Genomic DNA, 57,671 nt, shown 5'->3' on the forward strand with positions numbered 1-57,671 from the left:
GTTATGGGGCATGTTTAAAAAAGTAGTTATTGCAGACAGGTTAGCTATTTACGTAAACCAGTTGTACGATAACCCACATGGATTTAACGGGTCGATGCATTTTATAGGCGCTGTTTTTTTTGCAGTGCAGATATATTGTGATTTTTCCGGCTATTCCAGTATAGCCATCGGTGCTGCACGTACCATGGGCTTTAAGTTAATGACGAATTTTAAAACACCTTACCAATCAGTAACGGTATCCGAATTCTGGACCAGGTGGCATATCTCCTTATCATCCTGGTTTAAAGATTATTTATTTTACCCGATTGCAGTAGCTAAACGCAACTGGGGCATATGGGCTGTTGTATTTGCCACTTTAATTACATTTCTTGTCAGCGGCCTCTGGCACGGCGCAGGCTGGAATTTTATTTTCTGGGGATTTTTAACCGGGTTATTTATAATACTGGAGACTTTGTTAAAGATAAAATCAGTTAAGATCAGGAAATCGCCACTTAAAAAAATAGCAGGAATAATCTATGTGTTTTTAGTATTTGCCTTCACGGAAATATTTTTCAGGGCAAGAAGTATAAAAGAAGGTTTTTTTGTAGTGAAGCGGATCTTTTCGGGAGCATGGACGATGCCGGAAAGTACCGCCATCTTTTCAAATTTTAGTTTGGTATTGTCTGCAGCGTTAATCATTTTTTTATTTTATGCCGAAGCGGTGTTTGCAGATAAAATTATTGAAAGCAAACTGGAAGAAAGAAAAAATGCCAACCTTGTTTTCGGCATTTCAATATTGAGTATGATCATATTGCTGGGTGTTTTTCAAAAACTATCGTTTATATATTTTCAATTTTAAGAATAATGCAATTAATAAAATATATAACTATAATTCTTTTTGCATCATTATTGTTAAGCACAGGTGCAACATGGCTTACTAATAGAGGCCTCAGGCATTCGGGTGTGGATTTTTATGGAAAGATAAATGCAGCAGGAGAGGTGGATAATCCAACAAATGTATTGCTGGTAGGGTCGTCAAGAGTTTTAAAACAGTTAGACCCTAAGATCATAGATTCAGTTACGGGATATAACTCCTTTAATTATGGCCTTAATTCCGGTACCATTAAAACCTGGTATAATATTATTAATTATAGTTTGCATTTTAATAAAAATGTAAAATTGGTAATACTGAATGTAGACTATTACATGTTTGATATCAGCGATGACCCTTATAAAGATGCATATTACTATCCCTTTGAAAAAGAGGCTCCGGGTGTAATTTTAAATGGCACAGGCGCAGTTAATAAAGTACATCAGCTAAAGATATTTGATATAGCGCTTTATGATGATTATGCAAAATACGCTGCAATAGATGGATGGCTAAGGCCTAACAGGATTTCAGGTGGCGTTTATAAAGGTTATTATCCCAATCGGCAATTGAATAATTTTGAGACCATTGCTGATTTCAGGGCCAGCAATAAACAAATTACTGTAACTCCATCCGGTTTAAAATTATTGGATAGTTGTGCTAGTCTGTGTAAAAAAAATAACGTTAAGCTGGTACTGGTAATGGCGCCTTACTTTAAGCAATATTCTCCTGAAAAATACTTTACAAATTTTAATGAAGTAGTCGATTCGGTGAAGGCAGTGGCAAATAAAAACGGCATACCTTTTTTAGATTACACAACAATGAGTATAGCAAATGATCAGCAATATTTTTATAATGTTAATCATTTAAACAGCAAGGGGGCCGCTGTTTATACACAAGCAGTTGCAGATACGGTAAAAAAATATTTTTCAGGATTATAAAAAAAGTTGACCAACAACAAATTTTAAGCATTAATAGTGCTGACGGAAATGAATGTCAATAATACGATACAATCATCTAAACCCAACCTTAATTTAATACAGGTATTAAGAGGTATTGCCAGTTTACTGGTAGTGTTTTTTCATGCTACTGTAAATGAAATGGCTTTACTGGGTAAAGATTTTTGTTTGGGCTTCTTTAGTTTTGGAAAAGCCGGAGTGGATATATTTTTTGTATTAAGCGGTTTTATTATTACTTATACAAGCTTTCAGGCATTAAAAGCTTCGGGCAAACCAATTCCGTTTTTGCGCCGCCGGTTCATAAGGATATTTCCTGCTTACTGGATCGTTATTACCATCTTCCTGGTAATACAATCATTGTTTAGTTCGTTTTATAATTCCGGAACGTATAACTATTCAGTGTCAAATATTGTAGCCACCTACTTTTTGCTGCCGGGCCATTTAATGGTTAATGGTGTAAGCTGGACATTGAGTTACGAACTGTTTTTTTATATACTTTTTTCCGTAGCCTTTATAATACCCTCCAAAAAACTGGTATTTATACTTGGCCTGGTTTATGCCTGTATTATAATTATACTGGCGATAATTAATTATCCTGTAAATGTTCAAAATACCTGGACATTGTTTTTCATTTTTCCAATGAATACCGAGTTTTTAATGGGTGTGATAGCCGCTTTAATAATACCTAAAATACCTTCTGGTATAAGTATGGGACTAATTATCAGCGGCAGCCTGCTTTTTTTAGCTGGCGCTGTATTGTATAACAATCACTATTATGTAGTAGAAAATGAGTTTAACAGGGTAATTACTTTCGGGGTACCTTCTTTTTTAATAATAACAGGAGTGGTAAAGTTTGAATTGGGGTATAAAGTTAAAGTGCATAATTTTCTTTTGGCATTAGGCGAAGCATCATATTCTCTTTACCTGATACATTTGCCACTTGTAGTTGCGGCAATAAAACTGATTGGAAAAATGGGTATTACCAATAATATTATTATACACTGTTTACTTTTACTGGTAATACTCATTATCTGTTGTATCAGTGTATTTTTTTTCAGGCATATTGAAAAGCCCATCATAAATAAGCTGAATGCTTTTGGCAAAACTATTTTCACGCAATAGGAAAAGATCATGAACGGCTATTGCCGGAAGTTATTTTGCAAAGAAGTGAATTATAATTTTTTTTTAAATACATTAATATGAAAGAAGTAAAGTGTGGGTTTTTAAAATTTGATAGCGGAGATCTAGACCTGAACCATGTAATTAGAATTGGCGCAGTAAGAGACGGAGGTTATTTTGTAACCAAACGATTAATTGAAGACGCTGACTTTTTAATTTCAGGCGGTATATCTTACAATGTTGCATTTGAAAAAGATTTCTGGGATATCAACCGCACTGCAAAACTAATAATGATCGACGGGTCGTTTAATTTTTTTACTTATATCGCCAGGCCTTTTTACTGGATGTTGTTTAAAAGATCGTTTACCATGAAAATAGGCGGCCTTATTGATATGTTGTTTCTTAAAAAGAAAGCCACTTTTTTAAAAAAATACCTGGGGCCTGATTTTACTATGCAACAAATTGTGCAAACACATATCAAACAGGAAGGCAAAGGTTATTTAAAACTTGATATTGAAGGAGCAGAATATGCTTTATTAGAAGATATTATTTCATTCAGGCAGCGACTGATAGGATTTGCGATTGAATTTCATGATGTGCCCGATCATATTGCCGAGATCAATAGTTTTTTATTAAGGTTTAAAATGAATGTGATTGGCTTTAATATTAATGAAACAGGAGGATTGAATGAAGCAGGTATTCCCAAAGTAATTGAATTATGTTTTGCAGATGAAGCATATATTAAACCAACGGACACAGATATAAAAGCCGGAAAGAAATTCAGTAACGAGCCGGTGAACGAATTGCTTATTCCAACATTTTAGCAGCTATTAACCTGCTACATCTTGCAGGGACCAGGTTTTGCCGGCAATGTAGTTTTGGAAAGGCCTGTATTTATTTATTATTTTTCAATTTGTGCATTTTATGAAAGCATTACATATACTTTATTCAGGATTAGGAGGGCATGGCAACGTTTTTTCTTCAATGGTGGAAGCAGATACCGAAGGCATATATCAATATGAAGCGCTTTTTTTTGGTATTGAAGATATTCGGCCTGAATATATACAGATGGCTGAAAAGAAAGGCATTGTATGGCATTTTGTGAAAAAGAAACCGGGATTAGATCTGGGCGCATACAGAAAGATTGCTAAAATTATTAAACAGTCGGCGCCAGAGATATTGTTCCTGCATGGAGGATGTTATTTTTTACCGGCATGGTATGCAGCAGTGGTAGCACCCCGTAAAATAAAAATAATTGTAAGAGAAACAGTTCCCAATAATTTAAAAACTATGATTGATTGGGTAGGGCTTGCACTGGCGCTGGTGATAGCAAAAAAAACGGTTTTCTTAAATGTTGAGTACAGGGATATAGTAAAAAAGAACCTGCCTCTTTTATTTTCTGATAAAAGAACAACCGTAATTGGTAACGGTATAGATCTTAATGTATTTAAACCCGATCATAAAACAACACCCGACACTATAAAGTTGGGTATGCAGGGCAGGTTATCAACCACCAAAGATCATGCAACTTTAATAAAGGCTTTTCATGAGATAGTACAGCAGGCACCGGGTAAAAAAATGGAACTCATTATTGCCGGTGATGGTACAGAGCGGGCAGCGTTGGAAAAACTTGCGGATGATCTGTTGATCCGTGATAAAATAAGCTTCCTGGGTATGTTGCCCGAAAAAGAATTGCCTGAATTTATTAATTCGCTCGACATATACATTCATGCTACGCTGGGCGAGATGATGAGTACAGCAATAATGCAGGTGATGGCTTGCAAGATGCCCATCATTGCATCTGATGTATTTGGCGTAAATAACATGATAAAGCATGAAGTAAACGGGCTGCTGGTGCCGCTTGGCGATGTGCAGAAAATGACCGCTGCAGTGCAATATTATTTAGCTCATCCGGAAGTAGCGGATGCTTATGCAACAACTGCTTATAATACTGCCGTAAATAATTACAGTAATAAACTGATGTTTAAAAAATACCAGGCAGTGTTTGAAGAAAAATAATAACTGATTTTGGAACACGGATGATACGGATTGAACGGGTAAGCAGTGGTTCGGAAAGTAAGAATAAATTAATGTATTTTTGATAAAACTCAAGCTAGTCTTATAATCTATGTCTAAAATATTGGTAACAGGTTGTGCAGGTTTTATAGGAAGCCATTTGTGCGAATTATTATTATCGAAAGGTTTTGAAGTAATAGGCGTTGATAATTTTGATCCGTTCTATGATAAAAAAATAAAAGAAAAAAACCTGGGTACTTTTATAGATCATGAAAACTTTAGTTTTTATGATATTGATATTACTAGAGACCTGGCTACTATTCCAACACAACCTATTGATGCCATTGTACATTTAGCGGCAAAGGCAGGGGTAAGGCCATCCATAGAAGACCCGGCAGGCTATATTCATACCAATATTGTGGGCACCGAAAAGATATTGGCCTTTATGAAAGATAATGCTATCACCAAACTGGTGTTTGCATCTTCATCTTCCGTTTATGGCAACAATAAAAAAATTCCTTTTAGCGAAACGGATAATGTAGATAACCCGATATCGCCTTATGCTTTTACAAAAAAAGCGGGCGAGTTGCTTAATTACAATTACCACCATCTTTATAATTTTGACATCATCAACCTACGTTTTTTTACAGTATATGGACCAAGGCAAAGGCCGGACCTGGCCATTCATAAATTCATTAAAAAAATTGCCCGTGATGAGAAGATCATTTTATTCGGTGATGGTAGTACGGCCAGGGACTATACTTATGTAGATGATACCGTGCAGGGCATTATGAAAGCGTTGAATTATTGCATGAATAACAGTAACCTGTTTTTAACCCTTAACCTGGGCAATAATAATCCTGTACAACTTAACGACCTGGTAAACCTGATCTACCAGGAAATGGGGAAAGAAAAAAATATCAGTTACACCGATATGCAGCCCGGTGATGTGGATATTACATTTGCTGATATTGAAAATGCAAAAAAGATATTGGGTTATGCACCTTCAATTGATATCAGCACCGGCATCAGCAAATTTGTGAATTGGATGAAGGCATCAACATAAAAAAAATTATACATGAGGAAGCGCATTTTAATTGATGCAACTACAATTGTTGAAAAGAAAGACGGGTTATCACAATATATCATCAGCTTCCTGGATCATTTACCCGAAGAGTCGTTTGAATTATTTGACTTTTTGGTATTGGTAAATAAAGGAGTGGTACGGCAGGAATTATGGGATGTGATAAAAAAAAGAAATTTTACGGTAATTGAAGCAGCTATTGCACCTATTGGCCCTAAACGGGAATGGGATATGTTCTGGTTCTTTAAACAACATAAAGGTAAGTTTGATCTTTTTCACAGCACTTCTAATCAATATCCTTTATGTTTAAAAAAAGGAATTGCAACCGTACATGATATTACTTTTAAAAAATACCTCGATTCAAAATGGTGGACCTTTAATATTGCCAAACGTTTTCTTAACCTGGTAATAAAAAATGCTTTGTACAGGTCGTCGGCTGTAATTGCAGTTTCTGCATATACCAAACAAGACCTGGTAAATACTTACCGGCTCAATAATAAACTTAGTGATAAGATCAGCGTGATATACGAAGGCTGGGAACACCTGGAAACAAACGCCGGAGAAAAACAGGAAGGAGAAGTGATACCTGATTTTAAAAACTATTTATTTTATGTGGGTACCACCCGCCTGCACAAAAACATGAAAAATCTTTTGCGGGCATTTAACCTGGCCTGTAAAAAATTACCTCCCGAAATTAAGCTGGTGATCAGTGGCAATGAAACTTATCTTGATGAACCCGATAAAGCAGTAATAAACGAAATTAATAAAAACGGGCAACGTATATTTTTTACAGGCTTTGTATCGGGTTATGTATTGGAGCAGTTATTTAAAAACTCCGATGCTTTTATTTTCCCTTCCCTTTCTGAAGGATTTGGCATACCCGTACTGGAAGCGTATTATTTTAATAAACCGTTGCTTTGTTCCAACACTACATCACTACCCGAAATAGCAGGAGATGCTGCATTGTATTTTAACCCTGCCAGCCAGGATGATATTGCAAATGCCATTTTACAATTTTATGATGACCCTTCCATTAAAGAAATATTGGTTGAGAAAGGGCAATCGAGAATTGTATTATTCTCATGGAAAAAAACTGCTGAAGAAATAGTACAACTCTATAAAAAGTTACTGCCCGTATAGTGTCTTCATGCCGGTGCTTTCAACAAATGCAGTTGCATAGTAACTAACAAATATTGTTAACTTACAAAACAGTATCCTGTATAGTTTATTGTTAGCAAGGTTACTTGTATACTCTTTTTAATTAAACGCTAAATCAGAAAAATATGAAAAGGCTGTTTTTATTATTTTTAATTATTTCTTTTTACACGCCAAGCTCATTTTGTCAAATTGGTACGGTAGCTAAAAAAAATACGCCAACAGATTCCGTTTTAACAACAAACGATGTGGGTAAGATGGTACTTACAGATATTTCGCAAGGCAATGTGTTAGTGAATAACAGTTTAAAGGGATTGTATGCATACGGAGGCAACCGGCCTATCATATTTATTACAGATTCGCTGAGAGGCGGGATATTTTACAGGTATACAGGAAGTATGCCGGTTGACAACGGAATGATTTTTAGCGATACCTTAAACAGGAAATGGATGCGGCTTGCGCAAGGCGATAAAATAAATGTGCAATGGTATGGCGCCAGGCCAGAGGGCTATAATAATCAGTCTGATAATAATTATAATGCCATAATGAAGGCCATTCAATTTGTACAAAACAGCGGCGATCAGAAAACGGTACTTATTCCGGCTAATAAAAGCAACTCACAGCAAAGTTTTTATTACATCTCAAAAACAATAAACATTCACGACAATATTAGTATAGAGGGAGAAGGTAATACCGATAATTCCGGGGGAGGTTTATATTCAAAGCTTCTTTTCCCGAAAAACACTTTATGTTTTTTTATTGGAAACAAAACTGGCGGCGGAGCGAATACGGTAGAAATAAAAGGACTGAGTGTTGAACAGGCAACCCCTACCGGTACAGATAAAGCCGCTCATGCATTTGATATCAGGTGTAACGTAAAAATGCAAAATGTTTATGTACGTTACATATCCGGTAATGGAATAAATATAGACGCATGCGCTAACAGTTCAAAAGATCCCAATTTTGGCAATGCAGATAAATCGAGGTTTGATAATGTAAATACTTACGAATGTAATAATGGATTTTACATTAATGGTTGCGATGCCAATGCGATAACATTTAATGACATAAGCGCTGTATATAGCAAAAGATGGGGCATCTGGGATAACAGTTTGTTAGGAAATACCTTTAATAGCCCACATCTGTCTGCTAACGGGGGTAACAATTGTGTTGTAATTAGTGAGGGTAAATATTATGCATGCGTTGCCGATAATGGCAGTAAAGGAGAGCAGCCAGGTAAGGGCCAGAACCAGAGTTGGGTGGAGGTACCGGCTGGAGCAACCAGTGGAGCATGGGACCCAGCCAGGACATACTATAGCGGGGGAGCATATTATGTAAGCGGTGCCAGCGCATTCTCTTCATTCAATTCACCTTACACAGAATCATTCCAGGCACCTGCAAGACTTAATCAGAGGTCGATGACAATAAATGGAGACCAGGGTGTAAATGTATATAATGGCCTTTGGTTACAAGAGCAATCAAGCCAATTCTGGATCAGGAATTCAGATATGATCCTTCCTTCTCCTTCGCAAAAGATTGGCATTGGAACAGGAACACCCCACGCACCATTGCATATTAAATTTGGTAATGGAGAGAGCCAGGCTGCAGCTATATTTGAAACAAGTTTACCTTTTTCGGCATTAAGTTTACAAAACAGCAATGGATCTACTCAGCTTAGAGCTACAGGTGATCAGTTTGTTGTTTACTCCGGCTTTTATCCAATTACCGTTACAAACAAGACCGAATTTTCACCCGCAGTTACAGAAAATTTTGATCTGGGTACATCCTTACTTAAATGGAAAAATGTGTATGCTAAAAACTATATAGGAAACTGGCAGGGAAATGCTATTGCAACAACTTACGGAGGAACGGGATTATCAGATTATGCGCCTTATGCATTATTAGCCGGAGGCATAACAGCAAAAGCAGGTTTGCAGCAAATTTCCGGTGCAGGTACAGCTGGCCAGGTGCTTATGTCAAATGGCCCGGGTGCATTGCCAAGCTGGCAAACTGTTAACCCTGCACAACCGGACGTGAGCAACACTAACAAAGGCTATCTTTCTTCAAGGATGACAACTGCACAAAGAGATGCAATTGCAAAACCTGTGGAAGGGGTAATGATTTATAACACTACGACACATAAGCTGAATTTCTTTAATGGTAGTGCCTGGGAACAAGTAACTTCTAAATAAATATTTTATAGCAATGAGCGACAGGACAAAATAAGATGGAACTATTTTTTTCTGATCAGTTCAAAGGAACCGACCGGCTTGCTTGTCTCTCCATGTGTTTTTTATAAATAGCTATCAGCATAAAGCAATAAAAAGGAAGTATGGGTAAACGGTATCTTACCATGCTGCCAAAATTAAAAGTAGTGAATCCCACTACAGCTGCTAAAAGTGCAGTAAAAACAAATGCAAAAAATATCTCAGGGTGTATAGCGATGTAATAAAAGAAACGTGTTACCCTGCATTTGATTAATACAAATATCGCAGCCAGTAACATTAAGAGAGATTCCAATGCCGAAAACATCATTATGGGTTTACGGGTTTCCCAGAAAAATGGACGATATAATGTTGAAGTGGTTTTTAAGGGAGTTCTGAGTATTATGCTGCCGATAGTAAATTCAAAATCGGCTTCTTTAAATCCAGCCATGCTGTTTTCATCAGCATCACTGCTTGCCTCATAACTATTTTTAAAGTTTTCAATCTGGCTTTTAGATTCTTCAATTACCGATGCGATTGTTGAAGAAATACTGAATGTTAGAAAAAGTCCGCTGATTATTAATACCAGCAATACGAATGAGAGCTTGATTATATTGCCCTTGCTCTTTAAAATAATTCCAATAAGATAAGTAAGCAAGGCGGCAAGTATTAAAGTTGAAGCTATATAGCTTTTAATCAGATAAAGAAAATACAGGCAAAATAACAGTACTAAAAAGTTGCTTATGCGAAATGATTTTTTAACGAAAATACTATACCCTGTACTAAAAATAAATCCAACAAATCCCAGGCAAAGAGAATCTTTCATTAACCCACTACCCCAAAAACAAATGGAGGGTAAAAATACAATGCTGTATACTAAAATTTTTTCACGGTATTTATCCAGGAGTTCATTAAATACGCAAAACATCTTCCATACACCGGCAAAAGAAAATAAGCCAAAAAAAAGTGAGATGATGAGGTAACTGTTAAACGAAATATAGGAGAGCAGGGCTGTTATTTTATATATTATTAACGAAGCATTATTGCTGATTCCTGCTTCCATGTAGATGTCATCATCACCGGTTAATTTGTATATTTTTGATAATTCTTCTCCATTTAAAAAAAAGGTATTAAATGGATTGCCATTACTTGCTAATATTTTTCTGATAGCCTGCCCACCCTGGTAAAAACCAAAAGAATCACCATATCCATAATAATATTGTACCACCAGTGCATACAGAATGCATCCTGCCATATGAGCAAGAAATCCGTAAATAAAATATTTATACAAGGAAGTAGCCTTATACTTTATTGCTTTTAGTTTTATAAAATAAAAAAGAAAAAACAGGTAGAATAATAATAATAAGTAATCTACCAAAGTGATGTAAGTCATTGAAATTTGTTAAATTATTTTAATAGTAGTATTACTTTTATTTTACTTTACCTTTTATATATTGCCATATTGTAGGCTGATAATACATCATTCCTTTTTCAGTATGTTTTTGTACCTGGTATCCGCCACTCATTACCCCTGGCAGTATTTTTTTTAAAGCATCGATACCAGCGGCTACCTGCAGTATGGGATAGGTAGTAAAATTATCACCCTTTCCTGGTTTAATAAACGCCTGTTGTAATACGCCCCCGGTATCAACACCGGTATCTACCAAATGAATAGTGGTACCAAAATTTTCAATATCATTATTATACAAAGCCCAGTAACCGCCATGGCTGCCCCGGTACCAGGGCGTAATGCCCACATGCATATTAATGAAAGTGGCATTAGTACATTGCAATATTTTTTTGCTGATGATACGGGTGCCATTTACTATTACAATATCGGGCTGTAGTTGTTCCATCAACTGTTTACAGGCGTCATCATTAACCGATGATACAAGATGAGTTTTATCATTACTGAAAACGGAATTGTTAAGTTGATATTCCTCTACCAGTGCAGCTTTACGTACCGTTGCTTTTTTTCTTAAATAAGGAACCACCAGCACCGAAAACATTACCTGGCCCAACACTTTAAAAATGCCAATTCTTTTAACCCTGTTTTTAAATAAAAGCTTTTTTGAAACAGGCTGTTCTATGATTGCAGCGTCAAGTAAAAAATCTTTTGCAATGGCATTATACACCCACCTGGAAGATTCGCAATCAGATGCCAGGAAAACTATTTTTTTATTTTGCATCATTACGGGAGGAAAAATTATTGTTCACAAGCGGCAAAGTTACACATTCGTTTTTTATAAGCCTGCAGCTTCTTTCATAGTGCAATTGGCAAAGCCATACTTTTTTTGCAGCGTTTGAAAGTGATCCAGGATAATGGTAAGGTTGGCCATATTTTCAGTGATGTTTACCCCGAAATTATGTGGGTGCCACCATAAATGATAGGCTTCATTTTCTTTGGCTGCCCTTGTCATTTCGTTCATAATTCTGTTCAGCTTCATTTTTTCCAGCCACGCTAAATTTTTATTATAGGGTTTTAAAAAACGGCTGGCGGGTACATTTACCGGCAAACCTTCTTCTTTTTTTATTATATGGGTATTATAACCCGAAATAGGAAAGTAAGTATCCAGTAAACGGCAAAGCCTGATAAAGGGCACTTCTGCAGTAAACTTACGTGGCTTGTATATCCATGAGGTGGGGTTGCCCCTGTACACAGCAATACCGTTATCTTTTAATACAGTCAGATACTCCTCATTTACCTGGTTGCGGGGAAAAACAATGCTATACAATGTAATGCCATTTGCGGTGGCAATATTTTTTGCTGCAATGATATCTGCTTCAAATTCTTCGGCACATTGCCCTTCTTCAAGGCAGTAATAATGCGAAAAAGTATGGGTGCTGATCTCGTGCCCGGTTTGTTGTAATTGCTGAAACAGGCTATATCCAAAATGATAGGGGTCATCCACTTCGTCGTTGCCAACAGCGGGAATTTCCCGGCTGTATACATTGTAATTATCGTTGCTGTAAGCAGGTTTGTTACCGGGTAAAGCTGCCAGCAATTCCTTTTTGTTTTTGGCAAATAAAAAACCAACCGTGGCAAATGTGGCTTTAAAATTATAGAGGTCAAACAAGCTGATCAGCCGGGGGATAACATCTTTTACACCCAGTATATTGTCTCCGTATTTTTCCCTTGTGGTAACATCCCATACACCCCAGAATAATTCGAAATCCAAAGAAATAATAAACAGCCCTTTATCGTTATTGATAGTATCCATTAAAAGTAAAGCAATAAGAAATTGTAGTTTGCGTGAAATTAATTGTTTTATTTTAAATGGATTACAATATCCCGGGCAAAGGTTTGTAAGTATACTACACTTACCTTTGCAACGTTAACCCCCAATCAAATATTCAGTATGTGCGGTATTTCAGGCTTTGCCGATTTTAATAAAAAGACAGACAGGACTATTTTAGAAAAGATGAACCGCATTATGGCGCATCGTGGCCCGGATGGAGAAGGTTACGGCATCTATAATACCGATGCTGCAACCATCGGGTTGGGACACAGGCGTTTAAGCATCATCGATTTAACCGAAGGTGGCAGCCAGCCTCAAACCTATCAAACCTTACATATTACTTTTAATGGCGAAGTATATAATTATGCCGAAATAAAAACGGAGCTGGAAGCTAAAGGCCACCAGTTTCATAGCCATAGTGATACAGAAGTGATACTGCATTCCTATGCAGAATGGGGTAGTGCGGCACTACAAAAATTTATTGGCATGTTTGCCTTTGTTATTTACGATGAGGCCAGGCAAAAAATATTTGCCTGCAGAGACAGGGCGGGGGTAAAGCCATTTTTTTATTACTGGAAAGACGGGCTCTTATTATTTGGTTCCGAATTGAAAGCCCTGTTACAACACCCCGGTTTTGAAAAACAAATTGATATTGATGCCGCAGCTGCTTTTATGCAATATGGTTATGTGCCTACTCCTCATTGCATTTTTACCAATACCCATAAATTAAAGCCCGGCCATTTTTTAGAAATGGATGTGCCGGCAAGAACATTGCACACCGAACAATACTGGAATGTATACGATGCGTACAACAAACCAACTTTAAAAATAAGTTTACCCGACGCTATTACCGAAACAGAAAAATTGCTGACCAATGCTTTTCAATACCGCATGGTGAGTGATGTACCGGTGGGTGTATTTTTAAGTGGCGGTTATGATAGTAGTTGTGTAACTGCATTGCTGCAAAACAATAATACTGAAAAAATAAAAACCTTCACCATTGGCGTACCCGATGCCGGAATGAATGAAGCGCCGTTTGCAAAAGAAATTGCCAATCACTTAGGTACCGATCATACAGAATATTATTGTACCGAAAAAGAAGCGTTGGAAATTGTACCGCAACTGCCATTTTTTTATGATGAACCATTTGCCGACAGCAGCGCTATACCTACTACCCTGGTAAGCAAAATTGCAAGAGAAAAAGTAACCGTGGCTTTATCTGCTGATGCAGGCGATGAAATTTTTGCGGGCTACAATCGCTACGATTATGTGTTGAAGTATGGTAAAAAGATACAGGCCATTCCGGGCTTGTTTCGTAAAACTGTTGCAGGTGTTATGAATATGGTACCTGCCAACTCCATACCGGTGATGAATAAAAAATATTTATTCCACAGCCGTTACGAAAAACTGAAAATGTTGTTGAAAAATCCGTCAGAAAAAAATATACTGATGAGTTTAACACAACAAATGGATGATGCTTCCATAGCAGAATTATTTAAGGGGAATGTTCACCAGCTGGCTACGGCATTTGATAGTACAGAATTAAAAAAAGAGAATTACTCTATATTGCCCTACATGATGGCCATCGATTATCAGACTTATTTGCTGGATGATATTTTGCAGAAAGTTGATCGTGCCGGCATGTGTGTAAGCCTGGAAGGCAGGGAACCTTTTCTTGATCACAGGGTAATTGAATGGGCAGCGCAATTGCCGATGGAGTACAAGTACAATAATGGCAATAAAAAATTCATCATTAAAGAAATTGTACACCAATATATTCCTAAAGAAATGATGGACCGCCCCAAAATGGGTTTTGGTATCCCTATTTCGGCTTGGTTGCAAAATGACCTGAAACCATTTGTAGACAGGTATTTTGATGAAAACTTCATTCAAAAACAGAATATTTTCAATAACGACATAATACAGCGCATTAAAAAGTCGTTTTACCAGGGCAAAATAGAAAGAGCGGAGAAGATATGGTACCTGCTGATGTTTCAGATGTGGTACGATAAGTGGATGAATAATAACTAAAAGCATCGGGCCTTTTCCTAAAACTAACTCATCAAGGTAAATATGTCAATCACCAGCCAGGTAAGAGAGGGATTAAAAAATCCGGCTTTCAAATCAGTGGGTACTTACATATTTACCAATTTTTTTTCGAAGGGGATCTCTTTTTTGCTGATACCGCTGTTTACCAACCCACTTTATTTATCACCCACTGATAATGGTTTACTAAGCCTTTTTTCCAGTAATATGATCTTGCTGGCACCATTTGTTTCTTTGGGTATGATACAATCCTGCACGGCAGATTTTTACAAAAAATCAGAAAGCGATTTTGCTGCTTCTTTTACCAGCAGTTTTATCATTTCATTTTTGATGGCTGCATTGGCAGCAATATTGCTGTTTATTTTCAGGGATATGCTGCAGCAGAAATTCCAGTTTCCTACTTCATTTGTTTTTATTCTTCCCGGCCTGGCATTCCTTATATTTTCAGGCGAGCAATTGTTTGCACTAATAAGAAATCGCAATGAAGTGAAACGTTTTGCTATAATGGGCATTTCCAAATCAATCATTGAGTATGCCGTATCCGTGGTGCTGATCGTTTTTTTTCTTACCGGCTGGATGGGCAGGATATGGGGTATTGCCATTTCGTTGATCGTGGTTAATTTAATTGCAGTGGTTTACTACATAAAAAATAAATACATCAGTTTCCAATTTAAAAAAACACAACTGATAGATGAATTGAAATTTGGCGTGCCCATTTTTGCTTTTCAGCTCTGTGTGTTTATGCTGGGTACTTCCAATAAATTATTCCTGGCTATTTATAATGTAGATAAATACCAGCTGGGTATTTATTCTATTGCCTGCGTATTTGGCACCATGATCGGTGTTGTTTCCCAGAGTATTTTATTGTACGCCCAACCGCAATTGTATAAATCCATTAGCAAAGGGGAAGCTACAATACAAACTGCCAAGAGAGATTTCTTAAGGTACTTTATGATGCTTACAGGTTTATCAGTAGCCTGTATACTGGTAGTTTTATTTGCTTATTATTTTTTAATTGATAAAGTGTATTTATCAGGTATCAAATATTTTTTCCTGGTGGCACTGGCATCATACATCTGGGGATTGAATTATTTTTTATTCCTCTTTTTATTATACCATAAACAAAAAAGAAAAATACTGAAGGTTACATTGATCTCACTGGCCTGTTCTATTACCGTGAATATTATTATGGTGAAAAATTTTCTTATTTTAGGTGATGCGCTGGCAAGCCTTATCAACACGATCATTTTCAGTTTGCTGATTATTATTTTTGCGCAAAAAATAATTAAGGATACACTGACTAAAAAAATAATACCCGCTGTAGCGGAATAACTTACAAGAACAAGAACCTGATCTATCTTATGCGACAACTGGCACCTATTGCATTTTTTGCCTACAACAGGCCCGAACATACCCGGCTTGCACTGGAATCATTAAGCAAGAATGTACTTGCTGATGAATCTGTATTATGGATATTTGTTGATGGCCCTAAAGCCGGTGCCAGCGAAGAAACCAAAGCAGCCATTGCAGCAGTACGTGAAGTGGTGGCCCAAAAAAAATGGTGCAAGGAAGTACATATCATGGCTTCTGAAGTTAATAAGGGTATGTTTAAAGCCAATATAGAAGGCATCACAAAAATTGTAAGTGAATACGGTAAGATCATTGCATTGGAAGATGATGGTATTTTGTCGCCAGGCTTTTTAACCTATATGAATGATGCATTAGATTTTTATGAAAACACACCGCAGGTAATGCATGTGAGTGCCTATACCAGGCCCGATCTGCAACCGGCTGTTGATAAAGTAGAAGCCTCCACTTATTTTTATTATCATACCACCACCTGGGGCTGGGGCACCTGGAAAAGAGCCTGGGATAAATATACCACCGATGCATTGGCCGTAAGAAAAGCCATTACTGCCAAAGGCAATATCAAAAAATTAAACATGGATGGTACTTTTGAATTTTACTGGGGACTGAAAGCTGTTGCCAAAAAACAATTCAGCTGGAATACCATCTGGCACTCCATCGTTTTTTTACACGACGGGCTTTGTTTATACCCTAAAAAATCGTTGGTAGATAATATTGGCCACGATGGCAGCGGCACCAACTGTTTGCCCGATGACAGGTTTACCCAAAAAGAAGCTTTAGCCGATCATATTGCTGTAACTGCCATTCCGCTTACTTTGCATGAAGGAGTAAGACGGTATTATGTGAGTATGCATTCCATTGGCTACCGCCTTAAGTTTGCAGCCAAACATTACCTGAGGTACCTGGTAAAATAATAGTTCGTATTGGTGCATAACAGTACCGGTTTATTTATTGGCCAATACAATTTTTGTATTTTTTATTACGTTTAGCATAACTTTAAATTCTTCTTTTAAACCATTAAAATAGCCCCCATCTGATGAAAGAACTTGTTTACAGGATTATTGACCTATTTACCCTTGGCACAGGACTAAGAAAAAAATTCAACGGCTATTCGGTTAAAATACCCACCCGCTTTATCAATTACTTTCCATCGGATTATGAAAAAGAAAATTTTTCTTTTTTAACCGCCCAGGCAAAACCAGCCAGTACCGTATTGGATATCGGTGCTCATATTGGTTTGTTCTCTGTTATCGCTTCGGAAGTTACAGGCGATAAAGGAAAAATATTTTCATTTGAACCCTCTCCTTCCACTACAGAGTTTCTTAAAAAAACTATCCGTATCAATAGCAAAGAAGCCGTAATTGAACCGGTGCAAAAAGCAATGTCTAACCAGGAAGGTAAGATCACTTTCTTTGTATCAGATGATAAAATTGATAACAGTAACAGCCTTGTTTCTTACAAAGACGACCGGAAACTTACCGGCATTGAAGTGGACATGACCACGATAGATAATTTTGTAGCAGCAAAAAAAATAACCAATGTAAGTTTTATAAAAATTGATGTGGAAGGTGCCGAGTATGATGCTTTACGTGGCGGTACTAATACTTTTACTACTCAAAAACCAGCTTGTATACTGGCTATTCATCCAATACCTATTAAAGCAAAAGGCGATAGGGTAGAAGATATTTATGATTACATACTGAAACTGAATTACAGTATTTCTTATAACAACAAGCCTATTTCGAGAGATGAATTTTGTGCCAATACAGAAATGATTGACCTGCACCTGTTGCCTTTATAAGCGTATACCATTTTCTTTCTTCAAAATCTGATGGTGAAAAAAAAAATTGTTCATTTTATTTACGACCTTACCCGTGGTGGTGCCGAAACCATGATGGTGAGGGTAATTAAGGAATTAACGGAATATGAACATGTGGTGGTTACACTTTTTCCTGCCAACCGCTTTGGTGCCGAATTGCAATGTGATAAACTCATCTGCCTTAATCTTACATCATTATACCAGCTGCCTTTAGCCATCATAAGATTTAAAAAACTTATCAAAGCTGAAAAGCCCGACCTTGTGCATACGCATCTTTTCTGGCCTACTGCTATCGGCCGCTTAGCTGTGCCCGGGCGCATACCTTTAATTACAACCATTCATGCCTTTATTGCTTCTTCGGTAGAGTATAAAAACCGGCACGTTCGCCTGATTGATAAATTGACTTATCGTTTTAGAAAAAGCATAATCATTGTGGTAGCCAAAGGTGCTATGGAAGAGTACTTTTCTTTTTTAAAAATAAAACCTTACAAAGCTTATGTGCTGTACACTTTTGTAGATATAGCCCGCTTTAATGCTGTTGCCAAATCCATTGGAACAACGCCGCCTGCAATGTTCAGGCTGATATCTGTTGGTGCGTTAAGAGAACAAAAAAATCACCAGTATCTTGTAGAAGCATTTGCAAAACTTAAAGGCGAGCCTTTTGAACTGCACATTTATGGCGAAGGTGATAAAAAGCAATTACTGGAACAACGCATACAGGAAACCGGTGCTAACGTGGTATTAAAAGGTATTGTAAGTAATGTGGAAACCATTATACCGGCATACGACCTGTTTACCATGTCTTCTACTTTTGAAGGCTTTTCTTTAGGTGTGCTGGAAGCCATGGCAATGAGTATTCCATTATTGTTAAGCAATATCAAATCTTTTAAAGAACAGTGTGAGGACACGGCTGTTTATTTTGATCTTACCAACACCGATGATTTTGTGGCGCAATTAAAAGCATTAGCTGCAGATAGTAACAAGCTGCATCAAATGGCAGTAGCTGCCAAAGAAAGGGTAATTGAGAATTTTACATTAACACATAATATCAGCAATTTGCGTAAAATTTATACAGAAGCACTAAACAATAACTAAGCTGTGAGTAAAAAGCATGTACTATTTATTTCTTACGATGGCATGACAGATCCCTTAGGGCAAAGCCAGGTGATTCCTTACCTGGCAGGACTTACAAAAGAAGGGTATGAGTTTACCATTTTAAGTTGTGATAAGCCGGAAAAATATGCGGCCAACAAAACCTACGTGGAAAAACTGATGGCGCCTTATGGTATTCAATGGACCTCTATTCCTTATCATAAAAATCCGCCGGTGTTATCATCGGTATATGATTATTTAAAGCTGAAACAAACTGCAAAAAAATTACATCGCATCCGCCCTTTTGATATGGTGCATACAAGGCCGGGGCTACCGCAATTAGTTGCTTTGTATCTGAAGAAAAAACTGGGCATTAAATTCATGAATGATATCCGTGGCTTTTGGGCAGATGAACGTGTGGATGGCGGCATGTGGAATTTAAAAAATCCTTTGTACAAAACAGTATATAATTTTTTCAGAGGTAAAGAAGATGAATGTGTAAGAGTGGCCGATTATAATACCTGCCTTACTTACAAGGGTAAAGAAGAAATATTAAAATGGAAGAATGTGCCGCAACCGGTGCAGGTTGATGTGGTGCCCTGCAGTGTTGACCTGGACCTGTTTAATACTGCTGCCATTGACCCTGAACTTAAAGCCGGCTTTAAAAAAGAACTGGGCATTGCCGACAATGATTTTATTTTAAGCTACCTGGGTTCTATTGGCGGCTGGTATTTAACCAAAGAGATGCTGCAGTTTTGCAAAGCATTGTTACAAAAAAAACCGGAAGCAAAATTCTTATTCATCTCTAACAATAATCACCAGGATATTATTAATGCCGCCAATGAATTTGGTATTCCTGCAGAAAAAATAATGGTGAAATTTGGCAAGCGTCACGAAGTACCGGTGTTATTATCTTTCAGTACCTATTCTTTATTTTTTATTAAAGCCTGTTATTCAAAATTATCTTCATCACCTACAAAGCATGGTGAAATAATGGCTATGGGTATTCCTGTAATTGCCAACAGTGGTGTAGGTGATGTAAAAGAAATTATAGAAAAATACAACGGCGGTTTTGTACTGGATAATTTTACAGCGGATGAAATGAATGCTATCGCCGGTAAAATGGCCGACCCTGCAACTATATTTGATGCAGGTAAAATAAGAGCAGGTGCAGAAGAATTTTATAGTCTTGATAAAACGGTGCAGGTTTACGCCGATGTGTATAAAAAAGTTTTAGCATAATACTGTTGTTCGTTTATAAATTTGATTAATGATGAGTAAAAAATATTTAATTGTGGGAGCTGGCTTTTCAGGTGCGGTGCTGGCCAACCAGCTTAGCAATAGTTTGGATTGCCATATTGATATCTGGGATGAAAGAGATCATATTGGCGGCAACTGCCACACCAAACGAGATGCTGCAACCGGCGTGATGGTGCATGAATACGGGCCGCATATTTTTAATACCGATAAAAAAGAGATCTGGGATTTTGTGAACAGCTTTGTAGAGTTTAAGCCTTTTGTTAACCGGGTAAAAGCAAAATACAAAGGCAAAATTTATTCGCTGCCGGTTAACCTGCATACCATCAACCAGTTTTTTAATCAATCCTATAACCCGGCCGAAGCAAAAGATTTTATAGCCACGCAGGCAGATACCAGCATTGGCGAACCACAATCTTTTGAAGAGCAGGCATTGAAATTTATTGGTAAAGACCTGTACAAAGCTTTTTTTTATGGCTATACAAAAAAGCAATGGGGTTGCGAACCATCAGCATTACCGGCGTCTATTTTAAAAAGATTACCGGTAAGATTTAATTACGATGATAATTATTATAACAATCCTTACCAGGGTATTCCTGTAAATGGTTACACTGAATTAATAGAAAAACTTTTAGAGAGTACTAAAATAACGGTAACGCTTAATGAAAAATTCCAGTTTAGTAAAGATGTATTAAACAACTACGACCATATATTTTATACCGGGCCTATTGATGCTTTTTATGAGTATAAATATGGTAAGCTGGGTTACCGCACCGTAACTTTTGAAAAACATGTGGCGCAGGGAGACTACCAGGGAAATGCAGTAATTAATTATTGCGATGATGATGTGCCCTACACCCGTGTACATGAACACAAACATTTTGCACCCTGGGAAAAACATGATCAAACGGTTTACTTTAAAGAGTTCAGTAAAGAAACAGAAGCAACTGATGTGCCTTATTACCCAAAGCGGCTTACTGACGATAAAACACTTTTACTGCAATACCGCAGCGATGCAGAAAAGGAACAAAAAATATCTTTTTTAGGCAGGCTGGCTACGTACAGGTATATGGATATGCATCATGTAATAGGCGAAGCACTGGAGTATGCAAAGTTGTTTATAAAGGCTGATGCCGGAGAGGCTGTGCTTACAGCTTTTCCTAATGTAGAAAATTAAATACTGATTGTGCTGAGTAATGATAAAAGCGTTCCGCAGCATAAAATAAATAAACTGATTTCAAAGCACTTCCATCATGATAAGAAATTTTCTGTTTCACCGGGTTAGTCCTGAAAGAGATAAACTCTGGGACCCGATGGATGTGCCCTTGTTTGATAAATGTATCCGGTATATTTCGGCGCATTACCAGGTGGTTTTACTGGAAGATCTTATTGCAGGTAAAGTACAAGCCGGCAAAAAAAAACTGGCCACAATCAGTTTTGACGATGGCTACAAAGACAATATTGTTTACGCCGCTCCCATACTGGAAAAATATAATTGCAAGGCTTCGTTTTATGTGGTGATTGATTGTATTGAAAATAATATGCCTACCTGGACACATATTTTTGAATACTGTTTTCAGTTTACGGCAATCAAAAAAATAAATATCGATTTTGATTTTCTGCCACCGGAATACAGGGTAACATCATTAGATACAGAAGAAAGCAGGCTGGCCTACGAAAGAAAGCTGGTACCGTTTTTAAAAACAATTCCCAATGCACAAAGAGTTGAAGTAATGCAAAGAGTGGTGGATACCTATACCGATATTACCATTCCGCCATTGATGATGAATTGGGAAGACCTGAAAGTACTTAAGAATAAAGGCCACTATATCGGATCGCATACCACCACACATTGTATGCTGGCAACGGTTACTGATGAAGCCGAATTGCAAAATGAATTATTGCATTCCGCAAAAGTTATAGAACAAAAGCTGGGGCATTTTCCTGTTACGATATCTTACCCGGGTGGTAGTTATAATGCCACTACTATAAAAATGAGTAAAGCTGCAGGCTATACCATGGGCCTTGCTGTAAAGCAGGATATGTATGATCCTGCAAAGGATGATATTTTTGAGATTCCGAGAATTTCATTGAACAATGAACCCTGGTGGAAAAATGTATTGCGGATCACCCATATTTTAGAAAACATAAAAAAAATAATACGCTACCGATGAAAATTGTAATGTGGATGGATGGCCAGTCCAATCAAAAAGCATTAGCCAATAAAATTGCCGCCAGGTTTGGCGTATCGGGAATAATTATTGAAAAAAGAAAAGGGCAGCGGAAGATAACCGTTAAAAAGATCTGTGAAAAAATAATTGATAAACTCTTTTTACCACAGATCACCAATGCCTGGTTTGGTATGCTGGGGCAGTATGAAAAGCAATACAAAGATTATCCTGCTGCAAAAATAATAGAAGTAGAAAACATCAACTCTGATGCAGCATATAATTTTACCAAAGAAATTGATCCCGATATTATTATTGTTTCAGGTACAAGGCTGGTAAAAGAAAAACTATTAGGATTAAGTCCCTCGATAGGCATTTTAAATTTGCATACCGGTTTATCGCCCTATATAAAAGGGGGGCCTAACTGTACCAACTGGTGCATTGCCACCAACCAGTTGCCCATGATAGGCAATACCATTATGTGGATAGATAAGGGTATTGATACAGGCAATATCATTACTACAGAATGCACCAGCTTTAATGGCACAGAAAGTTTGTTAGATGTGCATATCAAAGTGATGGAACACGGACACGACCTGTATGTAAGAGCAGTGGAAAAATTAATTGAAGGTAAAAGGCCCAATGTTAAACAAGGCGATATTGCTGCAGGTACTACCTATTATACCAGGCAATGGACATTGAAAGAAAGGTTTAACCTTAAAAATAATTTTAAGCAGTTTAAAAAAACGATCAACAGCGAAGCATACAAAAAAACACAGGCTGCCTTAAAAACGATACCACTATAAACTAACTGTACCAGCAGCAGTAAAAGTTTTAAACTATTTTTCCTACTTTTCAATTCCTTGTTTTAAATATTGCAGCTGATGCTGCAATGCAAAATCTTTTTACAATACAAGTTAACCGCATTAAGGGTGTACACTGCCCCGTGAAGTAGTTTTTAGCGAAAAAAGGCTGTGGTTTTTTATGGTAAAAACACGTAGTAAAATAACTATGCGAACACCTGTTTTTGCGTATAAATTGATTTGCTAATCAGCGTTTTATGTTTTTTTTAACGCCTGTACAATAATCGATTTTAAGTGCCGTTATAGTACTGTCCAAATCTATTTAAAACCAAATTACCCACCTATGGAAAAGGTAATTGCAGTGGTTGTAACCTACAACCGTCAGGCACTTTTATCTGAATGCATCAACGCACTACGTAACCAAACCCGTAAACCAGATGCCATACTTGTTGTAAATAACGGCAGCACAGATACTACAGAACAATGGTTGCAGCAACAAACAGATGTTATCACTATCAATCAAAAAAACATTGGCGGCGCAGGAGGTTTTAGTACCGCTATCCAGGCAGGCTATAAAAAAGGTTATGAATGGATATGGTGTATGGATGATGACGGAGCACCGAAGGAAGATGCGCTGGAACAATTACTGGCAGTGGAATGTAACGACTTAACATTATTAAACTGTGCGGTAATTAATAAAGACGATAAAAAATCTTTTGTATGGAATACGGGTGGCCATAAAACTTTAGATGAAGTACCTGGCAATATTATTGAAGGTATCGGCCATCCTTTCAACGGCACATTTATTAACCGCCGCATTGTAGAAAGAGTAGGCGTACCTAAAGCACAGTTTTTTTTATGGGGCGATGAAACAGAATACTATTACAGGATAGTAAAGAGAAATACTATTCCGGTTTGTACAGTTACCGGCAGCATACATTATCATCCGGCTGCTACATTTTCGTTTAAGCAGGACTGGGATTATAAAACAGCATGGAAGATGTATTTCTATATCCGTAACCGCCTGCACATTCACAAAGCTAAATTCAGTAACAAGATCATTGCATCAATTAATTACGGTTGCTTTTTAGCAGCGCTGGCAGGTATTGTACTGGTATTTCAAAAAACCGATAAGTTAAAAAAACTAAGTTTTATTTTTTGGCCGGCAACAGATGCAGTAGCCAACAACTTTACTGCAACACCTGCCTTTATTCTTGATAAATTAAAATTAAAAGCAGAAAATACTTCTAACAGCAGTTTTATACACACTGTAAAAAATATTTGGTCCATGTTATTTACACCATCAACCATGGTGAAGAAAATGCAGACCAGGTAAGAATTAAACCCTCGAAAACTACACATTTACAACCTGCTTATTTTTAAGCAGGTTTTCTTTTTTCTGTTTGGTGGCGTCCTGTATTAAAAAAAGTGAAATAACAAAGAAAGGCATACAAGGGATCTTATAACGGCATAGAGTACCAAAGTTTAAAGTAGTAGCACCAACGAATAAGGCAAAGATCATGGAGAATAAAAAGCAATATAAAGCCAATGGATTTTTAGTTAATGTTTGAAAAACAGTTTTAAGGCCGGCTTTAAAAAAAACGATCATTGTAAAAACCATTAATGCCAAACCTTCCAGTGATGATAATAAGGTAGATAGTTTTTTAGATTCCCATAAAAATGGCCTGAAAAAAGTAGTGCTGATAAAAACCGGTGCCATTTTTACAAGCTGGCCTACACTTCCATCAAACTCTACTCCGTAACTGAAGGCAGAAGTACCTTCTGTATTCTGATTTTCGTAGGCAGTGTTTAAGCTTTTCATGTTTTTGGAAATACTGCCTACGGCATACTGCCCCATTTCTTCCTGCAGGTTAGTCATGATTTTTGAAAACGCCACAACACAACCAACGATAAGTACAGGTGCCAGTACAAGCTTTACAGCTTTACTGTTTACCATGTTTACATTTTTTAAAATAAGGTAAAGGAAAAAGAAAGGCACATAAGAGATGAGGATATAGGGCTTTATCACCCAGAGAAAATAGCCGAATAAGATTAATAAAAAAGTGCTTTTTACAATATCATTTTTTCTTACAAATAACTGGTACAGCGAATAAGTGATCCATCCTATGGCCGCAATACAAATACTGTCTTTCAATACACCCGAACTCCAGAATACAAAAGTGGGAAGGTATAAAATGGCAATGGCAAATTTGCGGTGCAGGTGCGGATATTGCTCATAAAAGAACAGGAACAACTTCCAGGCACCTGTAAATGCCAGCATGGAAAAAACAAGATTGGTGATTAAATATTTACCCAGTGTGAAAAAAGAAAAAACGGTAACAAACCGCACTACCATATAATTAGCTTCACCAAGCAGGTAGCCTTTATTCCAGGAATTGCTTAACAACGATTCATCAAAATCCGGTGCCGGGGTAAAGATCCATTTAATGTTTGAAGAGTCTTTAAGAATAAGGTCGTACAGGTGTTTGCCTTCTGTTTGATACAACACAAAAGAATCACCAATAGAAATTTTCCAGTTAAACACGGCAAATACCAATACTACCAGGGTCTTTATCCAAAAACCCTGCAGGTGATAAAATTTTAGAACCGGGTCGGTATAATTTTTCCTGAAAGATTTAAATATAAAAAAGAAGATGGCAACATAAAAAGGAAACAAAGCAAATTCGAAGATGCCCATGAAGCGTAAATGTTAGGAGGTTAAATGGCGCTGTTAAAAAAGCAATATGCTGCAATTGCATTTTAATAAACTCAAATTTATCTTAAATTCTAATTTTTCTTTCAATAATATGCGTTTATTTTTGAGTTTAATAGAAAATTATTAAACAATTAATTTTATAAGTACAGTTTTGACCAGTACCAACAACAATAAAAAACTCATTCGCATTACTACAGTGCCCATGGCATTACGCTATTTATTACCAGGGCAAATGAAGTTTATGCAGCAGAACGGTTTTAACGTAATTATGATAAGTGCTGATGGCCCGGAACTGAATGATGTTATTAAAAACGAAGCATGCAGGCATATTGTTGTGCCCATGACGAGAAAGATAACACCATGGCAGGATCTGAAATGCCTTATCCGGCTGATTAAAATTTTCAGAAAAGAAAAACCTGATATTGTACATACACATACGCCCAAAGCAGGTTTGCTGGGTATGATGGCTGCAAAATTTGCCGGCGTAAAAGTGAGGATTCATACCGTTGCCGGAATGCCGTTAATGGTAGAGAAGGGTGCTAAATTGAAGCTCTTGAAATTTATTGAAAAGCTTACTTACAGCGCTGCTGGTCATGTATGGCCCAACAGCTATTCGCTGTACCAGTATATTACTGATCATCAATTTACTTCAAAGCAAAAATTATCCATTATTGGCAAAGGATCTACCAATGGTATTAATATCAATCGTTTTAGTACAGCAGCACTCGATGAAAATATAATTAAACAAGTAAAAGACAGTATTAATTACAGCCCGGAAAATATTTACCTGCTTTGCATTGGCAGGTTGGTGGCAGATAAAGGTATTGTAGAGCTGGTAAATGTATTTATTGCACTGCAAAAAAAGCATGCCACTTTAAAATTGATACTGGTGGGAGATTTTGAAGGGGAATTAGATCCTTTACCTGCAACAGTATTGGAGCAGATACAAACCAATAACAACATCATTCATATTAAATGGACGCAGCAGGTAGAATATTTCATGCACATCGCCGATTATTTTGTGTTTCCTTCACACAGAGAAGGATTTCCAAACGTACTGTTGCAGGCAGGCGCTATGCAGTTGCCTGTTATCTGCAGCCGCATTGCAGGCAATGTAGATATTGTATCGGATAAGCAAACCGGCCTGATTTTTGAAACCGCCAACGAACAGCAAATGGAAGAGCTGATTGAGTTTGCTATTTCTAACCCTGCAGTAATGCAAACTATGTCAGCTGCACTGGTGGAAATAATTAAAAAAGATTTTCAACGTGAAAATATCTGGCAAAATATTCTTTCAACCTATAAATCATTGCTACATTTAAATAACTAATACTACGGTAATGATATTAATTGGCTACTCCGGTCATGCATTTGTGGCTTACGGCATATTTACAGCTGCAGGTAAAAAAGTAACAGGGTATTGCGATAATGAAGAAAAGCAATACAATCCGTTTTCACTATCCTATTTTGGTAAAGAAAACAGCGATGCTGCAACAGCCGCTTTTGAAACAGCCGGTTTTTTTATTGCCATTGGTGATAATAAAATAAGAGAGAAAGTTTACCGGTTGCTTGCGGCAAAAAAATTATATCCTGCCAATGCTGTTCATCCATCAGCTGTAGTAGATGCCTCGGCAGTAATTGCAGCTGATGGCGTAATGATAGCAGCCAATGCAGTGATCAATCCCCTGGCTAAAATTGGTATTGGCGCTATTTGCAATACCGGTTGCATCATAGAACATGAATGTGTGGTGGGTGATTTTGCTCATATTGCTCCCGGGGCAGTTTTATGCGGCAATGTAAAAGTGGGCCATAACAGTTTTGTAGGTGCCAATGCTGTAGTAAAACAGGGTGTTTCCATTGGCAATAACGTTATGATAGGCGCCGGGGCTGTGGTGCTAAAAAATGTGCCTGATAATGTAACAGTAGTTGGCGTTCCTGCTCAAATAAAATAATCAACAGGTTTTATCGTTTATAATCAGCAAACTGCAAACTCTTCTTTGTACCTTTGCCACGCAAAAAATATACATACTTATGAAAGTTTTAGTTACAGGCGGAGCCGGTTATATTGGTTCTGTATTAGTTCGTCAGTTATTAAGCAAAGGATACAATGTTCGTGCCTTTGATAATTTAAATTTTGGCGGCGATGCATTGTATGATGTGATGCTGAACCCTAATTTTGAATTTTTGAAAGGTGATGTTAGAAATGCAGCAGATGTGGCAAAAGCTATTGAAGGCATTGATGCTATAGCGCACTTAGCGGCAATTGTTGGCGACCCTGCCTGCAAAAAATTCAGCGACGATGCTAAAACCACCAACTGGGATGGCAGCGTAGCTTTATTTGAAGCAGCAGAAAAAGCAGGTGTAAAACGTTTTGTATTTGCCAGCACCTGCAGTAACTATGGAAAAATGGCCGATCCCGATTCTTTTGTTACCGAAACATCTGAATTGAACCCGGTTAGTCTTTATGCAGAGTTAAAAGTTAAGTTTGAGAACTATATTATGAACGACAGAAAAGATACTAAAATGTGCAGCACTGCTTTACGTTTCAGTACCGTATATGGTTTTTCTCCCCGGATACGTTTTGATCTTACCGTAAATGAATTTACCCGTAACGCAGCAGAAAAAGGCGAACAGGAAATATGGGGCGCACAATTCTGGAGGCCTTATTGCCATGTAGATGACCTGGCAAGAGCAGTAGTATTGGTAATAGAAAGCGATGAGGCAAAAGTAAAATCCAATGTATTTAATGTAGGTACTACCGAAGAGAATTATAACAAAGGCATGATCATTGAAGAAGTTTGTAAAGTGGTGCCAAATGTTAAAGTGAATTATGTAGAAATGAACGAAGACCCACGTGATTACAGGGTAAACTTTGATAAAATAAAAAATGAACTGGGTTTTACTATTACCAAAACAGTTCCTGATGGAGTAAAAGAAATTTATACGTTAATGAAAACAGGAATCATACAGGACGCTTACGGCCCTAAGTTCAGGAATATATAAAACTGATTACTGCAATACCCGGTAACGAATTGCAGCAATGATAAAGACAGCATGAACCCAATACTGCCTAATATAAAATACCTGCATATAGTTCGTGGGCTGGCAGCATTACTGGTGGTGGTATTTCACGCCAAATATGTTTTTTGGGTTGGTGGTACAGTATATAATAAAGAAATAGGGTTGCATGGCTTTGGCGGGTATGCTTTATTTGCTGCAGACATGCTTTCTTCCTGTGGTAAAGAATGTGTGGTGGTATTTTTTATTTTATCTGCGTTTGTTATTAAGCATTCCTTTTCCGGTCATCATTATACCTGGACAAATTTTTATAAAATAAGGCTGATAAGAATTTATTGGCCTTTTTTATGTTCTATGGTATTGTCCATTGCAATGCTGGTGATCTGTATAAAATATATCAATCCGCAAATTTACACCAGCAGTTTAAGAGAATATAATACAAGATTAAGCGATGCCTATAACGATCTTTCAATAGGCCAGGTGGTTAAGACTATTTTTTTTATAGATAAAGGAGAATACGCCGGCTTTAACTATGCGTACTGGTCTTTAGGCCACGAACTTATTTTTTATATTTTATTTCCCATCTATAACAAACTGAATAAATATACCACCCTGCTGGCTGCTGTAATATTTGCCACCTTATTTTTAATAACCGGCTGGACGATATTTTACTACCAGGTATTTTTTGCAGCGGGGTTATTGCTGTACCATTATTTTTTCAATCATTCTAAAGGAGCGGTAATTAAAAACAAAACACTCTACCTGGTCATTCTTGCAGGTTTTTTTGTAGCCGTTAATGTATCTAACAAAATGGTGTCAGAAAAATGCTCTGATATGGTTACGCTTATCTTTTCATTTTTTATTTTTGATTATATACTCTACTTTATAAAAAAGAAAAACAATTTACTAATGAAGCTGGGTGATATCAGTTACAGTCTTTACCTGAATCATTTACCCATTTTATTACTCACTTATTCTATAATTACTTTGTATACCGGCAGCCTGGTTTTTTACAGCCGCATTCCTTATTATTCAGGTGTAATTATTGCAGTATTACTAACAATACCATTGTACATGATCACAGAAAAACCTTCTGTGGCTTATCTTAAAAAATTAAGGAAATAATTTTTACTGAAAACGATCCAGTGTTTTCCAGTATTTGTCTTTGTAAATAGTATAAGAAATACTCAACTGGTTTTGAAAGGCTTTAATACAATCAAAAGTTACCCTTGAACATTCTCTGAATTCTTTACAGGCAAAAAAGATGGTACGCTCGTTATTATAGGTTTGCCTTCCTGCGTTGAGATAACCATCAAAATCGTGCAGTTTTTCCATGAGGGCTTCTTCAAATTTATCCATCAGGGCATAGGTTGTTTCATCGGGCATACCTGTTTCGTTTCCTTTATAAGCAATATCAATGGCCAGCATCCATGGGTGAGAAGCCTTGGCATCCCAGGAAAGTAATTGCTGGTTTACGATTGCAACCATCGGCAGGTCATTTTCATCCTTTGCTTCCAATCCTGAATAATTGTCATTTTCAGTATCATACCGTACGCCATCATATTTTTCTATAAATTCTTTTTCCCGCCAGATCAAATAGTCTTTCAGTTTTTCAATGGGAATCAATTCTTCGTTTACTCCCGGCGGGTCAAAATAAATATCGTCAATCTGGGTAGCCATCATAATTTCTCCAACGGCATTGTCTAAATATATTAATGAACCATTGCCAATTATATCGTGCCTGTCTGCGGCATAATCTTCATGTACAATATGTATCTCAATTTCATCAGGCTTGCCCGGATCCGTTATAGCAAAGAATTTAATTTTCTCACTATTAAAATCATAGCCATTCATTCGTATTGTTGATTTACCAAACCCGGTTTCAGGTTTTAATGCAGTAATTCTCCAGCCTTTTATAGCAGGGGCAGCAGTAACAATATCCTCCGCAAATGCAATGTTTTTGATATCTCCATCAGGCGTGATGATCAATTCTGCAGTGTTGTCGTCATACATGCCTACCAAACCATACAATTCGGGATTTAATTGCTGCAATTGATCGATTATCTGTTGCAGCTTTTCGGCTGCTTTATCCTGGGATTTTATGGCGGTATAGAAACCCGGTTCCTGCTGTAAAAACCAGTTCCAGAATGCTGTTGGGGTCTCAATGGGTTGCGGCGCTTTTTTACCACCGAATAATTTCTTAAGAAAACTCATACAAATACAACTGTTTTTTACGTTTTAGTAAATAAAGATAGCGGTATAACTTAAAATTGGCATACTTAAACTAAAGCGCCTTTTTACTAACTTCGCCGTGCAAAAATTTCAAACCCCGAAAAACAACAATTATGCTTTTACTAAGCGGCCCCAATATGGCGGGCAACGAATTAAAATATGTTACCGAATGCATTACTACCGGTTGGGTAAGCAGTGTAGGTGCTTATGTGGACCAGTTTGAAAAAATGAGTGCTGAATTTGCAGGCACCAAATATGCTGTTGCCACCAGCAGTGGTACTACAGCTTTGCATATTTGCCTGGTGATGATGGGAGTTAATAACGAAGATTATGTAATTACTCCTAACATTACTTTTATTGCTACTTGTAATTCTATTAAATATACCGGTGCTAATCCCATTTTTATTGATACCGATGTGGATAGCTGGCAAATGGACCTGAACCTGCTGGAAGAATTTTTAACCAATGAAACAGAACAACGCAACGGCGTTTGTCATTTAAAAAAAGACGGTAAAAGAATTCCGGTGATCATGCCTGTACATGTATTGGGTAATATGTGTGATATGGACAGGTTACTGGCGCTGGCAAAGCAACATAACCTTACTGTGATTGAAGACAGTACCGAAGCTTTGGGCAGTTATTACAAAGGCAAACATGCCGGTAGTTTTGGTTTGATGGGTACCTTTAGTTACAACGGTAATAAAATCATTACAACAGGCGGTGGTGGTATGATAGTTACCTACGACGAAGCATTGGCAAAAAGAGCCAAGCATTTAACCACGCAAGCCAAGAGCGATCCTTTTGAGTACATGCATGATGCAATAGGCTACAACTACCGCCTGGTAAATGTTGCAGCAGCAATGGGCGTGGCACAAATGGAGCAACTGCCTGGTTTTATCAAACGCAAATACGAGATCATCAATTTTTATAAAACTGAATTACAGGGTGTGGGGGATATTAAATTTCAGCAGGTGAGTGATGATGTAAAACCTAACTGGTGGATGCCAACCATCTTTACCACTAAGCAAAAAGAAGTGCTGAAGGCTTTGAATGATAACAAAATGCAGAGCCGCCCTTTCTGGGTACCGATGAATCAATTACCGATGTTTACCAATGATATCTATTATAATCACACCGACAGATCAAATTTTGTGTACCAGAATTGCTTAAGCATTCCCTGTTCTACATACATTACAGATGCTGACTTAAAAGCAGTGAGTGATAAAATAAAAGAATGTTATTAATAAAGTTGATTGTTGTTGGTTGATCGTTGAGCGTAAAGCCTCAGCATTCCAACAACGAATAACGAACAACGAACAACCAGCATGTACAAACTAACCAAGCGCCTCATCGATATTATTATAGCATCACTGGTACTCATCCTGCTGTCTCCCATTCTTATTCCTTCAATAATAATTTTATTGTTTACCGGGGAGCATGAAGTTTTTTATTTTCAAAAAAGAGTGGGCTATAAAAATAAAATGTTCGACATCTGGAAGTTCGCTACCATGATGAAGAACAGCCCGAATATTGGCACCGGAGAAATTACATTGCGTAATGACCCACGTGTTACCAGCTTTGGCAAATTGTTGCGCATTACAAAAATTAATGAGCTGCCGCAGATCATCAATGTATTTAAAGGAGATATGAGCATTGTAGGGCCGAGGCCATTAATGGAAGTAAGTGTAAAATTATATCCTGAAGAGATCCGCAATAAAATTTATAACTGCAAACCAGGGATGACTGGTATAGGCTCTTTAATTTTCAGGGACGAAGAAAAAATTGTTTCTGATGCCGCCGATCCTAAAGCCATGTATGCACAGATATACCCCTACAAAGGCGAGCTTGAGATGTGGTATCAGAAAAATGCATCCTTTTATACCGACTTTATGATCATGTTTCTCACCGGCTGGTCTATCCTTTTTTCTAAAAACCAACTGGTAGGTAAAGTGTTTAAAGACCTGCCCAAAAGGAATTTCTAATCTTTGTTTACCTTTTTTCTGGTTTATTTAAACAAATTAATTTTATTATTGTAATAAGAATGTAATAATTCCATTGCAATGAACTCATTTACCATTAAGGACCTTGAAAATCTCTCTGGCATAAAAGCCCATACTATCCGTATCTGGGAGCAACGCTATTCTTTTATAAAACCCGAACGCACCGGCACCAATATCCGTTATTACAGCAATGATGAGTTAAAGAAGATACTGAACGTAGCCTTGTTGAATAAATACGGCTATAAAATATCCCATATAGATAAAATGAATGATGGTGAGATAAAAGAAAAAATTCTTTCACTCAACCAGATGGAAGCGCAACAGGAGCGTATTGTAAATGAGCTGATACAGAGCATGGTGGATATTGATATTGAAAAACTGGAGATCATTTTAGATAAATATATCCAGGCAAGAGGCATTGAAAGAACCATTACTCAGATCATTTTTCCCTTTTTGGAAAAGATAGGAATTCTATGGCTTACCAACCACATAAACCCTGCACAGGAGCACCTTGTAACCAATATCATCCGCCAGAAATTAATTGTGGGCATCGACGGAATTGTAACCGCATTAAAAGTAAATAAAACAGTACTCTTATTTTTACCCGAAGGAGAATACCATGAGCTGGGATTACTTTTTATGTACTATCTTTTAAAAAGCCGTGGCGTAACCGCCATTTATTTAGGCAGCAGCGTGCCGCTTAAAGACGTAGAGTATGTGGTAAAACTTAAAAAGCCCGATTATCTGTACTCTCATCTTACCACAGTAGGACAAAATTTTAACTTTGATAAATTCATCAGCAACGTTACTCAAAAATTCGCCGGAATTCCCATCATCATCTCCGGCCAGCTAACCTGTACCTATCAAAAAAAGATCCACCCACCCCTTAATTTTAAAAGATCCTTTGCAGAAGTGATGGAATTTGTATCCGGTTTTTCAAAGGTGTAAGCCTAAAGCGTTGAAATATAATGTGTTTAATGTTTTTTATAATAAATTAAACAAAACATAGTGTACTTTGGAAATTCTTGTTTAACTTTACAAAGTAATAATTAAACAAGAATATGTCAGCGATAGAATTTAACCAGGTAGTTATTAATAACGCAGAGTATTTAAAGCCCTTTGCAATAACGCTTACAAGAGACAATGAAACTGCAAAAGATCTTTTGCAGGAAACTATGTTCAGGGCTTTAGCCAACAGGGAAAAATACAATGCCGGTACCAATATTAAGGCGTGGTTGTACACCATCATGCGTAATATTTTTATTAACGATTACCGTCGCAAGGCAAAACAAAATACCGTACTGGATAACAGCATCAACGACTTTCTGTTAAACAGTAACCAGCTTTCAGTGGTAAACGCAGCCGAAAGTAACTTAAAGATGAAAGAGATTCAGCAGGCAGTGTATGAGTTACCGGAAATTTTTAAAAATCCCTTCATGCTTTATTTTGATGGGTATAAATACAATGAGATTGCCGAGCTTTTAAAAGAACCATTAGGTACAATAAAAAGCCGGATACATTTTGCACGGAAATTATTAAAAGAACAGTTGACAAGATTTTAATTGGTTACCGCTTTTTAATCCCGTTTTATATTTCAATATTCCTAAATTTAGTTCTTGAAAAAAGCAGTAATTATAGGTAGTGGATTTGCAGGTTTGTCTGCCGCATGTTTTTTAGCAAAAGCCGGTTATGATGTAACTGTTTTGGAAAAACAACATACACCTGGCGGCAGGGCAAGACAATTGAAAGAAAATGGTTTTGTATTTGACATGGGGCCAAGCTGGTATTGGATGCCCGAAGTATTTGAACGGTTTTTTAATTGCTTTGGAAAAAAAGTGAGCGATTATTACCAACTGGAAAGATTAGATCCGTCCTACAGAATATACTGGCCCGCCAATGAAATGGATGTTCCCGCCAGCTATGGCGAATTAAAAAAGTTATTTGAAACTATTGAACCCGGCAGTGCTGCACAACTGGATAAATTTTTAGCAGAAGCGGAATACAAATACAATGTGGGCATTAATAAACTGGTGCATAAACCCGGCCAATCACTCACCGAATTTTTAGACTGGGAAGTGATAAAAGGTGTTTTTAAACTGGATGTATTTACCAACATGAAAAAACATGTGGCGAAATATTTTACACATCCGCAGCTGCAGCAAATGATGGAATTTCCGGTATTGTTTTTAGGCGCTTTGCCCGAACACACACCGGCATTATACAGCCTGATGAATTATGCAGATATAAAATTGGGCACCTGGTATCCGCAGGGTGGCATGTATAAAATTGTAGAAGGTATGTTCAGCCTTGCAAAAGAATTGGGAGTAAAATTTTATTTTGATCATGATGTGCAAAGTATAGAAGTGGCCGGCAATAAAGCAAAGTCAGTAACAAGCAGCACAATTATCAATCAACAACTAACAACGAATAGCTTTGCTGCTGATGTTGTGATCGGAGGTGCCGACTACCACTTTATTGAAACAAAATTATTGCCGGAAAATTGTAGAACTTATAGCGATGAATATTGGAACAAAAGAATAATGGCACCCAGTTGTTTATTATATTACGTAGGGTTAAATAAAAAATTAAATAAGGTATTGCATCATTCACTTTTTTTTGACACCGACTTTGGAGTGCATGGAAAAGAGATTTATACTGAACCAAACTGGCCCGGGAACCCGTTGTTTTATGTTAGTGCTACTTCAGTAACAGATAACAGTGTGGCGCCTGAGGGATATGAGAATTTATTTTTCCTGATACCCGTAGCAGCAGGTTTACAGGGAGATACAGAAGTATTAAGAGATAGATACTTTGAGAATATTGTACAAAGATTTGAAGACAGAACAGGACAAAAAATAAAAGAAAATATCGTTTATAAAAAATCTTACTCGGTAAGCAACTTCGTAAATGATTATAATTCTTTTAAGGGTAATGCTTACGGGCTGGCAAATACCCTGCTGCAAACTGCAGTTTTAAAGCCATCCTGTAAAAGTAAAAAAGTAACCAATCTTTTTTACACGGGGCAGTTAACAGTACCCGGGCCGGGAGTGCCGCCGAGTTTGATCAGTGGCGAAGTGGTAGCAAAAGAGGTGATAAAACAATTAGGTTGATATTTGGTTTTAATAATTAAAATAACACTTGTTTTCGGATAATTAAAATGATGAATCTTTTTCATAGCACCAGTCAGCAGTGCAGTAAAATAACTACTGAAACGTACAGCACTTCATTTAGCAGCGCTATAAAGTTGTTGCATAAAGATTTGCGTACACCCATTTATAATATTTACGGATTTGTACGTTTTGCAGATGAAATAGTAGACACTTTTCATGATTATGATAAACAACAATTGCTGGATGAATTTAAAATTGAAACCTATAATGCTATTGAAAGAGGTATCAGCCTGAACCCTGTGCTACACAGTTTTCAGATAACAGTTAATGAGTATAAAATAGAAATGGGTTTGATAGATGCCTTCTTTAAAAGTATGGAATGTGATCTGAGTAAAGCAAAGTATGATGCAGAAGGTTATGCCGCCTATATTTACGGCAGTGCAGAAGTGGTAGGGTTAATGTGTCTTTATGTTTTTTGCGAAGGGGATAAAAATGAATACGAAAGATTAAAACCTGCAGCACAGGCATTAGGTGCCGCTTTTCAAAAAGTAAATTTTTTAAGGGATGTAAAAGCCGATTACCAGGAACTGAATCGTACTTACTTCCCAGGTATGGATTTTAAAAATTTTACCGCTGCTATGAAACAGCAGATAGAAATTGAAATTGCTGAAGATTTTGTACATGCCTACCAGGGAATTTTACAATTGCCTGTAAAAGCAAGATTTGGCGTGTATGTAGCTTATAAATATTATTTGTCTTTGTTTAAAAAAATAAAAAAAGTACAGCCTGCAAAAATTTTAGAACAACGCATCCGTATCCCCAATTACTCCAAAGCATTTATATTGGCTAAAGCAGGTATACGAACACAGTTTAATATTCTGTAATTTCACCACTTTAATAATCCAGCATATTTTGAACAGATTAATACTAGTTGATGAACATGATGTGCCTTTAGGTACCGTGGAAAAAATGGAAGCACACGAGAAAGCGCTGCTGCACCGTGCTTTCAGTGTTTTTATTTTTAATACTAAAGGTGAAATGTTATTACAGCAAAGAGCTTTTACCAAATACCATAGTGGTGGTTTATGGACGAATGCCTGCTGCAGCCATCCTTATGCTGAGCAGGATATCTTAGCTGCTGCTGAAAAAAGATTGCAGGAAGAAATGGGTTTTACCACACCGCTTACTAAGGCATTTGAATTTGTATACAAAGCGCCTTTTGACAATGGCTTAACCGAACATGAATACGATCACGTTTTTATTGGAACCTACGAAGGCAATATTTCTCCGGATAAAGAAGAAGTAGCTGATTATTGTTTTAAACCGGTAAGCGAAATAAAATCATTATTGCAACAACATCCGGAACACTATACCGTTTGGTTTAAGATCGCTTTTCCAAAAGTAGAAGATTATCTGGCGCAAAAATTATAATCGGGCTTTCTAACCTTTTTTTTAAGTTACTTTTGCCGCTCTTACGGCAGTACAGGTATGAGTAATAAAAAAGCAATTATTATAGGCAGTGGAGTAGCAGGTTTGGCAACAGCCATTCGCTTAGCTGTGCAGGGTTTTGCAGTAACTGTGTATGAAAAAAATAATTATCCCGGTGGAAAATTATCTGCTTTTGAAAAGGGTGGTTTTCGTTTTGATGCCGGGCCCTCTTTATTTACCCAGCCCAAAAACATAGAAGCTTTATTTGAACTGGCGGGTGAGCCGGTTGAAAATTATTTCAACTATAAGCCGGTAGATATAGCCTGTAAATATTTTTATGCCAATGGAAAAATAGTAGAAGCATTTACCGATGCCGAAAAGTTTGGAAAAGAACTGGAAGAAAAATTAGGCGAATCTGCAACCACAATAAAAAAATATTTAGCAAGATCTGAGAATAACTATAATAATATTGGTACTATATTTTTAAATCATTCCCTGCACAAAAGAAAGACATGGTTTAATAAAAGAATTTTTAAAGCATTGGGTGCAACGAAGTATAGTTATCTTTTTAAAACACTACATCGATACAATACAGCAAAATTTAAATCTGCCGAAGCGGTACAGTTATTCAATCGCTATGCAACTTACAATGGCAGCAATCCTTATAAGGCCCCCGGAATGCTGAGTTTGATACCACACCTGGAATATAACGAAGGCATTTTTTATCCAAGAGGAGGAATGGTGAGTATCACTGATGCTTTATTTGCATTAGCCTTAAAAAAAGGCGTGCAATTTCATTTTAATGCACCGGTGCAAAAAATTATTCATCACGAAAGAAGAGTAAGAGGTGTTGTGGTGAACGATGAAAATGTACTATCGGATATTGTGGTGAGCAATATGGATGTATACTTTACTTACCGTCAATTAATAAATAACATTAATAAAGCCAAAGATGTTTTAAAGCAGGAAAGAAGCAGCAGTGCATTGGTTTTTTACTGGGGTATTAAAAAAGGATTTGAACAATTGCAATTGCATAATATTTTCTTCAGCGAAAATTATAAAGCAGAGTTTGATTGTTTGTTTAAAACAAAAACTTTGTACCATGATCCTACGGTGTATATCAACATCACTTCTAAAATGGAAACCGGCCATGCTCCGGCCGGAAAAGAAAACTGGTTTGTGATGATCAATGCTCCGGCAAATGTGGGGCAGGACTGGGAAGTAATTAAACAGGAAGCCCGGAAAAAAATAATTGATAAACTTAACCGCATTTTAGAGACTGATATTGAAGCATTGATTGAAGCAGAAGAAATACTGGACCCCGGAGGTATCCAGGAAAAGACGGCCTCTTATATGGGTTCATTATACGGCACCAGTTCCAATTCAAAACTGGCGGCCTTTTTAAGGCATCCAAATTTTACCGGCGCTGTAAAAGGTTTATTTTTCTGCGGCGGAAGTGTACATCCCGGGGGTGGCATACCTTTATGTTTAAAGAGCGCTCAAATTGTGAGTGACCTGGTTAAAACTGAAAAACGTGCCCATTAAATTTTCTAAATATCAAATTGCAACAGCTATAGCTGTTTTGTTTCATGCCATTGGTTTTGCGGGTATTGTTTTTTTTAAGGATAGTTTCATCCTGCAATCAACACCCATCAATCTTTTACTGATGTTTGGTTTATTGGCCTGGACGCAAGCAGAAAAAAATACATCCTTCTGGATTTTTGTGCTTATAACAGCCGCAATTGGTATTGCAGTAGAAGTGATTGGTGTAAACACAAAATTATTATTCGGCGATTATATTTATGGTAGCGTACTTGGCCCTAAAATTAAAAACGTGCCATTAATTATTGGCATTAACTGGGTAATCATTATTTATTGTTGTGGCGTTAGTGTACATACGCTGCTGGTAAAAGCTATTGATAAGGTATCTACAGAAACCGCTACACCACCCATGGCATTAAAAGCCGTATCAGTGATTGTAGATGGCGCCACACTCGCCGTTTTTTTCGATTGGTTGATGGAACCTGTTGCGGTGCAGTTAGGTTATTGGAAATGGGCGGATGAAATTCCTTTTTATAATTATCTCTGCTGGTTTATTGTGGCTATGGCCTTACTGGCTGTTTTCCATTTCCTGAAATTCAATAAGCAAAACAAATTCGCAGTACATTTGTTAATGATACAGGTAATGTTTTTTTTACTGTTAAGAACATTTTTAAATAACTGATGAACTGGTTCCTTTTTATACTCATTACTTTATTTACCTTCCTGGTAATGGAAGGTATCACCTGGCTAACACATCGTTTTGTAATGCATGGTTTTTTATGGTATTTACACGAAGATCATCATAAACCCACAGGGCATAAATTAGAAAAGAACGACGCTTTCTTTTTAATATTCGCTATTCCAAGCTGGCTTTCTATAATGCTGGGATTACAAAATAAAGTGTACTGGGTAGCTGCAATTGGCTTTGGTATTGCTTTATACGGATTGGCGTATTTTATTGTACATGAGGTGATCATTCACCAGCGTTTTAAATGGTTTACCAGGAGTAATAATACTTATATTAAAACTATCCGCTGGGCACATAAAATGCACCACAAACATTTAGATAAACACGAAGGAGAAAGTTTTGGTATGTTGATGGTGGCAAAAAAATATTGGGAAAAAGTGAAGACGGATAAAAGTATACAGGCGGAAGGGAAGAAGGTATAAAAAGTAAATAAAGTATAAAGGGTAACATATTCACTCACTATTCACCATTGACGATTCACGCCTCACGACCTCTACAAATTTCTCATACATATCCCGCCAGCCTGCAAACTCTTTTGCGGTACCTAAAAAATTATTATGCCAGATGGTAATTAAAGTGCCGTTCACTTCTTTACATGCTTTGTAATACTGCAGTAATTCTTCGTAAGCCTGTTGTGCAGAAAAATGTTGCTCGTAATGAGCATTGGCATCCATAAAGCAAAAAGGATGAATACGCAGATCAGTGTATTGTTCATGCTGCAGATCATACCAATAAAATGAGGAAGCTACAGAAGCCCTGAAACCATTGATGCTGCCATATCCCATACTATGATCATCTGTTATGCCAGCTTCAATTAGTTTTTGATAGCCTTCCGGTAAGTTGAAACGGATATAATGTTGCCTGCTTTGGGTCGGGGCGCTGTTAGCGACCTGGACCATTGCTCCCAATTGCTCAATTTCTTTTTTAAGCAATTTAAAATCATCACCGCTTTGCCAGCTCGGATGAATGCCAACAGTATATTTTTTTGCATGGTACTTCACCAACCGCCACATCACATCCTGGTTGGGTAAAATATTTTTATCATACCCGCTGTTTTTTTCAGCTACTAAAAAAAAGTAAATAGCAGCCAGTTTATTTTTCTGGTGTAATTCATTTAACCAGCTGAAAGAATCAAAGGGATCTTTTTGCAACCCCAGCAAAACTTTAATTCTTTCTACCGATGGCGATTTTAAAAAGCCCCCGATATTTCTTACAAAACCTTTATGTTTATAGCTGAATGCAATATCAATATCATAAGTAGGTTTAAAACGGAAGATGGAGTATTGTGCTTTGTATTGATATTCCGGTGCAGGAAATTTTTTCTTAATTACTGTAATAAGATCTTTTGCCCAGATATTGATCAATGGCAAATGCAAAAACCCTTCCTTAAAAGCCAGGGAATTTTCATGCGCATAGCGGCCATACATGTCTTTGGTGTGTGGTAAATATTCTTCGTAGCGGGTGAGTAAATAAAATGTAGCCGCAAAAATATCGAATGAAAAATCTCCGGCTATAGTTTTGTAAAATGCTTTATAGCCATTGGTTTCAAAACAAATAAGGGGTTGTTCTTTTATGCCGTTCTCAAATAATAATTCACAATTGGGTATGCGGAATTCGTTTTCTTTAATCGGGGTTGAAGAATAATTGATACCAACACCTGCATGATTTTTAAATTCTTCCGAATCAATAGTGATGTTGCAATCAAGCCCCAGTAATTCTTTAAAAATAAAAGCCACACTGTATTGCAGCCTGGATGATGATATAGGAGCGTAAATTAAAATCATGTGGGCACAAATTAGAAAACTTGGCTCACACAAAAGGGAATATTCAAAAAATATTTTACCTACCGGATATAATGCTGGATGCCAAATCCAAAATTTGCCGATGCCGTAGCATTGAAATCAGCATTTAAATTTCCACTTACAGTTAAATAGCCGCCAGCGGTAACAAATACCCGGGTATTGTAATTCACAAAATAATTACCCGAAAAAGTAAGCCAGGAACTGTTCGTCAGGTCTTCATTGGAAATAGCCCATACCACTACATTGTTAAGCCGCGTACTGATATTGGTTCTTGTATTAGGGTAATAACTCCATTCTAAATAACCATACAGGCTGCTGACCAAATTATCGCCGAAGAATTCGTCTTTTATATTATTGTAACTGTTTTTTTCCTTACTGTAGATATAAGATGTCATTAATGTAAGGGCTTTATTAAACTGTCTTTTAATACTGATAGCTTTTGCTTTTTCAATGCCGATGCTTAGCGTAGGGATTATAAATTTTGACGATAATTTCGAAGTGCTGTCAACTGGCGTTAAATCAAAGACAGTTTTTCTGTTATTGATACCTACAGTAGGTGTAAACGTAATAAATTTTTCAAGCCCATGCTTTCTTTGTTCATTAAAAGCATAAAACCAATTATCGCTAACGGTAGTAAAGTAATCAATGCTTTTTTCTTTTACTAATCGCCTGGCATTTAAAAACGAATCAATTTGTTTTAATTCAAAAATATGTTTGCGCCTGAAATCAAATAAACGGGTATTGTTTAACCTGGTGATGGTTTTGGCTAGCCCGTTAATATCATCATTACTGAAATTACCCGAAAGCAAATTATTTTTCTTCAGGTCATTGAGAATATTAAATGCCATTTGTGCATCTGTAACATTCTCTATTCTTCCTTTTCCAACACCAATAGCATAACCGACTGAAAGAAAATCTACATTATCTTTTAAAGTATAATTATTGGTGCTGCTGTATATCGATTGTCTTAATTCAGAAGAATAACCGGTAAGAAAATATTTGTTGCCCTTATATCTTTTTTGAGTTACAGCCTGCGTAATGGCATAGTTAAAATTAGAGTTGCGTTGTACACCGGTTGCCAGGTTGGTCTTATCGTAACTATAACCAACAGATACACCATAAGAATAATAGGCCAGTACATCATCAGTACTTACAATTCTTGTGGCTTCTAATTTTGGATTAAGAAAAAAACTCAACGGATTATTATTATTGCCTCCGGTAATATTGCCATTGGCATTGCCCGATAATAATACAGCACGGTAATTGGGGGTACGAAATTTAAATTGCTGTAAAAAGGCTCCGGAATCTTTTTGTGCAAAAGCAATAGTGGTGCAAAATAAAAACAGCAGCAGGGTAAAAATTCTCATAGACTAAGTTTTCTCAAATATGCGACTTATATATTAAAGAAAACGTTAAATACTATTTGCCTTTCATACGTTCTTTCCACATTTCATTAAAAGTTTTAGGGCTGAAGTTAAGTTCGCTGCGATGTTCTTTCCAGCCTTTAAATAAACCATTCACTACTTTGTTTTTTAAATTACCATTGCCCATATTCATCAGCCCTCTTTTTAGTGAAGCGATCTTCCACATCTTCCACGCCATCTTTTCACTGAACGTTACCAGCCCTTCATCCACACTTTCTTTTCGGTTTTCTAAAAGCAGTTCGTGCAAATTTATTTTTACTGCACACACTTCGGTACAATTACCACAAAGTGATGATGCATAACTAAGGTGTTTAAAATCTTCCATGCCCTGCAGATGCGGTGTTATTACACTACCGATAGGGCCGCTGTAGGTAGCACCATATGCATGGCCGCCAATATTTTTATAAATAGGACAAGCGTTTAAACAGGCACCGCAACGGATACAATATAAACTTTCTCTTTGCTTAGGATTTTTAATGATGTTGGTGCGGCCATTGTCTAACAATATCACATACATTTCTTCGGGGCCGTCAGTTTCATTTTCCTGTTTGGGGCCGGTAACAATGGTGTTGTACACAGTAACTTTTTGTCCCGTACCAAAAGTAGAAAGCAGGGGCCAGAACAAAGCCAGGTCGGTAACAGAAGGGATCATTTTTTCGATACCCACAATTACGATATGTGTTTTAGGAAAAGCACAACTCAATCTTGCATTCCCTTCATTTTCTGTAACGGCAATGCCACCAATATCGCTGATGATAAAATTAGCACCGGTAACACCCACTTCGGCCTGTACATATTTTTCCCGTAAAATTTCTCTTGCTTTTAATGTCAGTTGTTGTGGTGTGAAATTGATTGGCGTACCTAATTTCTGGTTGAATAGTTTGGCCACATCTTCTTTACTCTTATGCATGGCCGGTGTTACAATATGGTAAGGTGGCTCGCCATCTAATTGCTGAATGTATTCTCCCAGGTCGGTCTCCACACTTTCAATACCATGCTCTTCCATCGCTTTATTCAAATGAATTTCTTCGGTAACCATGCTCTTGCTTTTTACCAAAGTCTTGCAATTTTTTTCTTTGCAGATCTTTACCACTTCATCAATGGCCTGTTGTGCATTTTCGGCCCATATCACTTTGCCGCCACGTTTGGTAAAATTCAGCTCAAACTCTTCCAGTTGCTGATCCAGTGTTTCAATGGCTTTCCATTTAATATTTTTAGCCCTTTCCCTCACCAGGTGTACATCGGCAAATTGTTGTTTGCCTTCCGGTACCTTGCTGTTGTATTTACCAATATTAAAATTGATCTTGCGGCGATGTTCCAGATCGGCCGCTTTGATGGCGCTTTTGGCTATAAATGTTGTTGAATTTTCTGACATTGTATTTTTTTTTGACCACAGCTGCTGAAATTCTATCTGGCTGCATTGGCGACGCTCCGTTCAACAGCGGTAATGGCTATCATCTTTTATCGCCGCAAAGATATTTATTAAAATACAAAGCGAACAGTTTAAAATATTTACTTGCAAACATCAGTTTAAAGTACTTTATAATAAAAATACATCGGGTAGTAATAGGTAAGGGGATTCAGGGCACCGTTGTTTACCGAAACAACTGATTTTACAGGATAATTTTTTGTGTTGTAAGTTATGTTAAACTGTTTATCATCTACAGTTAAGGTGCTACCGCCAAACTGTTGGGATGTTTGATAAGATGTTATCCATAGGTTTGGTGACGGAACAAAAATTTCATCATTTTCATAGTATCCGTAAGGCGGGAGCGAAGGGAAAATATTCAACTTAGCAACAGGATTTAATTTGTCATTATAAGTAAAAGCAGCGGTTTCATGTACATAATTCAATCTGGTAAAAATCAGATTGCCATTAGCATCAATTTTGGTGGTATCCAGGGAGGTAAAAACTTGCATTGTGTTAGAAATGGCATCAAAAGAATGTGTGACCTTGTTAATAATAATTTTATCTGAATTATAGGTATAATCCAATGTTGAATAGCTCCGGGTGTTATAAATTATATGGCCGGTATCTTTTATACCGCTTATAGAATCCCGGATCAATTTATTCTGTGAATTATAATTATGAAAGGTCTCCGAACTGAAATAATGGTAAATAGTTTTATAAGGCAAAACAGCATTGCCTGAATAGTAAAAACTATAGCTGGTATCTATCGGGAATCCCTGCTCCAGGTTACGAACAGTAGTAACCCTTTTAAGATTATCATAATCAAAATAAGTTACTGATGAATCTTTACTAAGAGAGTCGATTTCAACGATCTTAGATAAAAAGAAACTGTCGGTAGCTGTACCAGAGCCGCCGCTGCCGCCTGTACCGGAATTGCTATTCTCGATAGATAATTCTTTTTTACAACTTAATAATGTAATTAATACCAGGGTACCAATGGCCAAATATGTTTTCATAAAGTGATTTTTACAAAGATATTTATTTAACCTTAATCAATACACCTGTTTGATAATTACTGATTGTATAACTATCCACAAAAGGTGTTTCTTCAGTTCCCTTACCGCTTTGTTTTTTATCAGCCAGTTTAATGCTGAAAAATTCTACCAGCATTTTTCCATTCTCTACTTTATAATTATCAACAATAGTATTCCCTTGTACAGTGAAAGCACCGTGGATGGCATTGCCGTGTACATAACTGTCTAAAATAATGCCATCATTCTCATCAATAACCCAATGCCCTGTAGCAGTGTCAACGGGTTTTAATATATAAGGCCGGTTATCTTTTGCATCATCACCATAAATTATTTGCCAGGTAAACTGATCAGCAGTATCTGCAGGTTGAATACGCAACTGCATAGTAAAAATTTGCGTAGGTTTTCCATTTACCATCCATTGCAGTTTTCCTTTCCAGTTGCCGATGAAGGATTGCGGAAAACTGTTTTTATTTTGTGCCGCAACAAAATGCGTTGCAAAAATTACCAGTACAAACAGCAATACTTTTTTCATTACTTACAATGTATTTTCTATTATATTTTATGGCCGCAAATATAAAGTATTGCAGGCAGCCATTGCAATACCCGCAATTACAAGAGGTTGCTAAAAACAAGCTGCAGGCTAACTATTACAAAAGCGGATCAATATAACTTAACTTTGTACCAAGCTGTATTGTATGAGTTTTTTACAGATCATAAGTTATACCGGTATTTTTATTTTTGCCATTACAGGTGCTTTAAAAGCCCGTGCCTATAAGATGGATATTTTTGGTGGTATTGTACTGGCATTTGTAACTGCATATGGCGGTGGTACTTTAAGGGATATATTAATTGGCGTAAAACCTGTTAACTGGGTTAATGATAATCTTGCTTTGATATTGGTACTTTCGGGTACTGCCTTTACCTTTTTTCTTAAAGAAAACCTGCGCAACTTTAATAAATTTATCTTTTTTACTGATGCTATCGGGTTGGGCCTTTTCACGGCAACCGGTATTAAGGTAGGTTTACTCAATGGGTTAAATGAAACCTACGCCCTGATAATGGGTGTTATTACAGCCACTTTTGGCGGATTGATCGCTGACATACTTTGCAATGCTGTACCTAATTTATTAAAAAAAGGGGAACTGTATGCAACAGCCTGCGCTGTTGGCGGTGTGAGTTATCTTTTACTCAACAAGTTTCTTTTAACAAAAGACCTCAATCTTTTTTTATGCGTTGTAATTGTTGTTGCACTCAGAATTTATTCTAAAAGAAAAAGGCTGATGCTGCCGGAAATATAAAGCCGGTAAAGATTAAATTACTCCCAACTCTTTTCCCACTTTTGTAAATGCTGCAATTGCTTTATCCAAATGCTGTTGTTCATGTGCTGCGCTTAATTGTACCCGTATCCTCGCCTGCCCTTTTGCAACAACGGGAAAGAAAAACCCTATCACATAAATACCTTCACTTAACAGTTTAGCAGCAAAATTTTGTGCCACTACGGCATCGTATAACATGATGGGTACAATAGGATGATCGCCGGGCTTAATATCAAAACCGGCTGCTGTCATCTTCTCCCTGAAATACCTGGTATTGAATTCTAATTTATCTCTCAATTCAGTGGTTTCGCTCAGCATATCCAATACGGCAATGCTGGCACCCACAATACTTGGCGCCACCGTATTACTGAACAAATAAGGGCGGCTGCGCTGGCGCAATAGTTCAACAATTTCTTTTTTGCCCGAAGTAAAACCACCACTTGCCCCGCCTAAAGCTTTACCTAATGTACCGGTGATAATATCTATTCGTCCCATTACGCCACGGTATTCATGGGTGCCCCGGCCGGTCTTGCCTAAAAAGCCCGAGGAGTGGCATTCGTCAATCATCACAATAGCATCGTATTTATCTGCCAGGTCGCATATTTTATCCAGTTGTGCAATAGTACCATCCATGCTAAAGCTGCCATCAGTAACAATAATGCGGCTGCGTAAATGAGCGCTTTCTTTCAGTTTTGCCTCCAGGTCTTCCATATTATTATGCTCGTAGCGGTAGCGTTGTGCTTTGCACAAACGTACGCCATCAATAATGCTGGCATGGTTCAATGCATCGCTGATGATAGCATCCTGTTCGCCAAACAAAGGTTCAAATACACCGCCATTGGCATCAAAGGCTGCAGCATATAAAATGGTATCTTCTGTACCTAAAAAATCGGCCAGTTTTTTTTCCAGTTCTTTATGGATATCCTGTGTACCGCAGATGAAACGTACACTGCTCATGCCATAACCCCTCAGATCGATATATTTTTTTGCAGCGGCCAATACTTTTGGATGGCTGCTGAGCCCCAGGTAGTTATTGGCACAAAAGTTCAATACGGTAGTGCCGCCAACAATAATTTCGGCGCCCTGTTCGCTGGCAATAATGCGTTCTTTTTTAGATAAGCCGGCGGCTTCAATTTCGGTGAGTTCGGCTGCAATGCGGTCAACAAATTTCTGATTCATAAGCGTAGTTTAGTAGGGCAAAAGTAAGGCAAATGGAACACGGATGGCACCGACCGGAAGGATTTTCACAGCTTCAACCTGTTACTGATTACCAACACTTCATCAACTTTATTTACTTTTTATACTTTTTTCCACTTTTCCTGTAACTTTTTATACAGACCTTCGTATTATACAAAACCAACCCACTAACACCTACATGACGGAGAGAGAATATAATGAATGTGTAAACCTGTATGCAGACAATGTGTACCGCTTCATCCTCAAGAACCTGAGGCATGAAGAGGATGCCCGTGATGTGGTACAGGGTGCGTTTGAAAAGATGTGGGTGAACAGGGAAACGGTGGATAATGAAAGGAGCAAAAGCTTCCTTTTTACTGTGGCTTATAACCAGATGATCGACCACATCAGAAAGAATAAAAGGATTAGTTTAAGGGAGGAGTTTAAGGAGAACGACAGGGGAACAGTGGCACCAAAGCATGATACCAAACGCATTTTAAACGAGGCTTTAAGCAAACTGAGCGAATTGCAACGCAGCCTGGTAATGCTTAAAGATTATGAAGGGTACAGTTACGAAGAGATTGGGCAGATCACCAGTTTAAATGAAAGCCAGGTGAAGGTTTACCTGCACAGGGCAAGGTTATTATTAAGAGAGTATATTGTAAAAGTAGAAAACGTTATTTAGTTAATAGTTTATAGTTGATGGTTCATAGAAAAGCCATCAGCCATGAACCATCAACCATCAACCATGAACTTAAACAGGCATAATTACGAAGAGTTTTTTTTACTGTATGTAGATAATGAATTATCTGCTGCAGACAGGAAAGCCGTGGAATTATTTGTGCAGGAAAATACAGACCTGGAAGCAGAACTGGATATGCTGCAGCAAACTGTATTTAATGCAGATGATGTGGTGTTTGATAATAAAGCCAGCTTACTGAAAGAAGAAATTACTGCACTGCAGGAAAATTTGTTATTGTATATAGATAATGAATTGAGCCCTGCAGATAAATTGAGCACTGAAAAATTATTGCGTGCTGATATTGCTGCAGGCAAAGAGCTAAGCCTGTTACAGCAAACTAAATTAGAAGCAGATACTGCTATTGTTTTTGCCGATAAAAAATCGTTATACAAAAAAGAAGGTGGCAGAGTGGTGGCATTGCCATGGCGCAGGATAGCTGCTGCTGCAATTTTACTGGGCTTTGGTACCTGGGCTGCTGTTACATTTATTAAAACCGATAAAACGCAGGGAAGCGAAACTGCAGGACTGGGACAAACAAAGACTAACGCACCAAAACAAACTGACAATACTATCACAGCAGCTACGCCAGCATTACCGCAACAACAAAATACTGTTGACGCAAACCCTGTTACAGCAAATGCCGATGAAAAAGTAAAACAGGCAGCGCAAAAAAATAATCAGCAGTTAAATAGTAGTACACAGCAAAGGGTAGACGAAAAACAAAATGATAATATTGTAGTTGCTAAAGAAGAAATTAAAAAACCAAGCAATAATTTATCTAAACCCGTTTATAATAATTTTAACAACCCTAAGAGTAACGAAATCATAACTGCAGACGTAACACTTAAGAACACAGCAACTGAAATAAAGTCCGGAATTAAAACGCCAGTTGTTGATGTAAACAAAAATGATGTTGAAGTAAATGGTTACGCATTAAATGCTAACTACACCGAAGACAATGCAGGCAACAACCTTTCTCCCAATGATAACAAAGGGAAGAAAACAAAACTCGGCGGTTTCTTCCGCAAAGTAAAAAGGTTGGTAGAACGCAATACCGAAGACGAGTCAGGCAACGGTATTAAAGTTGCCGGTTTCGACATCGCCATTAAATAATTTTTTAAAAATCGGAAACATGAAACAGCTAATTACATTTTTAGCACTGGCAATCATTTGCACCAGCGCAACAGCACAAGACAGTACAAAAAAATCAAAATCGGATACGATCCGTATCGGCGGCATCATCATTGTAAAAAATGGTAAAAAAGATAATCCCGGTAAAGAAAATAAAGACTTTAATATTACTATGGGCCGCCATGATAATGCCAAAAAGAAAAACGCAAACGTAAGTACCAACTGGTGGATAGTGGACCTTGGTTTTGCCAACTACACCGATAATACAAATTACACCACTGCTAATACCGATGGCTATTTGAAAAACAGGCCAGGTTACCCTACTTTAGATAAAAATGATTTTAAATTACGCTCGGGTAAAAGTGTGAATGTGAATGTGTGGTTCTTTATGCAACGTTTAAACCTGGTAAAGCACTATGTTAATTTAAAATATGGTGTAGGACTGGAGTTAAATAATTACCGTTACAAATCTTCTTTAAGTTATAAAGAAGGTGGTACGATTCCTTATTCAGTTGGATTGGGAGCTAATACCAACGCACCATTTATTTTCAGGGATTCTATTTCTTTTTCTAAGAATAAACTGGCAGCTGATTATTTAACTGTGCCTTTAATGCTGAATTTTACCAGCAACCCTGGAAGTCATAAAAAAGGGATCAGCTTGAGTGCAGGTGTTAGCGCAGGTTACTTATACAGCCAGCGTAACAAACAAAGAAGCAGCGAACGTGGTAAAGACCGCAATAAAGGTGATTATGATCTGAGCCAGTTTAAATTCAGTTATGTGGCTGAATTGGGTTTAGGCAGAATACGCTTTTATGGTTCTTACAGCCCGCAATCATTTTACGACCACAGCCTGGATATGAAACCTTACAACGTAGGTATCCGTTTCAGTAACTGGTAAACTGCTCTCTCACTCATACCCAAGCCTGTTACACCCGGGTGTATACAGGCGAGGGATTGGGTTTTACAATACAATCCCCGATACGTCGGGGATTTTTTATTACAGGCAGTACAACCATTAATTAGTCATTTACATCTATTATGCTGGTTTAAATGATTTCTAAACAATTTAAAATTAAAAAATGGCATACAGTATTATCGACATTGAAGGCATCGGGCCGGTTTTTGAAGCAAAATTAAAAGCAGCAGGTGTAAATACTACTAACGACCTGCTTGCGCAAGGCGGTACCAAAGCAGGGCGTAAAGAACTTGCAGAAAATACGGGCATTGATGAAGTAAAAATTTTAACCTGGGTAAACCATAGCGACCTGCACCGTATTGATGGTATTGCAGGGCAGATATCCGAACTGATGGAAGCTGCCGGAGTGGATACCATAAAAGAACTGGCAACCCGCAATGCGGCTAACCTTGCCGCAAAAATGCAGGAAGTAAACGATATTAAAAATTTAAGTGGCCGTGTGCCATCTGCAGAGCAATTGCAAAAAATGATTGACCAGGCCAAAACACTGGAGCAAAAAGTTTTTCACTGATTTGTTTTTGTTTTTAATTTCAATGGCTACCGTAGTTTTACCGACACCTGTAAATACTGCGGTAGTATTGTTTTATAGCCATATTACTTCTTCTTCAATATCCTGAAAGCGCAGGTATTTTTCTGGTTAGTTTTTCCGATATCTTTTATCCCTTTAAATTATTTCCCTTCTTTAATTTACATTTGTAAAACAGGGCCTCAAGGCAATCAACAACACATACAACCGACAACCAGAAAAACTTATGCTTTTTAATTCATTGGGTTTTGCCTTATTCCTGCCCATCATTTTTTTTCTTTACTGGTTTGCTACAAATGGAAAATTAAAGCTGCAGAATATGTTGCTGCTGGTGGCCAGCTATTTTTTTTATGCCTGCTGGGATTACCGCTTTTTATTCCTGCTCATCTTTTCAACTTTCCTGGATTATTTTACCGGTATAAAAATGCATGAATCCCCAAATCAGAAAATGAAAAAATTCTGGTTCTGGCTAAGTATTGGTGTTAACCTGGGCTTTTTAGGAGTATTTAAATATTTCAATTTCTTTGCTTCTTCTCTTGCAGATACACTTTCACTTGTCGGGATAAAAACAAATTTTTGGTCATTGCAGGTGATTTTGCCAGTTGGTATTTCATTCTATACTTTTCACGGGCTTTCTTACGTAATTGATATTTACCATAATAAAATAAAACCTGAAAAGAATTTTATTGATTATTCACTCTTTGTTAGTTTTTTCCCGTTACTGGTAGCCGGGCCAATAGAAAGAGCCACACATCTTTTACCACAAATAAAAAAAGAAAGGCATTTTGATGTTGCAAGAGCAGTAGATGGTTTAAGGCAGATTTTATGGGGTCTTTTTAAAAAGATCGTTATTGCAGATAATTGTGCAGAATACGCCAATACCATTTTTAATCATTCCGGAGACCATACCGGCAGCACATTGGTGTTAGGTGCTGTATTTTTTGCATTCCAGATCTATGGCGATTTTTCGGGTTACTCTGATATTGCCTTAGGTGCAGCAAGGCTATTAGGCATAGACCTGCTTCGTAATTTTGCTTTTCCTTATTTTTCAAGAGATATTGCGGAGTTCTGGAGGCGCTGGCATATTTCATTATCCTCCTGGTTCAGAGATTATTTATACATTCCATTAGGGGGCAGCAAAGGGGGCACCTGGTCTAAAGTACGCAATACATTTATTATATTTTTAGTGAGTGGATTCTGGCATGGTGCCAACTGGACATTTATTGTGTGGGGCTTATTGAATGCGATCTTTATTATGCCTTCAATAATATTCAGCACCAACCGCAGTAATCTTGATATTGTGGCAAGAGGGAAATATTTTCCTACTATAAAAGAATTTCTTTCGATTGTGCTTACTTTTTCTTTAACAGTATTTGCATGGATATTCTTCAGGGCTAAAAGTTTAGATGCAGCAATGAGTTATATTGGTGGTATATTTTCCCGGTCGGTATTCAGTGTGCCCAATTTTAAAGCATTGGTAGGTTCCCAAAACCATCCTTATATTTTAATGCTGTTTTTATTTTTGTTTATTGTAATTGAATGGTTGGGCAGAGAGCATCAATATGCATTAGCCGCTTTAGGATTAAAATGGCCTAAACCAGTGCGATGGTTTTTTTATTATTGTATTGCCATGCTGATTTTTTTATTTGCCGGTAAAGAACAACAATTTATTTATTTTCAGTTTTAAATTATGAAACAATTCCTGTTTAACGTTGGTTTATTCACACTGCTTGTATTTGCAGGGATGCTTTTTGTTTTTTTTATTGCAGATGGTAAATCAGATGCCTATTACCTGCGTTTTACCACGGCTCCACAACATTCATTGATCATTGGCACATCAAGAGCTGCACAGGGTTTGCAACCAGCTGTATTTGATTCGGTGTTGTATAAAAACAGTAACGAACATTTTTTTAATTACTCCTTTACTATCACCGACTCTCCTTTTGGTTATGCGTATTTTGAAAGCATCACAAAAAAACTTGACCCTGGTACAAAGAATGGCATTTTTGTAATTACAGTTGATCCATGGAGCTTGTCTGCCTCAACAGAAGACCCTAATGATTCTTTACATTTCAGGGAGAATAAAAGTTTTGTAGGCAAAACAAAATATGTTAATCTTAATCCCAACATTCCTTACCTGGTGGAATCATACGGCGAACCTTATATAAACATTATCAGAAAATGGAAGAGTACTACCGACCTGCTGTTACATAAGGATGGCTGGCTACAGGTTGATGTTCCGATGGATAGCACAGCAGTGGCGCAGCGCCTGGAAAATAAGATAGCTGATTACCGGAAAAACTTTTTACCGGTATATAAATTTTCGCCGGTGCGGCTGAATTATTTAGAGAAGACCATTAGTTTTTTGCAAAGCCATGGTAAAGTTTACCTGGTGCGTTTACCTATTAACCAAAGGATGTTTGACCTGGAAGATGAACTGATGCCTGACTTTGATGAAAAGGTAAAAACGATATCAGATAAAACCAATGTGCCTTACCTGAACTTTAAAAAAATGAACAATACTTACCAGTACGTTGATGGTAATCATTTATACCAGTCCTCTGGCAAAGCAGTGTCTGCAGTAATAGCCAATTGGATAGCGGATACTAAATAACGTTGTGATAACATGGTATGCACAATATTTTCTTGTTTTTAGTAAAGAGGTTTGCCTGCACTAATAGCAACAGCTTAGTATAAATGCGTAGCTGATGGTTTATTACGAAGTAAAATTCCTGTTATAAACATTGGGATTTCAGTTTTTGCTGTACAATTTGATTGTCAGTAAATTACAGGGGCACACTAAAAATATTTTTCCACATTGCTTATGAATTGTTAATGTTATTCACATGTTTAAAATATTTTTACATGGCACGGCGTTTGAGTAATAGAAACACAAATTGATTCAGGTATGAAACAACTTCGGTTTAATCATTTTATGGTATTGTTTTCATTGTTGGCATTGGTGTCTTTTACAACCGATAAAGGCAAAAAGAAAAAGACTCCTTCAAAAACAGCTAAGCTTACCCCAAAACCTAAACCAACAGCCTCAGACTCTACTTCAAATCCCTACTATATAATTATTGATAAAAGCGATTACGAACTGAAAGTGTACGACGATGAAGGTTGGTACGCTACTTATCCCATTGTATTTGGCAGCAAAGACCTGAGTGATAAAATGAAGGAAGGCGACAAGCGTACACCTGATGGAAAATTTAAGGTGGTCCTTAAAAAGATACATCCCAAATGGGGCCCCGAACTTTTACTGGATTACCCCAATGAAGTAAGCTATCAAAGATTTAATCAAAGAAAGGCCAGCGGTGCTATTCCTAAAAATGCAAAAATTGGTGATGGTATTGCCATACACGCCACCAGGCCTGATGAAGAATGGACGGTAGATAATTTTTACAACTGGACTGATGGTTGTGTATCTGTAAAATACACCGAAATGAAGGACCTCTTCAGTTATATCCCTGTAGGTACACCGGTTACCATTCAGCAATAACACCTTATTTATAATACAGCCTGGTAATACCGGCAGCATTTATTTTATAAACGCCGATGCCATTATAGTTCCAGGAATAATCTTCTCTTATATTTACCCCGTTGAGTAAATATTTTACAACTACTTTATCGCCTGCCACTGCTATGCTAAGTTCAGTAAATGAATTTTGTACTGTAGCGGTATAAGGAGCGCTGTAGCAATTATCGGCTTCCCCCATCAATGTTGTGTCTGCAGCAAACCATTTTGCAATAAGTTTTTTTTGTTTGTCGGAACATTGCCAGCCCAGGCCCAATGCTTTTGTAAACTTACAAGACATATTAGTATACGAATCGTTAGGGTTATCATTTTCCCACCAGCAATCGGACCCTGACTGCGTACTGTAATAAGCTAAAATAGCCCTTACAGGTTCTTTGCAGTTTTTAAGATACATTTCATTCAGTACCATATCTCCTTTTTTGTTAAAAGAAATAATGCTGGCTTTATCAGCACTGGTATTATTTTCTATAACAGCAATGGCCTGGTACATTGTGGTATTATACGCCATCTCTACCATCTCAAAAAATTTTGATGTAGGGAAGTCATCTCTTTTTTTACTCCAGTTGCCACTGACGTGAAATTGGTCCTTCATATAACCATTGAAATAACCGGTGGTATCTTTTCCATTGTACTCTGCAATTTCAAACTGGTCTTTTATTAATGTACCGGTGATATTGATCTTTTGTTTTTTAGAATCATAAGCATACCAGCCCGATACTTTGTTTTTGTGTACAATAAATACCATAGAGAAAGGATATTTTTCAGCGATCAGCCCTTTAAAAGAAACAGAATCAGTAAAATTACTTTTACCCGCTATTGCTTTAAAAGCAAAGGCAGGTATTAATAACAACAACACTATACTTATTTGTCTTTTCATATGCTGTATTTAAATAAACAACAAACTTCCATCTCCATAACTTAAAAAGCGAAAATCATTTTCTAAAGCGTAATCGTAAATTGTTCTCCAGTTATTACCTACAGCTGCAGATACTAATAATAACAAGGTGGATTGTGGCTGATGAAAATTAGTAATGATGGCTTTGGCAATTTTAAATTGATATCCTGGGGCAATCAATATTTGTGTTTGTGTAAATAATTTAGTCAGTTTATTTTTTTTCAACCAGGCGATCAAAGCTTCAAGTGCTTTTGCAGCAGGAATGGTTTCTTGTAATGCTAACTCATCATATACTTCCCACTGGGTAATATTTAATTGCGGCAATAATGGATCAAGTGCTGCTTTTACACCTAACCAATACAGGCTTTCCAATGTTCTTAAAGATGTAGTACCAACTGCAATGATATTGTTATCAATATTACGGATACAATTTTCAATGCATTCAATACTCACATCAATCCATTCCGCATGCATTTCGTGCCCCTGCATGGTAGCGGCTTTTACAGGCTTAAACGTACCTGCACCTACATGAAGTGTTACAAAATTTTTACTGATATTCTTTGCCGCTAATTTTTCAAAAACAGTTGGTGTAAAATGTAAACCTGCCGTTGGCGCAGCAACAGAACCATCATGTGCGGCATAAATAGTCTGGTAGCGTGCTTTGTCATCTTCATCCACTTTCCTTTTTATATAAGGCGGTAAGGGAATATTACCGGTATGCTCCAGGATTTCTGCAAAGGGAACATTACCATTCCAGTTTAATGCCACTACATAGGCATCAGGTAGTTTTTCTTTTAACTGAGCACTTAATGTGTAATTTTCTGTTGTTAATTCCAACGCACCGTCTTTCCATTTTGAAGCGCCCCCAATTAAACATTTCCATTCACAGGATTTTGTTGCTGTTAATGTGGATGTATAATCTGCATGATAAGGTTCCAGCAAAAATATTTCTATTACCCCGCCGGTTGGTTTGGTAAATAATATCCTGGCATTAATAACTTTAGTATTATTAAAAACCAGTAAACTGTTTCCCGGGAGATACTCATCAATATTGCTGTAAGTGTCTTCACTTATGAAACCATCTTTATAAATTAATAATCTCGAAGCATCTCTTTCTTCAAGCGGGTGCAATGCAATTTTTTCATCGGGCAGATGATACGTAAAATCAAGTATGGAAATTTCTTTCGGATGCATGGAGGAGAAAGAAGTATGTAAAGTAAAAAGGTATATAAAGTAAAAAGGTATGTAAAGTAAAAGATTATTTTAAAAATTCTTCAACCGCTGATACCCATTTTTCATTTTCTTTTTTACAAAGACTTTCATGTGCGCTGCTGTCATACACTACTAATTTTTTTTCGGTGTAAATATTGCTGTAAATATCATCGATCTCTTTCCTGGAAACCCTTGGGTCGTTAGCGCCCCATTGCAGTAATACGGGGCAGGTGATTTTTTTTGCAAACTCTACAGGCTTCATATTAAAAGCCCAGAAGCCATGCTCGGTGCCGCCCCAAAAAGTAATTAATCTTGCCAATGGTTCCGCAGGCAGGCCCATCATTTTTATTCGTCCTTCTGCAGCTTCTACAATTGAGCCGAAAGGCATTTCTAAAATAATTTTATTGGGTTGTAACTGGTAATCGTTGATGGCTTTGGTAATGGTGGCCGCACCCATGGAGATACCCCATAACACAATATTCTTTTCGCCTTTACTTTTTACAAAATCATATACCAGT

The 57,671-nt window shown here is 37.3% G+C and carries 54 protein-coding genes (2 of these 54 cut by a window edge); 40 read left to right on the forward strand and 14 right to left on the reverse strand.

Annotated elements, in window-relative coordinates:
- From ACQ334_RS00405 to ACQ334_RS00440, 8 genes are all read left to right on the forward strand, one after another.
- Positions 1-838: the 3' portion of an MBOAT family O-acyltransferase gene (locus tag ACQ334_RS00405; RefSeq protein WP_430986168.1), read on the forward strand. 572 nt of this gene lie to the left of the window's left edge; 838 of the gene's 1,410 nt are visible here — the last part of the coding sequence; the start codon falls outside the window, past its left edge; its stop codon occupies positions 836-838.
- Between the two features lie 5 nt (positions 839-843).
- Positions 844-1,788: a hypothetical protein gene (locus ACQ334_RS00410; protein WP_430986169.1), complete on the forward strand. Its 945-nt coding sequence runs from the start codon at positions 844-846 to the stop codon at positions 1,786-1,788.
- A gap of 48 nt (positions 1,789-1,836) precedes the next feature.
- Complete coding sequence (locus ACQ334_RS00415) at positions 1,837-2,928, forward strand: acyltransferase family protein (RefSeq protein ID WP_430986170.1); 1,092 nt, start codon at positions 1,837-1,839, stop codon at positions 2,926-2,928.
- A gap of 77 nt (positions 2,929-3,005) precedes the next feature.
- Complete coding sequence (locus tag ACQ334_RS00420) at positions 3,006-3,749, forward strand: FkbM family methyltransferase (RefSeq protein WP_430986171.1); 744 nt, start codon at positions 3,006-3,008, stop codon at positions 3,747-3,749.
- 100 nt (positions 3,750-3,849) lie between these two features.
- Positions 3,850-4,944: a glycosyltransferase family 4 protein gene (locus ACQ334_RS00425; protein WP_430986172.1), complete on the forward strand. Its 1,095-nt coding sequence runs from the start codon at positions 3,850-3,852 to the stop codon at positions 4,942-4,944.
- 109 nt (positions 4,945-5,053) lie between these two features.
- Complete coding sequence (locus ACQ334_RS00430) at positions 5,054-6,007, forward strand: GDP-mannose 4,6-dehydratase (protein ID WP_430986173.1); 954 nt, start codon at positions 5,054-5,056, stop codon at positions 6,005-6,007.
- Positions 6,008-6,019: 12 nt separating this feature from the next.
- On the forward strand, positions 6,020-7,165 hold the full coding sequence (locus ACQ334_RS00435) for a glycosyltransferase family 4 protein (protein ID WP_430986174.1): 1,146 nt from the start codon (positions 6,020-6,022) through the stop codon (positions 7,163-7,165).
- Between the two features lie 143 nt (positions 7,166-7,308).
- Positions 7,309-9,372 carry a hypothetical protein gene (locus ACQ334_RS00440; RefSeq protein ID WP_430986175.1) on the forward strand — a complete coding sequence of 688 codons (2,064 nt, stop codon included), beginning with the start codon at positions 7,309-7,311 and terminating at the stop codon, positions 9,370-9,372.
- A gap of 55 nt (positions 9,373-9,427) precedes the next feature.
- Here the strand turns inward: ACQ334_RS00440 and ACQ334_RS00445 are convergent, their stop codons facing one another.
- Genes ACQ334_RS00445 through ACQ334_RS00455 form a run of 3 tightly spaced genes read right to left on the reverse strand, consistent with a single transcriptional unit; the run spans position 9,428 to position 12,605 of the window.
- Positions 9,428-10,777 (reverse strand): hypothetical protein, encoded by a 1,350-nt coding sequence (locus tag ACQ334_RS00445; protein ID WP_430986176.1) that lies wholly within the window; start codon positions 10,775-10,777, stop codon positions 9,428-9,430.
- A 37-nt stretch (positions 10,778-10,814) separates the two neighbouring features.
- Positions 10,815-11,576, reverse strand: coding sequence for a formyl transferase (locus ACQ334_RS00450; protein WP_430986177.1), 762 nt, complete (start codon positions 11,574-11,576; stop codon positions 10,815-10,817).
- Between the two features lie 51 nt (positions 11,577-11,627).
- Entirely contained in the window at positions 11,628-12,605 is a 978-nt protein-coding gene (locus ACQ334_RS00455; RefSeq protein WP_430986178.1) for a polysaccharide deacetylase family protein, read from the reverse strand.
- A 138-nt stretch (positions 12,606-12,743) separates the two neighbouring features.
- Here ACQ334_RS00455 and asnB point away from each other — a divergent pair, with 138 nt between their 5' ends.
- The 10 genes from asnB (at position 12,744) to ACQ334_RS00505 (ending at position 24,512) form a co-directional block, all read left to right on the forward strand.
- Positions 12,744-14,654: an asparagine synthase (glutamine-hydrolyzing) gene (gene asnB / locus ACQ334_RS00460; protein WP_430986179.1), complete on the forward strand. Its 1,911-nt coding sequence runs from the start codon at positions 12,744-12,746 to the stop codon at positions 14,652-14,654.
- A gap of 42 nt (positions 14,655-14,696) precedes the next feature.
- Positions 14,697-16,001, forward strand: a complete 1,305-nt coding sequence (locus ACQ334_RS00465) for a lipopolysaccharide biosynthesis protein (RefSeq protein ID WP_430986180.1) — start codon at positions 14,697-14,699, stop codon at positions 15,999-16,001.
- Between the two features lie 29 nt (positions 16,002-16,030).
- Positions 16,031-16,951: a glycosyltransferase family 2 protein gene (locus ACQ334_RS00470; RefSeq protein ID WP_430986181.1), complete on the forward strand. Its 921-nt coding sequence runs from the start codon at positions 16,031-16,033 to the stop codon at positions 16,949-16,951.
- Between the two features lie 122 nt (positions 16,952-17,073).
- Positions 17,074-17,838 (forward strand): FkbM family methyltransferase, encoded by a 765-nt coding sequence (locus ACQ334_RS00475; RefSeq protein WP_430986182.1) that lies wholly within the window; start codon positions 17,074-17,076, stop codon positions 17,836-17,838.
- Positions 17,839-17,868: 30 nt separating this feature from the next.
- Positions 17,869-18,951 (forward strand): glycosyltransferase, encoded by a 1,083-nt coding sequence (locus tag ACQ334_RS00480; RefSeq protein WP_430986183.1) that lies wholly within the window; start codon positions 17,869-17,871, stop codon positions 18,949-18,951.
- A gap of 3 nt (positions 18,952-18,954) precedes the next feature.
- Positions 18,955-20,190 carry a glycosyltransferase gene (locus ACQ334_RS00485; RefSeq protein WP_430986184.1) on the forward strand — a complete coding sequence of 412 codons (1,236 nt, stop codon included), beginning with the start codon at positions 18,955-18,957 and terminating at the stop codon, positions 20,188-20,190.
- A 28-nt stretch (positions 20,191-20,218) separates the two neighbouring features.
- Entirely contained in the window at positions 20,219-21,382 is a 1,164-nt protein-coding gene (gene glf, locus ACQ334_RS00490) for a UDP-galactopyranose mutase (RefSeq protein ID WP_430986185.1), read from the forward strand.
- Between the two features lie 76 nt (positions 21,383-21,458).
- Entirely contained in the window at positions 21,459-22,379 is a 921-nt protein-coding gene (locus ACQ334_RS00495) for a polysaccharide deacetylase family protein (RefSeq protein ID WP_430986186.1), read from the forward strand.
- Entirely contained in the window at positions 22,376-23,179 is an 804-nt protein-coding gene (locus ACQ334_RS00500; RefSeq protein ID WP_430986187.1) for a formyltransferase family protein, read from the forward strand. Before ACQ334_RS00495 ends, ACQ334_RS00500 begins: the two co-directional genes overlap by 4 nt.
- 340 nt (positions 23,180-23,519) lie before the next feature.
- The gene (locus tag ACQ334_RS00505) at positions 23,520-24,512 is read left to right on the forward strand and encodes a glycosyltransferase family 2 protein (RefSeq protein ID WP_430986188.1); all 993 of its coding nucleotides are present in this window, start codon (positions 23,520-23,522) and stop codon (positions 24,510-24,512) included.
- A gap of 18 nt (positions 24,513-24,530) precedes the next feature.
- Here the strand turns inward: ACQ334_RS00505 and ACQ334_RS00510 are convergent, their stop codons facing one another.
- Entirely contained in the window at positions 24,531-25,874 is a 1,344-nt protein-coding gene (locus ACQ334_RS00510) for a hypothetical protein (RefSeq protein WP_430986189.1), read from the reverse strand.
- A 169-nt stretch (positions 25,875-26,043) separates the two neighbouring features.
- Here ACQ334_RS00510 and ACQ334_RS00515 point away from each other — a divergent pair, with 169 nt between their 5' ends.
- The 4 genes from ACQ334_RS00515 (at position 26,044) to ACQ334_RS00530 (ending at position 30,035) form a co-directional block, all read left to right on the forward strand.
- A complete protein-coding gene (locus ACQ334_RS00515; RefSeq protein ID WP_430986190.1) occupies positions 26,044-27,222 on the forward strand; it encodes a glycosyltransferase family 4 protein in 1,179 nt (392 codons plus the stop codon).
- Positions 27,223-27,232: 10 nt separating this feature from the next.
- Positions 27,233-27,844, forward strand: coding sequence for an acetyltransferase (locus ACQ334_RS00520; protein ID WP_430986191.1), 612 nt, complete (start codon positions 27,233-27,235; stop codon positions 27,842-27,844).
- A 79-nt stretch (positions 27,845-27,923) separates the two neighbouring features.
- On the forward strand, positions 27,924-28,895 hold the full coding sequence (locus ACQ334_RS00525; RefSeq protein ID WP_430986192.1) for an NAD-dependent epimerase/dehydratase family protein: 972 nt from the start codon (positions 27,924-27,926) through the stop codon (positions 28,893-28,895).
- Positions 28,896-28,946: 51 nt separating this feature from the next.
- Positions 28,947-30,035 carry an acyltransferase family protein gene (locus tag ACQ334_RS00530; protein ID WP_430986193.1) on the forward strand — a complete coding sequence of 363 codons (1,089 nt, stop codon included), beginning with the start codon at positions 28,947-28,949 and terminating at the stop codon, positions 30,033-30,035.
- 3 nt (positions 30,036-30,038) lie between these two features.
- On the opposite strand, the gene ACQ334_RS00535 is transcribed toward ACQ334_RS00530, so the two are convergent.
- On the reverse strand, positions 30,039-31,124 hold the full coding sequence (locus ACQ334_RS00535; RefSeq protein ID WP_430986194.1) for a DUF695 domain-containing protein: 1,086 nt from the start codon (positions 31,122-31,124) through the stop codon (positions 30,039-30,041).
- A gap of 131 nt (positions 31,125-31,255) precedes the next feature.
- Between ACQ334_RS00535 and ACQ334_RS00540 the strand changes: the two genes are divergently transcribed.
- From ACQ334_RS00540 to ACQ334_RS00585, 10 genes are all read left to right on the forward strand, one after another.
- Positions 31,256-32,386, forward strand: coding sequence for a LegC family aminotransferase (locus ACQ334_RS00540; protein WP_430986195.1), 1,131 nt, complete (start codon positions 31,256-31,258; stop codon positions 32,384-32,386).
- Positions 32,387-32,467: 81 nt separating this feature from the next.
- A complete protein-coding gene (locus tag ACQ334_RS00545) occupies positions 32,468-33,124 on the forward strand; it encodes a sugar transferase (protein ID WP_430986196.1) in 657 nt (218 codons plus the stop codon).
- Positions 33,125-33,202: 78 nt separating this feature from the next.
- Entirely contained in the window at positions 33,203-34,090 is an 888-nt protein-coding gene (locus tag ACQ334_RS00550) for a MerR family transcriptional regulator (protein ID WP_430986197.1), read from the forward strand.
- A gap of 113 nt (positions 34,091-34,203) precedes the next feature.
- Entirely contained in the window at positions 34,204-34,704 is a 501-nt protein-coding gene (locus ACQ334_RS00555; protein ID WP_430986198.1) for an RNA polymerase sigma factor, read from the forward strand.
- A 54-nt stretch (positions 34,705-34,758) separates the two neighbouring features.
- Positions 34,759-36,252: a phytoene desaturase family protein gene (locus ACQ334_RS00560; protein WP_430986199.1), complete on the forward strand. Its 1,494-nt coding sequence runs from the start codon at positions 34,759-34,761 to the stop codon at positions 36,250-36,252.
- Between the two features lie 47 nt (positions 36,253-36,299).
- Complete coding sequence (locus ACQ334_RS00565) at positions 36,300-37,136, forward strand: phytoene/squalene synthase family protein (RefSeq protein WP_430986200.1); 837 nt, start codon at positions 36,300-36,302, stop codon at positions 37,134-37,136.
- A 28-nt stretch (positions 37,137-37,164) separates the two neighbouring features.
- Positions 37,165-37,683: an isopentenyl-diphosphate Delta-isomerase gene (idi, locus tag ACQ334_RS00570; RefSeq protein ID WP_430986201.1), complete on the forward strand. Its 519-nt coding sequence runs from the start codon at positions 37,165-37,167 to the stop codon at positions 37,681-37,683.
- 57 nt (positions 37,684-37,740) lie between these two features.
- Positions 37,741-39,225, forward strand: coding sequence for a 1-hydroxycarotenoid 3,4-desaturase CrtD (gene crtD / locus ACQ334_RS00575; protein ID WP_430986202.1), 1,485 nt, complete (start codon positions 37,741-37,743; stop codon positions 39,223-39,225).
- Positions 39,215-39,904 (forward strand): carotenoid biosynthesis protein, encoded by a 690-nt coding sequence (locus ACQ334_RS00580; RefSeq protein WP_430986203.1) that lies wholly within the window; start codon positions 39,215-39,217, stop codon positions 39,902-39,904. The genes crtD and ACQ334_RS00580 overlap by 11 nt, the downstream gene beginning before the upstream one ends.
- Positions 39,904-40,392, forward strand: coding sequence for a beta-carotene hydroxylase (locus ACQ334_RS00585; protein ID WP_430986204.1), 489 nt, complete (start codon positions 39,904-39,906; stop codon positions 40,390-40,392). Before ACQ334_RS00580 ends, ACQ334_RS00585 begins: the two co-directional genes overlap by 1 nt.
- Before the next feature lie 30 nt (positions 40,393-40,422).
- Here the strand turns inward: ACQ334_RS00585 and ACQ334_RS00590 are convergent, their stop codons facing one another.
- The 5 genes from ACQ334_RS00590 to ACQ334_RS00610 all read right to left on the reverse strand — a co-directional run bounded on the left by ACQ334_RS00590 (position 40,423) and on the right by ACQ334_RS00610 (position 46,173).
- A complete protein-coding gene (locus ACQ334_RS00590) occupies positions 40,423-41,754 on the reverse strand; it encodes a polysaccharide deacetylase family protein (RefSeq protein WP_430986205.1) in 1,332 nt (443 codons plus the stop codon).
- A gap of 59 nt (positions 41,755-41,813) precedes the next feature.
- Positions 41,814-43,139 (reverse strand): hypothetical protein, encoded by a 1,326-nt coding sequence (locus tag ACQ334_RS00595; protein ID WP_430986206.1) that lies wholly within the window; start codon positions 43,137-43,139, stop codon positions 41,814-41,816.
- Positions 43,140-43,191: 52 nt separating this feature from the next.
- Positions 43,192-44,571, reverse strand: a complete 1,380-nt coding sequence (locus ACQ334_RS00600; protein ID WP_430986207.1) for a LutB/LldF family L-lactate oxidation iron-sulfur protein — start codon at positions 44,569-44,571, stop codon at positions 43,192-43,194.
- A gap of 155 nt (positions 44,572-44,726) precedes the next feature.
- Positions 44,727-45,623: a hypothetical protein gene (locus tag ACQ334_RS00605; RefSeq protein WP_430986208.1), complete on the reverse strand. Its 897-nt coding sequence runs from the start codon at positions 45,621-45,623 to the stop codon at positions 44,727-44,729.
- Between the two features lie 22 nt (positions 45,624-45,645).
- Positions 45,646-46,173: a hypothetical protein gene (locus ACQ334_RS00610; RefSeq protein ID WP_430986209.1), complete on the reverse strand. Its 528-nt coding sequence runs from the start codon at positions 46,171-46,173 to the stop codon at positions 45,646-45,648.
- Between the two features lie 163 nt (positions 46,174-46,336).
- Here ACQ334_RS00610 and ACQ334_RS00615 point away from each other — a divergent pair, with 163 nt between their 5' ends.
- On the forward strand, positions 46,337-46,939 hold the full coding sequence (locus ACQ334_RS00615) for a trimeric intracellular cation channel family protein (protein ID WP_430986210.1): 603 nt from the start codon (positions 46,337-46,339) through the stop codon (positions 46,937-46,939).
- 12 nt (positions 46,940-46,951) lie between these two features.
- Here the strand turns inward: ACQ334_RS00615 and kbl are convergent, their stop codons facing one another.
- A complete protein-coding gene (gene kbl, locus ACQ334_RS00620) occupies positions 46,952-48,136 on the reverse strand; it encodes a glycine C-acetyltransferase (RefSeq protein WP_430986211.1) in 1,185 nt (394 codons plus the stop codon).
- Between the two features lie 196 nt (positions 48,137-48,332).
- Here kbl and ACQ334_RS00625 point away from each other — a divergent pair, with 196 nt between their 5' ends.
- The 7 genes from ACQ334_RS00625 (at position 48,333) to ACQ334_RS00655 (ending at position 55,010) form a co-directional block, all read left to right on the forward strand.
- Positions 48,333-48,818 carry an RNA polymerase sigma factor gene (locus tag ACQ334_RS00625; protein ID WP_430986212.1) on the forward strand — a complete coding sequence of 162 codons (486 nt, stop codon included), beginning with the start codon at positions 48,333-48,335 and terminating at the stop codon, positions 48,816-48,818.
- A gap of 42 nt (positions 48,819-48,860) precedes the next feature.
- Positions 48,861-49,988, forward strand: coding sequence for a hypothetical protein (locus ACQ334_RS00630; RefSeq protein ID WP_430986213.1), 1,128 nt, complete (start codon positions 48,861-48,863; stop codon positions 49,986-49,988).
- A 19-nt stretch (positions 49,989-50,007) separates the two neighbouring features.
- On the forward strand, positions 50,008-50,904 hold the full coding sequence (locus ACQ334_RS00635; RefSeq protein ID WP_430986214.1) for an outer membrane beta-barrel protein: 897 nt from the start codon (positions 50,008-50,010) through the stop codon (positions 50,902-50,904).
- Between the two features lie 181 nt (positions 50,905-51,085).
- Positions 51,086-51,493, forward strand: coding sequence for a DUF4332 domain-containing protein (locus tag ACQ334_RS00640; RefSeq protein WP_430986215.1), 408 nt, complete (start codon positions 51,086-51,088; stop codon positions 51,491-51,493).
- 241 nt (positions 51,494-51,734) lie between these two features.
- Positions 51,735-53,195: an MBOAT family O-acyltransferase gene (locus ACQ334_RS00645; RefSeq protein ID WP_430986216.1), complete on the forward strand. Its 1,461-nt coding sequence runs from the start codon at positions 51,735-51,737 to the stop codon at positions 53,193-53,195.
- A 3-nt stretch (positions 53,196-53,198) separates the two neighbouring features.
- Complete coding sequence (locus tag ACQ334_RS00650; protein WP_430986217.1) at positions 53,199-54,122, forward strand: hypothetical protein; 924 nt, start codon at positions 53,199-53,201, stop codon at positions 54,120-54,122.
- Between the two features lie 294 nt (positions 54,123-54,416).
- On the forward strand, positions 54,417-55,010 hold the full coding sequence (locus ACQ334_RS00655) for a L,D-transpeptidase family protein (RefSeq protein WP_430986218.1): 594 nt from the start codon (positions 54,417-54,419) through the stop codon (positions 55,008-55,010).
- 4 nt (positions 55,011-55,014) lie between these two features.
- Here the strand turns inward: ACQ334_RS00655 and ACQ334_RS00660 are convergent, their stop codons facing one another.
- The 3 genes from ACQ334_RS00660 to ACQ334_RS00670 form a co-directional block, all read right to left on the reverse strand.
- Positions 55,015-55,923 carry a hypothetical protein gene (locus ACQ334_RS00660; RefSeq protein WP_430986219.1) on the reverse strand — a complete coding sequence of 303 codons (909 nt, stop codon included), beginning with the start codon at positions 55,921-55,923 and terminating at the stop codon, positions 55,015-55,017.
- A 9-nt stretch (positions 55,924-55,932) separates the two neighbouring features.
- The gene (locus ACQ334_RS00665; RefSeq protein WP_430986220.1) at positions 55,933-57,135 is read right to left on the reverse strand and encodes an S-adenosylmethionine:tRNA ribosyltransferase-isomerase; all 1,203 of its coding nucleotides are present in this window, start codon (positions 57,133-57,135) and stop codon (positions 55,933-55,935) included.
- A 64-nt stretch (positions 57,136-57,199) separates the two neighbouring features.
- Positions 57,200-57,671, reverse strand: the 3' portion of a protein-coding gene (locus tag ACQ334_RS00670; RefSeq protein ID WP_430986221.1) for an alpha/beta hydrolase. The gene runs 440 nt beyond the window's last position; 472 of the gene's 912 nt are visible here — the last part of the coding sequence; its start codon lies off the right edge, out of view; the stop codon is at positions 57,200-57,202.

The organism is Ferruginibacter sp. SUN106 (assembly GCF_050611765.1).
Taxonomy (GTDB): Bacteria; Bacteroidota; Bacteroidia; order Chitinophagales; family Chitinophagaceae; genus Ferruginibacter.

Excerpts from the sequence above, each read along its gene's own strand:
- ACQ334_RS00500 (WP_430986187.1), top strand. The coding sequence starts at position 22,376 with ATGAAAATTGTAATGTGGATGGATGGCCAGTCCAATCAAAAAGCATTA.
- glf (WP_430986185.1), top strand. The coding sequence starts at position 20,219 with ATGATGAGTAAAAAATATTTAATTGTGGGAGCTGGCTTTTCAGGTGCG.
- asnB (WP_430986179.1), top strand. The coding sequence starts at position 12,744 with ATGTGCGGTATTTCAGGCTTTGCCGATTTTAATAAAAAGACAGACAGG.
- ACQ334_RS00440 (WP_430986175.1), top strand. The coding sequence starts at position 7,309 with ATGAAAAGGCTGTTTTTATTATTTTTAATTATTTCTTTTTACACGCCA.
- ACQ334_RS00470 (WP_430986181.1), top strand. The coding sequence starts at position 16,031 with ATGCGACAACTGGCACCTATTGCATTTTTTGCCTACAACAGGCCCGAA.
- ACQ334_RS00450 (WP_430986177.1), bottom strand. The coding sequence starts at position 11,576 with ATGATGCAAAATAAAAAAATAGTTTTCCTGGCATCTGATTGCGAATCT.
- ACQ334_RS00495 (WP_430986186.1), top strand. The coding sequence starts at position 21,459 with ATGATAAGAAATTTTCTGTTTCACCGGGTTAGTCCTGAAAGAGATAAA.
- ACQ334_RS00530 (WP_430986193.1), top strand. The coding sequence starts at position 28,947 with ATGAACCCAATACTGCCTAATATAAAATACCTGCATATAGTTCGTGGG.
- ACQ334_RS00415 (WP_430986170.1), top strand. The coding sequence starts at position 1,837 with ATGAATGTCAATAATACGATACAATCATCTAAACCCAACCTTAATTTA.
- ACQ334_RS00635 (WP_430986214.1), top strand. The coding sequence starts at position 50,008 with ATGAAACAGCTAATTACATTTTTAGCACTGGCAATCATTTGCACCAGC.
- ACQ334_RS00615 (WP_430986210.1), top strand. The coding sequence starts at position 46,337 with ATGAGTTTTTTACAGATCATAAGTTATACCGGTATTTTTATTTTTGCC.
- ACQ334_RS00665 (WP_430986220.1), bottom strand. The coding sequence starts at position 57,135 with ATGCATCCGAAAGAAATTTCCATACTTGATTTTACGTATCATCTGCCC.
- ACQ334_RS00600 (WP_430986207.1), bottom strand. The coding sequence starts at position 44,571 with ATGTCAGAAAATTCAACAACATTTATAGCCAAAAGCGCCATCAAAGCG.
- ACQ334_RS00585 (WP_430986204.1), top strand. The coding sequence starts at position 39,904 with ATGAACTGGTTCCTTTTTATACTCATTACTTTATTTACCTTCCTGGTA.
- ACQ334_RS00650 (WP_430986217.1), top strand. The coding sequence starts at position 53,199 with ATGAAACAATTCCTGTTTAACGTTGGTTTATTCACACTGCTTGTATTT.
- ACQ334_RS00660 (WP_430986219.1), bottom strand. The coding sequence starts at position 55,923 with ATGAAAAGACAAATAAGTATAGTGTTGTTGTTATTAATACCTGCCTTT.
- ACQ334_RS00510 (WP_430986189.1), bottom strand. The coding sequence starts at position 25,874 with ATGGGCATCTTCGAATTTGCTTTGTTTCCTTTTTATGTTGCCATCTTC.
- ACQ334_RS00430 (WP_430986173.1), top strand. The coding sequence starts at position 5,054 with ATGTCTAAAATATTGGTAACAGGTTGTGCAGGTTTTATAGGAAGCCAT.
- ACQ334_RS00535 (WP_430986194.1), bottom strand. The coding sequence starts at position 31,124 with ATGAGTTTTCTTAAGAAATTATTCGGTGGTAAAAAAGCGCCGCAACCC.
- kbl (WP_430986211.1), bottom strand. The coding sequence starts at position 48,136 with ATGAATCAGAAATTTGTTGACCGCATTGCAGCCGAACTCACCGAAATT.
- ACQ334_RS00630 (WP_430986213.1), top strand. The coding sequence starts at position 48,861 with ATGAACCATCAACCATCAACCATGAACTTAAACAGGCATAATTACGAA.
- ACQ334_RS00565 (WP_430986200.1), top strand. The coding sequence starts at position 36,300 with ATGATGAATCTTTTTCATAGCACCAGTCAGCAGTGCAGTAAAATAACT.
- ACQ334_RS00480 (WP_430986183.1), top strand. The coding sequence starts at position 17,869 with ATGGTGAAAAAAAAAATTGTTCATTTTATTTACGACCTTACCCGTGGT.
- crtD (WP_430986202.1), top strand. The coding sequence starts at position 37,741 with ATGAGTAATAAAAAAGCAATTATTATAGGCAGTGGAGTAGCAGGTTTG.
- ACQ334_RS00540 (WP_430986195.1), top strand. The coding sequence starts at position 31,256 with ATGCTTTTACTAAGCGGCCCCAATATGGCGGGCAACGAATTAAAATAT.
- ACQ334_RS00590 (WP_430986205.1), bottom strand. The coding sequence starts at position 41,754 with ATGATTTTAATTTACGCTCCTATATCATCATCCAGGCTGCAATACAGT.
- ACQ334_RS00505 (WP_430986188.1), top strand. The coding sequence starts at position 23,520 with ATGGAAAAGGTAATTGCAGTGGTTGTAACCTACAACCGTCAGGCACTT.
- ACQ334_RS00410 (WP_430986169.1), top strand. The coding sequence starts at position 844 with ATGCAATTAATAAAATATATAACTATAATTCTTTTTGCATCATTATTG.
- ACQ334_RS00645 (WP_430986216.1), top strand. The coding sequence starts at position 51,735 with ATGCTTTTTAATTCATTGGGTTTTGCCTTATTCCTGCCCATCATTTTT.
- ACQ334_RS00455 (WP_430986178.1), bottom strand. The coding sequence starts at position 12,605 with ATGGATACTATCAATAACGATAAAGGGCTGTTTATTATTTCTTTGGAT.
- ACQ334_RS00625 (WP_430986212.1), top strand. The coding sequence starts at position 48,333 with ATGACGGAGAGAGAATATAATGAATGTGTAAACCTGTATGCAGACAAT.
- ACQ334_RS00420 (WP_430986171.1), top strand. The coding sequence starts at position 3,006 with ATGAAAGAAGTAAAGTGTGGGTTTTTAAAATTTGATAGCGGAGATCTA.
- ACQ334_RS00610 (WP_430986209.1), bottom strand. The coding sequence starts at position 46,173 with ATGAAAAAAGTATTGCTGTTTGTACTGGTAATTTTTGCAACGCATTTT.
- ACQ334_RS00445 (WP_430986176.1), bottom strand. The coding sequence starts at position 10,777 with ATGACTTACATCACTTTGGTAGATTACTTATTATTATTATTCTACCTG.
- ACQ334_RS00435 (WP_430986174.1), top strand. The coding sequence starts at position 6,020 with ATGAGGAAGCGCATTTTAATTGATGCAACTACAATTGTTGAAAAGAAA.
- ACQ334_RS00595 (WP_430986206.1), bottom strand. The coding sequence starts at position 43,139 with ATGAGAATTTTTACCCTGCTGCTGTTTTTATTTTGCACCACTATTGCT.
- ACQ334_RS00555 (WP_430986198.1), top strand. The coding sequence starts at position 34,204 with ATGTCAGCGATAGAATTTAACCAGGTAGTTATTAATAACGCAGAGTAT.
- ACQ334_RS00545 (WP_430986196.1), top strand. The coding sequence starts at position 32,468 with ATGTACAAACTAACCAAGCGCCTCATCGATATTATTATAGCATCACTG.
- ACQ334_RS00525 (WP_430986192.1), top strand. The coding sequence starts at position 27,924 with ATGAAAGTTTTAGTTACAGGCGGAGCCGGTTATATTGGTTCTGTATTA.
- ACQ334_RS00640 (WP_430986215.1), top strand. The coding sequence starts at position 51,086 with ATGGCATACAGTATTATCGACATTGAAGGCATCGGGCCGGTTTTTGAA.
- ACQ334_RS00550 (WP_430986197.1), top strand. The coding sequence starts at position 33,203 with ATGAACTCATTTACCATTAAGGACCTTGAAAATCTCTCTGGCATAAAA.
- ACQ334_RS00605 (WP_430986208.1), bottom strand. The coding sequence starts at position 45,623 with ATGAAAACATATTTGGCCATTGGTACCCTGGTATTAATTACATTATTA.
- ACQ334_RS00475 (WP_430986182.1), top strand. The coding sequence starts at position 17,074 with ATGAAAGAACTTGTTTACAGGATTATTGACCTATTTACCCTTGGCACA.
- ACQ334_RS00655 (WP_430986218.1), top strand. The coding sequence starts at position 54,417 with ATGAAACAACTTCGGTTTAATCATTTTATGGTATTGTTTTCATTGTTG.
- ACQ334_RS00465 (WP_430986180.1), top strand. The coding sequence starts at position 14,697 with ATGTCAATCACCAGCCAGGTAAGAGAGGGATTAAAAAATCCGGCTTTC.
- ACQ334_RS00520 (WP_430986191.1), top strand. The coding sequence starts at position 27,233 with ATGATATTAATTGGCTACTCCGGTCATGCATTTGTGGCTTACGGCATA.
- ACQ334_RS00425 (WP_430986172.1), top strand. The coding sequence starts at position 3,850 with ATGAAAGCATTACATATACTTTATTCAGGATTAGGAGGGCATGGCAAC.